Source organism: Anaerobacillus sp. MEB173, assembly GCF_052119505.1.
GTDB lineage: Bacteria > Bacillota > Bacilli > Bacillales > JBJMAU01 > JBJMAU01.
Window position 1 is genome coordinate 173015 of record NZ_JBJMAU010000001.1, and the last position, 57459, is coordinate 230473.

Below are 57459 nucleotides of genomic sequence, written 5' to 3' on the forward strand. Positions count from 1 at the left end.
CTCGTTATGTAGGCGCTAAAACAATCAAGTAAGAGGGAAGGTACAGCCTTCCTTTTAAATTGGAAAAAAATGATCTCTATCAAAATAGTGAGTGTTCAAGTATATTCTATTATAGAATGTTGAACGGTTAGAATAACGTTTCTCATTTGAAAAAGGCAAATTCATTGAAAAATGAAGGCGCAAAGCCTCAGACCTAAGGCGATTACGCTATGGTGGCTGGGCCGCTGAAGAATGGAGAATGAAAACAATAGAGTTGATTTCAAAATTCTTCCGATACAAATACATTTTGTTTTGGAGGGTTTTAGTAGATGAAAAAATTTGATAAAAATGTTCGAAATGTACTAGCAACAAGTTTAGTTGCTGCAGTGATTGCCTCTTCTTTAGGTACAAGTCATGCATACGCAAATAATGATGATCCTACATTTGTAGTAGAAGAATCTGTAGAATCTACAGAAGAAATAATGGATACAACTGACGAAGAATCAGAATTGAATACTGAGTCAACATTAGTAGATCCTTCAACAGGCGAATCAGTATTGTTTGAAGATGGCATCGAACAGAATGACGAACCAAATGAAGAGGTTTCGTTTAATGAGGATGCTATCGAGATTAATGAAGAAAATGAGGAGACATCTACTTTAATGCCTGGCGATTTCTTCTATTTTATTAAAAAGCTGCAAGAAAACATTCAACTTCTTTTTACTATTGATGACGTTAAAGAGGTTGAATTACTAGCATCATTTGTTGAAGAGCGAATTAAGGAAGCTGAATATTTATATGCACAGGGTAATGAAGAGTTAGCTAATGAAATCCTACAAAAAGCCATTGAACAACAGGAAGTTGCTTTAGAAAAATATTACGGGTTAAAGGAAACAACTGAAATCACTGAAGAAAAAGAGTCAGATACAGATTCAGCTATAGAACCTACTCTAGAATCAGATCCTGAACTTGATGTAGAACCTGAAATAGAATCAGATGTTACTATTGATGATGAGGTAATAGAAGAAACAGATGGAGATGTTGAAGATATTCGAAGTGTACTTGAAGAAAAACTTGCTTCTAACCTACATGCTTTACAATTGGCGCTAGAAAAGGTACAAAATCCAAAAGCAAAAGAAGCGCTTCAAAAGAACGTAGCAAAAGCACAAGAAAAGATAGAAAAGAAAATCAACAAAGCATTGGCTAAACTTGAAGAAAAGCAAGTAACGGAAGATATCTATGAAGAAATATATCAAGAAGAGCCCGCGGACCTTAACGAGGACGTAGAAAATGAAACAGAACAAAGTAATGTAGACGGTAATGATAACGAAGGTAGACAGGTAGTAAGCACTCTTGCAACTGAAAACCATGATAAAAAAGAAAAGCGTGAGGTTGAATCACGTCAAAATGCTGTACAAAAGCAACAGCAAGCAGCTCAGAAAGTTGAACAAAAACAACAGCAAGCTACACAGAAAGTTGAAGAAAAACAACAGAAAGCTGAAGAAAAGCAACAGCAAGCAGCTCAAAAAGTTGAACAAAAGCAACAGCAAGCTACACAAAAGGTTGAAGAAAAGCAACAAGAAGCTACAAAAAAAGCAGAAGAACGTAAACAAGAAGAGAAAAAAGGAAATAAACCAGAAAAGAGTAATGAATAAGTTTATTTTAGTGACAGACACCGCTCATGGACATTTGTGATACTTTTGTCTTTTTGCGGTGCCTGTCACCCTATTAAACTAATGAAGACCAAAATAGATGGTAACCGAATACGAATATATAGATGAATACTGCGAACTTAAGTAATTGCGATAGATAAGATAGAACATCAACTCTTAGTAGAATCCAAAGTAAAAGAAGTGGTAAACCAACTTTTAATAAATAAAATGGGAGGATTCCAGTTTCATATACGATTCGAACAAACGGATTTGCTTCTTCAATCCACCCAGCCTGAATACCGAAGTCAGTAAAAACAGCATCAATAATTGAGAGGGCTAGTAAAATAAGTCCAAATAGAAAGTATGTTTTCCTAGAAATCACTTAAACCATCTCCTTATTTAAAACACGTTCTATTTAACGATCGTAAATTTTCGCTTCTATTTGTCTGTATACAATATGTATAAGAATATCCGGAATTTATGCATATCCATTCCATTGATCTTCTTTATTAAGAATTAAAAATCCTTTAATATACAAAAAAGAAGTATCCATCTGACTCTGATATGCTGAGAGTTATGGATACTTCTACTTTATGGAGCTGAATTTTAATTTGTTATTGTTCGAAAAAAGCTAACTATTAATTGCAATGGACTTGTTGTATCAGGGAAGAAGACAAGAAAAATTGATAAGAAAAAACTTATAACCATGAGTGTTAGAAACGTTACTTTTTCTCTCTTTTGGTTTGGCTTAATTCTCGGCCATTGAAACAGATAAATTAATGTTAAGACAATTAGAATACCAATGACATAAGCCCATTCCACTTTTAACCACCTCATTCATACTTTTGAACTTGCCCTCTTCTAGTAACATCTGCATTTGTATCAAATGTAACTTCTATTGTTGGAAAGATTATATCCCAATCTTCTTTCATTGCTTCCCAGTCTTTAGGATATGCTACTTCGATTGCTCTGGAAAATTCAAAAACATCTGCTTTCATTTTTTTTTGTACTTGATCAAGCGTTATTTTCATACGTTGCTCTATTTGATTTTCAAATGAATTTTGTAGTGTTTCAATATTTTTTGGCAGTCCTAAATCTAAAGTAGTTTCATTTATAGTAATTTCGACTGCAATGTTTGATTTAACCGTTATTGTCCATTGATTGTTATCTTTTCTCGGGATGAGTTCAGTATCTGCATGGACGATCGTCCCAGTTACATACCCTTCCTCTTCTATTGGTTTAACAGAAAGATTGCCATGGTGAGTTTCATTTCTTATCCATTTCAGCCCTCTTGTAACTACATCATCGATTGTACCAATCATTTTACCCTCTTTAACAATTGCTGATCCTGATATATATGCAATTGTTTCCATACCACTTCGTTCCTTTGAAGGCGGTAAAATCTGTATCATTGGTAGAGCTGATGCTCTAGATTCACCTTCTGCCATTTGCATGAATTCTAATAATGTAACCCCCAATAATGTTTCATGAACAGACATTTCACGCAAAACTTCTGCAGAAGTAGGTTCAATTGGAGGAAGTAATGCCATAACTTCCTTTGCTTGGTCTTTTGCAATAAATAGGTAAGCACGAATACGAGGCTCACGGTGTCGAAAGAAGAATTGTATATGATTAAGTAACCCTTCTTCGGCTAGTTTTTCACTAATGACTATGATTTCCGAGTGTCCCCAAAATACTTTTCGTGGGAGCCTTTCTTGAAGCTTTTCAAGTGCCTCCGCCATGTTTACTCCTACAGCACTCCTCGTGACTGTTTTTCCAACACCGCCACCAGCACCATTAGACTGCCCACCTTCTAAGCCTGGACTAATGATTTCTACGGTAACTTCGATTAAATTGTCGTCCTTTTTATCTATGGCAACCCCCATTATAAGAGCAATATCATTAACTTCAATACGATCCCAACAACCAGGTAAGAAAAAGCTACTCGTAAAAACAAGGAAACATAATAGAAGTTTCTTCATCCTGCTTTTACCTTTTTCTTCCATTTATATTGAATGTAGGCAACGAGTAGAAAGAGTAATGGAAACATCGTATTAAAAAGGAGGCTTAAATAAGGTTCAGCAGTGTCACCATAGGTCATATATTCTGTCACATTTGGTACTTGCCACATGGCTATCACAACTAATAGAAAACCGATAGGCAATATAAGCGGCCGGTATTCTGAGAGATTGAGCCATTGTGCCGTCCCTAATACAATTACATAATAAAAGATACTTATTTTCATAAAGGCACCTGCTACCCAAATCGCCATGACGACTGATTCAAGATGAGAGAGGAATTCAGCAATAGCGATATATCGCACCGCACTCATTAATGGAAAAGTAAAACTGTCTACTACGTTACCAAAGACGAGAAGGACAATGAGATTTGTAGCAACCAACGTTAAGGTGATTGCGATTACTGAAATCAACCCCCATTTTTTACAACTGTTTTGATTAGAAATAAACGGAAGTAAAAAGGAGAAGACAATAAATTGACTAGACCAAACCAAAAGAAAACTAGCACCCTTTAGGGAAGGGATAATCCCTTTTCCAAAAATGGGTTGCATTTGCATGATATCAATATCAGGCAGGAGTAGGATAATAACAGCAATAATAAAAAGTAAGTAAATCGGAATGATTATTTCGCCCATTCGTATTAATATTTCTAATCCACCATAGATTGCTATGGAACACAGTAAAACCATCCCACTGATGATAACAATCTGTGGTGTTTGAGGAAGAACTGACGAACTCAAAAACTCTTCGTACGACCAAATTACCAGGCTATTTGCATGTAAAAAATGAAGCAAAATTAAGAAAGCAAGGATTCTACCTAGTACAGTTCCAAAAATATACTGACTTTGTTCAATAATTGATTTGTTTGGATATAATTTATTTAATTTTAATACAATATAGATCATCATAAACCCTAAAAAAGAGGGCCAAATCGGCGAAATCCACATATCTCGTCCAGCATCACTATTTGTTATAGCAGGGACAAATAAAATACCAGTCGATAAGATAGTCAAATACATCGTAATCGCCATTTGGCGAGCGGATATTCTCCCTTTCTCAATCATGTATTTCCTCCACGCTTTGAATTTGGTTTCTGGTCAGAAGCTTGTCGATATTCGTTATAAGCTCCACTGAAATGAGGACGTGTATTCATTTTCCATAAGGGCTCTCTTACAAGGACATCTTTCAGTTCGTTCCCTTTCATTGGTGCCAATGGGGAGAGGTAGGGTTCGCCAAAAGAACGCAATGTACAGAGGTGGATGAGAATTGCGAGTAAACCAAATATCACTCCAAGAAATCCTAGCATTCCGGCAAGTATTGTTAATGGAAAACGTAACAATCGTATTGCAAATCCAAGATCATAATTAGGAATTGTAAAGGAGGCAACCCCTGTAAGTGCAACAACCATAACCATAGGAGCTGATGTTAATCCTGCCTCAATTGCAGCTTGACCAATAACAAGGGCGCCAACAATACTTACTGCAGCACCGACCTGTTTAGGAAGTCGAATTCCTGCCTCACGGATTGCTTCAAATGTGAACTCCATTAATAGTGCTTCAATGAGTGCAGGAAAAGGAACGACTTCTCTAGAAGCCGCAATACTCATAATAAGTTGAGATGGCACCATTTCTTGATGATAGCTAAGAACTGATACATAAAGCGACGGTAGAATAAGAGCAATCACTAAAAGTGCATACCGTAACCAACGAATGAGCGTACCTACCATAAATCGTTTATAGTAATCCTCACTTGATTGCATAAGAGAATACAATGTAACAGGAGCAATTAAAACAAAGGGAGTACCATCAACAAGTATGACAACACGCCCTTCAAGTAAGTTGGAAACTGCAACATCTGGACGTTCAGTTGCTAACATCTGTGGAAAGGGTGAATAGGAGTTATCCTCAATCATTTCCTCAATATATTCTGATTCGAGAATTCCATCGATATCAATATTTCGTAAGCGTTGTTCCACTTCTTGGATTAGCTTCTTTGAGGCAATTCCATCGATAAAGACGATACTAATATCGGTTTTTGTAAAACGGCCTATTTTCATAGATCTTAATTTTAAGGAAGGATTTTTCAATCGTCTCCGTATAAGCGATGTATTTACGCCAATGGTTTCAGTAAAACCCTCTCTGGCACCTCTGACAACGGATTCTGTCGTAGGCTCTTCAACGGAACGCTTTTCCCATTTGGCTAAACCTAATGCATATGCTATATTCTCTCCTTCTACTAAAAGAAGTGGAAAGCCATTTGCAATATGTTCGATACAATTTTGAAAAGTGTTCACCTCTTGAACTTTTGTTACGGAAATTTTTTTATTGACTAAATCACTAACGGCACCGGCTTTGTTGATAGGCTCTCGCATTAAGGGAGCAAGAACATTTGTATCAAGTTCTTCATTATTGACTAAACCATCAATATATATGAGAGAAGCGTGAACCTGTTCACCAATCAAAAAAGGACGAAATACAATATCTGAACAATCATGATAAATCGAACGAAATTCCTCAAGATTCTCTGATAGTACGTCAGAAAGTTGGTGTATTTCAGTGTAAGTGGATGCCTCAGTCTGACTAGGGTTTCGTTTTTTTGTTTTGAACCGACGAAAGTACATAGAGTACCTCCTAATGATATTTTCTCAACTTGAATGACATACAGCTTTATTTCTTCCATTATTTCTTATTATATCCATTCGTTACTCGTTATTATGTAAAATTTCTGACGTAAAAAAAGGGAGTTAGGGTTATAAATAAAAATCTTTTGTGGCGATTATTTTTGGAAACAGTTTTAATTTTTGCAATCTTTGTTTATGTTAATTTAGCACCGATTCTAAATACCTATAGTGTCGATTTTATAAATGTTTTATGTAATTTTTGTGAACTTCTTAAAGTGTACAATATTCTAACCTTATCATTTATGAATAATTGGGTAATATGGATATATAAGTAAAGGAGGGTGATGCTTTATGTGCGTTTTGTAGCATAGAGATTAACGATTACTAATAGAATGAGTGTTATTTACATAATGGACTTCTAATTTTACCCAATAACTGATTTATCAATATACTTAATCAGTCTCTATCAAATGACTTAGGTCAAATATCATAAATCATACTAATCAATATAATTAAAGATAGGGGGAATAGTGTATGAAGAGTTTACGAATGAAAATATTATTAGGATTTGGGCTGGTTTTAGTATTAATGATAACCTTAAGTGTCATTAATGCAGTTACTCTGCAAAATTCAAATAAGCAAGTAGAAGAAGTAGTTACAGTTGAAGTTCCGAGATTGACTGACGATTTTCACTTAAGCTTTAATCTGTCACAACGAACCGCTTTTGCAAGGGCATTTCTGTTAACTGGAAATCCATACTATATCGAGCAATTTGATGAGTTTACAAGAGAAAGTGAAGCTATCGAAAATCAAATTCGTAATGAAAATCGATCTGAAGAGCTGATTACATTGATTAATCGTACGACTAATTGGGTACAAAATGTAAATAATGAAGTGTTTGCCGTCTATAATCAAGGAAATCATGAACAGGCAGTTACATATTTAATTGAAACACTCGAGCCAGAGTCAAGAGCTATTATGGCCATGTACATTGATCGTGTAGATAAAAGGGAAGCAGATGTAGAGAATAAAGGAGCAAATCTCGTCGCAACAGGAAAAAAACTTCAGCTTTCCTCAATCATTTTGACCGCTATTGCTATCGTTGTAGGAGTTTTACTAGCGATGATTATGGCTAATAAAATCGTAAAACCAATCCTCGCTGTCGTACAGCGTGTAAATTTAATTGCCGATGGTGACCTAAGAGGAGAGGAGCTTGTTACTAAATCAAAGGATGAAGTTGGTCAATTAAGTCAATCAGTTAATACGATGGTAATGAATTTGAAGAGTCTAATAAGTAGTGTTAATCAGGCGACGGATCAAGTAGCCTCTGCATCAGAAGAGTTATCCGCCAGTGCAACCGAAACAACAAAAGCAACTGAACAAATTGCTCATTCCGTTGAAGAGGTTGCATCAGGAGCAGATTCAGCTGCAAAAGTATCGACAAATAGTGCTCAATCAATGGAGGAAATGAGTTTAGGTGTACAGAGAATTGCTGAGTCATTAACGGAAGTAGCTAATGCCTCCCAAGAATCAGCGGAAGAGGCGCAAACAGGAAATGAACGTGTTATGAATGCTGTGAAGCAAATGGAGAATATCTCTAAATCAGTTAACGAATCATCAGCGATTATCAAGCAATTAGATAAACAGTCAAAATCGATCGAAGAAATTGTTGCTGTGATTACAAACATTGCGAGCCAGACAAATCTTTTGGCATTAAATGCTGCCATTGAAGCTGCCAGGGCCGGTGAGCAAGGAAAAGGTTTCTCAGTAGTTGCTGATGAAGTACGAAAATTAGCTGAGCAATCTGAACAATCAGCTAGCCAAATAAAAGATTTAATTCAACAAACTAAAAAAGATACAGAGCAATCAGTTGCGGCAATGGAAGAGGTTACAAAAGAGGTAATTTCAGGTAAACAAGATGTATCTGATGCTGGTGAAGCTTTTCAGCGGATTAATACAGCGGCCCACCGTGTTGCTGAAAATGTTCAAGAGGTATCAGCTATATCCGAGGAAATGTCAGCGTATTCTCAGGAAGTCGCAGCCTCTGTCCATGAGGTGAAGGTTATCTCATCAGAAGGAGCTGAAGGGGCACAAAATATTGCTGCAGCGACAGAGGAGCAATTAGCGGCAATGGAGCAAATCTCGGCATCTACAAATGCTTTAAGTGAAATGGCGATTGATTTACAGGCTGAAGTAAGTAAATTTAAAGTGTAAATATAGGGGATGTCTTTAAAGTAAAGTAGCAGTCACCTCGACCACAAAATCTAGACGTTAATTCGTGATGTATCTTCTAGATTTTGTAAACGTTTGGGGAGAGCTGTCACTTAAAAGACATCCCTTTTTTTCCTTAACTTAATCCAATTTAAACCGTCCCACAGAGCGATTAAACTCATTTACCTAAATTATAGAAATATGATTTCTACTAAAATGATAGAATCAGCATGACAGGTGCATTTTTTACTATTAAAACTATAAATAACAGGACAAGATGTGACAGTTGTCATATTAATAATCTGACGTTCATGACTTCTTTCATTACGTCATTTTTTTTATGATGAAGATAATTCGTTCTCCGAATAATAACGAGTGAGGTTGTAAGGAGGAAATTATGAATAAACAAAAGTTAACTCAACTAAAACATAATGTTGCACCGTTTGAAAAATCAGATACAACAGCAAGTGTATGGCAGATGATAAATACGATTCCACCGTTCTTTGTCCTGTGGTTTCTGGCGTATCAAAGCTTATCAATTTCATTTTTGTTAACCCTTGCTATCGGGATCGTTGCTGCCGGTTTTCTTGTACGAATATTTATTATATTCCATGATTGTTGTCATGGCTCATTCCTTAATAGTAAAAAGATGAATACAATAATTGGAACTGTAACGGGGATTATCACTTTGTTCCCTTTTGAAAAATGGAAGCAAGAGCACTCTATTCACCATGCAACAAGCAGTAACTTAAATAAGCGTGGTGTTGGTGATATGTGGATTATGACGGTAGATGAATATGTAAATGCATCGTTTAAAGAAAAACTTGCCTATCGTCTTTACCGAAATCCACTTGTTATGTTTGGGTTAGGCCCAGCCTACTTGTACTTGATCACAAATCGCTATAATCGTAAAAACGCAAGTACAAAAGAAAGAATGAACCTATATTTGACCAATGTTTCAATCGTTGCGTTGTATACATTGATGATCTTAACACTTGGTTGGCAATCGTTTCTCATGGTTCACTTACCGATTTTATTTGTCGCAGGTGTATTAGGGATATGGCTATTTTACGTACAGCATCAATTTGAAGACTCTTACTTTGAAGATGAAAAAGAGTGGGATTATGTAAAAGCGGCAATTGATGGCAGTTCCTTCTATAAGCTGCCGAAAGTATTACAGTGGGTGACTGGTAATATTGGTTATCACCACGTTCACCATTTAAGTCCGCGAGTTCCAAATTATTATTTAGAAAAAGTTCATGACAATACACCACCATTACAAACAGCGACAACCATTACAATAAAGTCCAGCCTAAAATCAATTCATTACCGTCTTTATGATGAGAAGCAAAAAACGTTTGTAACATTTAAAGACGTAAAACAACTTCTCCGACAACGCGAGACGGTACTTCAGCAAAAGAAGACAAGTGACGTTGTTTAGCGGTAATTAAGAGATGAGGATGTCTCAAAAAAGTAATAGTCAAGGAAGACTTACTTTTGAGATAACCTCATCTTTTTTATGTAGTATTCGTTTAATTTGTGATTGAAAAGCCATGCTATTATATATGCTTTGCTATATAGTAATCATTTGACATCATCATAAATCTTGATTAAAATATACCCGTGCAAGTATATGTATGAAGGAGTGAAATAAATCGTGTTTGATTATACAGTCGAAACTACAAGTGGAATTGAAGAAGCAATTGAAAAGCTAAAAACGTCGTTAATGGATGAAAAATTCGGTGTCCTATGGGAATTTGACATTAAAGCAAAACTACAGGAAAAAGGGTTGGAATTTGATGAACCTTATAAAGTATTGGAAGTATGCAACCCTCAGGAAGCAAAAAGAGTATTAGATAAAAATAAGCTGGTCGGTTATTTCTTGCCATGTAAGATTGTCGTTTATAAAGATAGCGGAAAGACAAAGATCGGCATGCCCAAACCAACTTCACTGATCCAAAATGTGAATGATGATGAGCTTAACAGCATGGCACTTGATATTGAAAAACGGCTAATCGCAGCAATAGAGCAAAGCTTATAAGGACATCCGCTAAGTTTCTTCCGGAAAAAAGTAAGTGGTTCAAACAAACTTTTTTAAGAGGAACTTAGCGTTTTATTTGAAACAGAAAATAAATTTATGAGTAATACTTGACATCATACCTATAGGGGTATATTATTAGGTTATCAACGAAAAGACTTATCAAATTTTATAAATGTAGGAGGGAAAGTAATGGACTACACTACTCAAATGAAAAATAGAGTAAAGCGGATCGAAGGCCAAGTCAAAGCAATCCTACGTATGATGGAAGAAGGGAAGGATTGTAAGGATCTTGTCATTCAAATGTCGGCAGCACGAAATGCATTAGATCGTACAATTGGTGTTGTTGTCGGTTCAAATTTAGAGCAATGTGTACGAAGCCAAATTGAAAATGGAGAAGATACACAATTACTTATTCAAGAAGCTGTAACTCTACTAGTAAAAAGTAGATAAGAATATTTCTAAAGAACAGTTGACAGATTATAAAATGCGAAATATAATACCTATATGGGTATATAAAAAATAAATAACTAACGATTTTAGGTACAATATTTTTTTTAGGAAAATTTATACCTATACTGGTATTAGTTTAACAAAAAAGAGGAGTGACCAATAAAATGACAGAAAAAAAGAAAACAACAATTATTTTATTTAGCGGTGAGTATGATAAGGCAATGGCAGCATTTATTATTGCGAACGGCGCGGCAGCATATGATCACGATGTAACCATTTTTACAACGTTTTGGGGATTGAATGCATTACGAAAAGATCAGCCTGTTCCAGTGAAAAAAGGCTTGCTGGAAAAGATGTTTGCGAAAATGATGCCACGTGGTGTTGATAAAATGCCTCTTTCAAATATGAATTTTGCTGGTATGGGACCAAAAATGATTAAAAATGTAATGAAAAAACATAATGCAATGCCTTTACCAGATTTAGTTGAAATGGCCCAAGAACAAGGAGTTAAGCTAGTAGCATGTACGATGACAATGGATTTATTAGGGCTACAAAAGGAAGAATTAATAGATGGAATCGAGTATGCAGGAGTTGCTGCCTATTTAGCTGACGCTGAAGAAGGAAATGTAAACTTATTTATCTAAGTATACAGAAAGACATTCTCTAGGAGGTTACAAATGGAGCAAATCATTAACTACGTTTTAATAGGTTTAGTTATCTTCTTTTTAGCTCAAAGATTTATGCCTGTGAAAGGTGTGAAACAAATAACCACTAGTGACTTAAAAAATGAGTTAAAACGAAAAGATGTACAATTTATCGATGTCCGCACAACTGGTGAGTTCCGTAGTAATCAAATTAAATTGTTTAAAAATATTCCTCTTCATGAACTTTCGAACAAAGCAACTCAATTATCAAAGGAAAAAGAAGTTGTTGTCATTTGTCAAAGCGGCATGCGCAGTAATAAGGCAGCCAAGCTGTTAAAAAAGAAGGGCTTTGAAAAAATAACAAATGTTAAGGGCGGCATGAGTGCCTGGAGATAGAATAAAGGAGGAAGTCATGATGAAAGAAATGACACCTAAACAAGTCGAGCAACTTGCATCACCTCACATTATTGATGTTCGAGAGGTTAGTGAAGCTGCAGCGGGGAAAATTCCAGGGTGTGTAAACATCCCGCTTGGCTTACTCGAATACCGGCTGTATGAACTTGATAAAAACAAAGAATACATTATTGTCTGCAGGTCAGGGAACCGCAGTGCTATGGCAACAAGATTTCTTGAATATCATGGCTACAAAGCTATCAACATGTCAGGTGGAATGCTGGAATGGGAAGGGAAATTAATCTAGAAATTTTTTTACAAAATAAAATACCCTACTTGGTATATAGTTATAGGAGGAATTTTTATGGAAACTATTAAGTTTGATCAACACATCGATGCAAAAGGCTTAGCATGTCCAATGCCAATCGTTCGTACGAAGAAAGCAATGAATGAACTAGAGCCAGGAAAAGTATTAGAAGTGCAAGCAACAGACAAAGGTTCGAAGGCTGATATTCAAGCGTGGGCAAAAAGCGCAGGTCATCAATATTTAGGAACGATAGAGGACGGCGATGTTTTGAACCATTATCTTCGTAAGTCTAGTGGTGAAGAGCAAGTAGAAAAGAAACACCCACATGTCGCCAGTAATGAAGAACTTCAAGCAAAGTTAGACAGCAATGAAGAAATCGTAGTCCTGGATGTTCGTGAATCTGCCGAATATGTTTTTAACCATATCCCTGGTGCTGTATCAATTCCAATAGGCGAGCTAGAGAACCGTTTGAGTGTTCTTAATAACGACGCTGAAATCTATGTTGTTTGCCGAACTGGAAACCGCAGTGATTTTGCCGCACAAAAGCTCACAGAAGCAGGATTCAAGCAGGTGATCAACGTTATCCCTGGGATGAGCGAATGGACGTATGAAACAGTAAGTGTAAACGAAAAATAAGATATTTTTTTATAAAGAATAATACTACTGGAGGTATATAATATGTCAATTAAAGAAATGACGGCTCGTGAAGTCACTAACAAACTAGTAAACAAAGAATCTCTCTTTATTTTAGATGTTCGTAATGAATCAGATTTTTCCGATTGGAAAATTGAAGGAGAAAACTTTGATCATTACAATATTCCTTATTTTGAATTGCTTGATGGCGTAGAAGAAATATTAGATAAAATTCCAACGGATAAGGAAATTTTAGTAGTCTGTGCAAAAGAAGGCTCATCAAAAATGGTGGCTGAAATGCTTGGTGAACACCGAGAACTTGTTTCCTACTTAAAAGGCGGGATGAAGTCCTGGAGTGAGCATTTATACCAAGCAAAAGTGTATGAAGATGCTGAAATCAAAGTCTACCAATTTGTCCGTGTCGGAAAAGGCTGTCTATCATACATGGTCGTGTCTGGTGATGAAGCGTTAATCGTTGACCCTGCTAGATTTGTAGATCAATATGTTGCTGCTGCAAAAGAAGAAGGAGCAGCAATTTCTCACATTGTTGACTCACATCTCCATGCTGATCATATTTCAGGTGGAAAAGAAATGGCTGAAGCAACAGGTGGAGCGTACTATTTAATGAAAAGTGAAGGTGCCGTCTTTGATTTTAAACCATTCGAAGATCACGAAAAAATCAACTTCAAAAATGTTGAATTAGAAGTGTTAGCAGTAAAAACACCAGGTCATACACCAGGAAGCGTCTCATTCTTTGTCAATAAAAAACTCTTATTCTCTGGTGATACGATCTTTGTCAGTGGCCTTGGCCGTCCTGACTTAGGAAACAAAGTACGAGAATGGGCCAATGATTTATATGACACAGTGTATAACCAAGTAGCTGAAATTGCTGATGATGTTATTGTACTGCCATCTCACTACGCTGATTTTGATACTGAAATTAACGAAGAGGGCTACATTGGTGATACGTTAGGGAGTATTCGTGAGCGCAATGAAAAAATGTTCAATTCGACAAGAGAGGCCTTCTTACAGGATGTTGAAAAATCAGCAAGCTCAGTTAAACCGCCTAACTTCGAAGAGATAATTATGATCAATCGTGGAATTGAAGATGCGGATAATGAGCGTAAGCAAGAGCTAGAGATCGGTCCAAACCGTTGTGCTGTACATCATACAGAATAATAGATTGTAAGAATATTAAAATAATAAATGGAGGGCTTTATAATGAATTCAGATAAAATTTTAGACGCAAAAGGTTTAGCATGTCCAATGCCAATCGTGAGAACAAAGAAAGCTATGGGAGAGTTAGAGTCTGGTCAAATTTTAGAAATTCACGCTACAGATAAAGGAGCAAAAAATGACCTGGCAGCATGGGCAAAATCCGGCGGTCATGAACTAGTGTCAGATTCAGAAGAAAATGGCGTATTAAAATTCTGGATAAAAAAAGGATAAAAAAATTGGGAACCTGTTTGGTTCCCAAATTTTTTTAGAAGGTGTAGAAGTTTCAACTTTCAACTTTCAACTCTAAACTTTTAACTAGAAGAAGGGGATCGTAACATGGATATTACATTTATATTAACCATTTTCCTCATCGGTTTTATTGGGTCATATATATCTGGAATGCTGGGAATTGGCGGTTCAATTATTAAATATCCGATGCTGCTTTATATTCCGCCGTTATTCGGTTTGGCAGCGTTTACTGCCCATGAGGTATCAGGCATTAGTGCCATTCAAGTCTTTTTTGCGACCATTGGCGGGGTATGGGCCTATCGTAAAGGCGGATATTTAAATAAATCATTAATTACGTATATGGGAGCAAGTATTCTAATTGGCAGCTTTATCGGTGGCTATGGCTCGAAACTTATGTCTGAAGATGGAATCAATATTATTTATGGAATTTTAGCTTTAACTGCTGCTGTGATGATGTTTATCCCGAAAAAAGGGATTGATGATGTCCCGCTTGATCAAGTTACTTTTAACAAATCGTTAGCAGCAATACTCGCTTTAATTGTTGGGGTTGGTGCAGGGATTGTTGGTGCTGCTGGAGCATTTTTATTAGTACCCATTATGCTTGTTATCCTCAAAATCCCTACAAGAATGACGATTGCATCCTCATTAGCGATTACGTTTATTTCATCAATAGGTGCAACAGTCGGGAAGATTACGACAGGACAGATCGATTATTTTCCGGCATTCATTATGATCGTTGCTAGCTTAATCGCCTCACCATTAGGGGTAATGACGGGAAAGAAAATGAATACAAAAATACTCCAATTCATTTTAGCAGTATTGATTTTTTCAACGGCAGTAAAGATTTGGCTGGATATTTTGTAAGATAGAAGATTAAACATTAGTGTTATGAAGATAGTGATTAAAAGAGGCTATTGGCTTCTTTTAATGTACATACTTTTAGTAGGCATACAATGAGATGGCTGATATGAATTTATTTTGAGGAGTTAAGATCATGAACTTTTGGCATACACGTTTTCAAGACGAAAAATATATTTACGGAACAGAGCCAAATGTATTTTTGGCAGATATACAAAAGAAACTCGGTCTATTAGGACACGCACTTGCAATCGCAGAAGGAGAAGGCAGAAATGCTGTGTATTTAGCGGAGCAAGGAATGGATGTGACCACATGGGATTATGCTGAATCTGGATTAGAAAAGACAAAAAAGCTGGCAGAGACTCGCGGTGTATCTGTTTCAACTACACTTGTTGATTTAAATGAAGCAATCTGGCAACAAAATCAATGGGATGAAATTGTTTGTATTTATGGTCATTTTCCAGAGTCACTGCGTAAGAAGACACTTCAAGGCGTAAAACATTCTGTGAAACCAGGTGGCTATTTTATAACAGAAGTCTATTCACACGATCAAATTCCTTATAAAAGTGGTGGACCAAAAGACATTGAGCTTTTATATAAACCGGAAGAATTTCTTGAAACATTTTCGGATTGGCGAATTGTTCACTTTTTTATCGGAGAAGTAACTCGTCATGAAGGAGAATTGCATCACGGATTATCACACGTCATTCAGTTTGTTGGACAAAAACCTTTTCCCCCTTAAAGAGAATAAAAGATAACATAGAGAAAAAAGAGGATGTTTCACATCATATGGTCACATACCTATTTATAAAAAAATCTTCACGTATATATAACAAAAAATAATAGGTTATTTTTCTATATTTGTTTGAAAATTCAAAAAAATTATAGTATGATACTGGTACGGACGACATGACGTTGTTACCAGAAATCAAAGTGAAGGGAATGTTTGACAATGATTATTGGAGTACCCAAAGAAATAAAAAATAATGAAAATCGAGTTGCTCTTACTCCATCTGGTGTCGTTTCTTATCTTCAATCAGGTCATCAAGTTTGGATAGAATCCGGTGCAGGTGCTGGAAGTGGATTTACTGACGATGAATATATAGCTGCTGGAGCTAAAATCGTTCATTCAGCAAAAAAAGCATGGGATGCTGAAATGGTTGTAAAAGTGAAAGAACCTCAAAAAGAAGAATACCAATACTTCCGTGAGGGTTTGATTTTATTTACGTATCTTCATTTAGCTGCGGAACCAGAGCTAACAAAAGCCTTAATAAATAAAAAAGTAACTTCTATTGCTTATGAAACAATTCAACTTAAGGATGGGTCACTGCCACTTTTAACACCAATGAGTGAAGTGGCGGGTAGAATGTCAGTTCAAATTGGTGCCCAGTTTTTAGAAAAATCAAAGGGAGGCAAGGGGGTACTTTTAGGTGGTGTACCAGGTGTCCGACCGGCGAATGTAGTTGTAGTTGGCGGTGGGGTTGTTGGTACCAATGCTGCCAAAATGGCGATGGGACTTGGTGCAAATGTTACATTATTAGATATCAACCCCACTCGTCTTCGTCAACTCGATGATCAATTTGGCGGTCGCTTAAAAACGTTAATGTCCAACAGTTATAATATTGCTCAAGAAGTGAAGAATGCTGATTTGTTAATAGGAGCTGTTCTCATTCCTGGCGCGAGGGCACCACGTCTAGTAACAGATGACATGGTTAGAGTCATGGAACCGGGTTCAGTTATTGTAGATGTAGCTATTGATCAGGGTGGTTCGATTGAAACGATTGATCGAATTACGACACATGACAATCCAACCTATTTGAAGCATGGAGTCCTTCATTATGCAGTTGCAAATATGCCTGGTGCTGTATCTAGAACATCAACAATAGCACTTGTTAATGTAACGAGTCAATATGGAGTAAATCTTGCAAATAAAGGATTAAAACAGGCCGTCATAGAAAATCCAGCAATTGCAAAAGGAGTAAATACGTATAAAGGGTATGTTACTTATCAAGCAGTCGCTGATGCGCAACAACTAAATTACACTGCGATCGAATCATTATTCAATGAAGAAGCTGCTACAGTTTCCTAATTAACTATTAATCTAGTAAAGGGAGGTAAGAAATATGAATGTTCAAGAGGTAAATAATGAAGAACTTATCCAAAAAGATCACGATCATTTATGGCATGCTATGTCAAAGTATACGCCAAACTCTAGTCCGATGATTGCAACATCTGGAGAAGGGTCTTGGTTCACAGACATTAACGGAAATAAATATCTAGATGGCGTATCAGGACTTTGGTGTTTAAACCTTGGGCACGGACAACAGGAAATAGTTCAAGCGGCTGCAGAGCAGATGTCGAAATTATCATATTTCCCACTTACATTTTCACATACTCCTGCGATTGAATTATCAGCAAAGATTAGTGAACTTTTAGGGGATTCATATAAAACTTTCTTTTCTAATGGTGGATCTGATGCAAATGAAACAGCATTCAAAATTGCACGACAATACCACAATCAAAATGGTAATCCGGGTAAATATAAATTTATTTCTAGATACAGAGCATACCACGGAACTACTCTTGGGGCATTAAGCGCTACGGCTCAGGCAAACCGCAGGGTAAAATACGATCCTGGCGTCCCTGGATTTTTACACGTTCCACCTCCTTATAAATATCGTTGTCCATTTGGAGGTGTTGAAAACAGTGATCTTGTTGCGGCAGAGATGATTGATCAAGTCATTGAATGGGAGGGAGCCGAAACAGTTGCAGCTGTCATTATGGAGCCATTTATTTCAGGCGGAGGCGTAATTATTCCATCAAAAGAATATCTGCAACGAGTCGCAGATATTTGCGAAAAACATGATGTTCTATTAATTCTTGATGAAGTTGTATCTGGATTTGGACGGACTGGTAAAATGTTTGGTTTTATGCATTCTGAAGGAGTGCAGCCTGATATTGTGACCATGGCAAAAGGACTGACAAGTGGTTATTTGCCATTAGGGGCAACGGCGGTAAAGTCAAAAATCTATGAAAAGTTTAAGGTAGAGGGAGATAAAAATCATTTCCGGCATGTTTCTACGTATGGTGGACATCCAGCTGCATGTGCTGTGGCATTAAAAAATATTGAGATTATTGAACGTGAGCAAATTGTAGATCGCGTTTCAAAATTAGGGGAAGCAATTCTTGGTAAGTTACATGATGTATTAGAACATCAAAATGTTGGAGAGGTGAGAGGCGCAGGTTTCTTATATGGAATTGAGTTAGTTCAAGATAAGCAATCAAAGAAACCGGTATCAGATGAATTCATGACCAAAATATTAGCTAAATGTAAAGAAAAAGGACTGATCATTGGTCGAAATGGGGATACCGTACCAAATCAAAACAACGTTTTAATTATTGCACCGCCACTAACTTCAACTGAAGATGATTTAAGGTTCGTTGTTAACACTGTAAAAGATGTACTTTATTCCATTTAATTTAATTTTATTTATTACCGACAAGAACAATATTATGTTTTTTGATTTCAGAATTTTTAAAATAGTCAGGAGGAACTTATTATGATAGAAAGTACGAAAACAAAAACTGTTATTGGAACAAACAAAAAGGTGAAGATGACACCAAGTGAAGCAATTGTAGAAACGTTAGTAGCTGAAGGAGTTACCCATATTTCTGGTATTTTAGGATCAGCCTTTATGGATTTACTTGATCTATTACCGACTGCGGGCATACGTTTTATTGGTGTGCGTCATGAACAAAGTGCTGCCCACATGGAGGATGCATATACAAGAGTGAGTGGTGTGGCTGGGGTTGTGATTGGGCAAAATGGACCGGGGATAACGAATATGGTTACTTCAGTTGCTGCCGCAAATCAAGCACATACACCTATGGTTGTTATTTCTCCATCAGCTGGTACACCAACTGTAGGTTGGGACGGTTTCCAAGAATGTGATCAAGTTTCGGTGTTTAAATCAATCACAAAGGAAACTGTTCGTGTTACTCATCCGAATCGTGTTGCTGACTGTTTACGTACAGCATTTCGAATTGCATACGCGGAGCGCGGCCCAGTTTTATTTGATATTCCACGTGATTATTTTTATGGTGAAATCGAAGAGCAAATTTTACAGCCTCATCAATACCGTGTTGATACGCGAGGATGTGGTTCAATTGAGTCGATTGAAAAAGCTGTGGAATTGTTGGTATCAGCTAAAAATCCAGTCATCATTTCCGGCAGAGGAACTGTTGATTCTGATGGGATTGAGGCAGTCAAAGAGATTGCAGAGCATCTAAGTGCACCAGTGGCTGTTTCCTATATGCATAATGATGCATTCCCGGCTGATCACCATTTGGCTGTAGGTCCAATTGGCTATATGGGTTCGAAAGCGGCAATGAACACAATTAAGGATGCTGATGTTCTATTAGCAATCGGAACACGCCTATCAGTCTTTGGTACTTTACCGTGTTATGATATTGATTATTTCCCTAAGAATGCAAAAATCATCCAAATAGATATCAATCCACGAAATATTGCCCGTACACACCCGATTGAGCTTGGCATCATTGGGGATGCAAGAGAAGCAAGCAGTGAAATTGGAAAGCGTTTAAAAGAAAGGCATCCAAATATTCCTGTAAATGAAGCAAGAATTAACAAAGTAACAACTGAAAAGGAAAAATGGGAGGCTGAGCTAATCGAACTTGCTATGGTTGATGGAGGTCCTATTAATCCACGCAGAGCATTATTAGAGCTGACAAAAGTACTTCCTGATAATGCGATCGTCTCAACTGATATAGGCAATGTGTCGTCAACAGCTAATGCATACCTGAAATTTAATCAAGGACGAAAGCATATTGCGGCATTAACATTCGGAAATACTGGCTTTGCATACCCTTCTGCATTAGGAGCTAAATTAGCAAGTCCGGACAGTCCAGTTATTGCGATCGTCGGTGATGGAGCATGGGGAATGAGCTTACATGAAGTAAGTACGGCCGTTGAAGAAAATATCCCTGTTATTGCTTGTGTTTTTAATAATGGTGCATGGTGTGCTGAGAAGAAAAACCAAGTCGATTTCTATAATAATCGTTTTGTAGGAGCTGATATCCAAAACCCAGATTTTGCTGAGGTGGCAAGATCAATGGGAGCGGTAGGGATAAGAGTAGAAAAAGCCGAGGAACTGGGTTCTGTCATTCAAAAAGCAATTAAATCAAACAAACCAACCGTTATTGATATACAAGTAGACGGAACACAATTGGCGCCACCATTTAGAAAAGATGCGCTTAAAATGCCAGTACGCTTATTACCTAAATATAATCATTTAGACCATAGAAACTGGTAGGGATAAATGATTAACTTAAGAGAAAGAGAAGGATAAAAGAATAGTCTTTTAAAACTTCTCTTTCTTTTTTGTACTGGAGTTGATATAAAAAATGAGTTTAGATTATCAAGATTATATCCCAATTCATATTCAATTAAAAAAAGAAATAGAGAAGAATATATTAAATGGACGCTATAAAAACAAGTTGCCTAGTGAACAAGAACTAATGAGACAATATTCAATTAGCCGAAGTACGGTTAGAAAGGCAGTTGAGCAGCTTGTTCACGAAGGAATATTGGAAAAAAAACATGGTATCGGTACCTTTATTACGGTTAAGCCCATTCAAGATTGGTTAGGAAATTTAAGCAGTACAACAGAAACTTTAAGAAAGATGGGTGTAAAACCTGGAGCAAAACTATTAAGTCATGGCATCATCACCCCTTCTCAGGAATTATCTCACTTGAAAGAATTTGGGGATATCTATTTTATTAAAAGAATTCGATATGCAGACAACATTCCAATGTCAATTGAAAATCACTATTATCCTATTAAAATAGGAAAACAATTAATAAAATTCAATCTAAATGAAGCGACACTCTACGATATACTTGAAAAGGAATTGGGACTTTATCTTTCGGAAGCAAATCAGGTCATCACAAGTGGAAAATTATCAAAAGAGGATTCTAACTATTTGGAAACAAGTAATAAAAATGTATTAGTTTCTGACCGAATGATTACAGACAATAATGGACGATGGGTTGAATATTTTAAGGCGTATTATCGAGCAGATATATATTCTTTTAATATAAAACTTTCAAGAAAATATTAAACCTTTGTTAGCGAAAGGGGGATGAACTTGTATATTAAAGAGGAAAGAGTTAAAGAAAGGTTTAGAAGCATAAATAACATAGGGAAAAATGAAAAAAATGGAATTCAGCGTTTAGCTCTAACAGCAGAAGATAAGCAAGTAAGGGATTGGTTTGTAATGTGGCTGAAATCATTAGAGTTAGAGGTGAGAATTGATGATTTCGGTAATATCTTTGGTCGAAAAGAAGGAGAACAACCGACTTTGCCACCCATCGTCTTAGGATCACATCTTGACTCAGTTCCAAACGGAGGAATGTATGATGGTGTTTTAGGGGTTTTAGCTGGACTAGAGGTTATCGAAACACTGCGCGAACATAATATCATCCATTCATACCCAATTGAAGTAGCTATGTTTACAAATGAAGAAGGAGCCAGGTTTCCTACACCGATGTTAGGAAGTGCGGCAATGACCGAAGCGTTAAAAAAAGATCATGTATATGATATGAAGGATGATAGCGGAAATGCATTCATTGATGAATTAAAAAAAATAAATTATCTAGGGAAAAAGGAAAATCGGCTTAATGATGTCACCTTATTTGCAGAACTGCACATTGAACAAGGACCAATTTTAGAAGAAAAGAAAAAACAAGTGGGTATTGTAAAAGGAATACAGGGATTATCTTGGCATCATGTTACCTTTTTCGGTCAATCAGATCATGCAGCAACCACACCAATGCATAATCGGAAGGATGCTCTAATAAGTGCTGTAAAGGTTATGAACTCCTTAAACCAGTGGGCTAGCCTACAAGGGAACCGAACTCTTGTCACTTTTGGTAAGTGTTCTGTAAAACCCAATGTAGGGAACGTAATACCGAATGAATGTAGTTTCTCGATTGATATAAGACATCATGACCATAATCAATTATTAAGAGCGATTGATCATATTAAGGGTATTATTCAAGAGGTATCTATTGAAGAAGGAACTAGATGTCTAATCGAAGATCTTTCCTTTCAGCAACCAGTACATTTTACAGGGGGATTTGATGCTAAATTAAAACATCTCTGTCAAGAGAATGGGATCTCCTATGAATTAATGTTTAGTGGTGCAGGACATGATGCAATGTATATGAGTCGATTAGGCGATACAATTATGGTCTTTGTTCCAAGCATAAATGGTAAAAGCCATTGTACTGAAGAATATTCTCAATGGCCTGATGTTGTCACTAGTATAGATTTACTCTACCAATTAGTAGTGAGTTTAATAAATTCAAAAGATATATTAGAATAAAAAAATGCGCTTTTCGTGAGAAGCTATTTTATCACTTTTATTATAAAGGAGAATATTCATTAACTATTCTTATTATGGGTATCTATATATTTAATATTTTGAATATTTAGAATTTATTGACTACGAAAATTGCATGTGTTTTAATTATATGAAATGGTAAGGTTGCTATAAGTTTAAATAATTTTATGATTCTCATGATGAATACGCTTACATTTAGCGGCAGTTCCTTATCTAATAAATTATTAAAAAAGAAAGGGGAAGCAAATGCAAAAAATAGATTTACTCATAAAAAATGCAAACATAATAACTCTAGATATCTCAAATAGTCGTGCTGGATCATTAGCTGTATCGAAAGGGAAAATTGTAAATATATGGAGAGAGAAAGAACCTGCAAAAAATGAAGTAATCATTGATTCCAATACTGAAATTATTGATCTAAAGGGAAATACGTTACTACCGGGGTTTATAGATACGCATAATCATTTATTGATGTATTCTCAATTTCGAGAACAAGTAAATTGCAGTAGTCCTCTCAATCGAACGATATCTAATATTTTAGAACGTATTAAGGAAGTAGCAAATGAAAAGGAAAAAAATGAATGGATAATGGGTTGGGGTTATGATGATACTCTTTTGGAAGAAAAACGTCATCCGACTAGAAGCGAATTAGATCGGGTAGCTCCGGATCATCCTGTTTTTATCCGACATATATCAGGGCATTTTGCAACTGTTAATTCCAAAGCTTTACAATTAGCGAATATTCAGGAGGAAATTGGTAATCCAAGAGGGGGATTTTTTGGTAGAGATCACAATGGTCGATTAGACGGTGTATTGCATGAGCTGCCAGCTATGGAACCAATTATGAAGGTTCTACCAGTATTAACTGAAGAAAGATTAACTTCAGTAATAGAAAAAGGAGCGAAAGACTATCTAGCACAAGGGATAACAACGAGTACTGATGCTGGAGTTGGTCTCGATCAAGGAATAACGGAATTTAATGCGCATGTGCGAGCAGTCTCTGAAGGAAAGAATCCTCTGCGAATGAGATTAATGGTATTACACCATTTGTTACGAAAAGGAAGTCATTTTGGCAATTATTCGGCACAGCAGCTTGATCGACACATACGTCATGAATCGAATAATAGAGCTGTTTTGGATAGTGCAAAGCTGTTTCAAGATGGTTCAATCCAAGGATTGACTGGTGCGTTACGTCACCCGTATTTTTGTAATAACGAGTTAATAGGCGAACTATTGCATGAGCAACAGGAATTTACTGAAGAAATATTAGATTTACATGATCGAGGTTTTCGAATTGCTATTCATGGAAATGGAGACAGGGCAATTGGTTCGATACTAGATGCATATTCCAAGGTATTGCACTCTTCACCGCGAAGTGATCATCGTCATCGAATTGAGCATGTACAGACAGCCACATTAGAAGATCTAGACCGAATGGAAAAATTAGGGGTCGAAGCTTCGTTCTTTATCAATCATATTTATTATTGGGGTGAGAGACACAGATCAATATTTTTGGGAGAAGAAAGAGCACAACAGATGAATCCTTTAAAAAGTGCAATTGAACGTGATATTAAGTTTACGTTGCATTCCGACTGTCCAATTACGCCAATCTCGCCATTATTCTCGATATGGGCAGCAGTTAACCGTGTTACCAGTGCTGGAAATATACTTGGTGCTAACCAGCGTTGTGATATGGAAACAGCTCTAAAATCAATGACCATTTACGGGGCTAGACTAAATTTCGAGGAGCATATTACTGGAAGTATAGAAATCGGTAAACAGGCAGATTTTGCTGTACTAACTAATGATCCTACATTGTGTAATCCAATAGAAATAAAAGACATAGTCGTAACTGCAACAATGATTAACGGAAAAGTAGTCTATGAAAGCCCGCAAAAAAATTACACATTCTCATAAATTAAAATGGCTGCTAAAAAAGTATGAAAGAATTACACTGATAACATTCTATATGGTCCGGACAACGTGACGACCGTATAAAATTGAGAAGGGGATTGTTAGTAAAAGACCATATGAATCCTAAGTTCATTATTAAAATGACTATTTACTAGGAGGCGAATTATGGAGGATAGGAAGCAATTAAAACAAACATTAAAGCCACATTGGGTATGGGCAATTGCTTTAGGATCGGCAGTAGGATGGGGGTGTTTTATTCTTCCAACCGTATGGATGGGGCAAGCTGGTCCACTTGGAACAATTATTGGACTTGGAATTGGCGCACTCCTTATGCTGATTATAGCTGTCAGTTACGGTTTTATGGTAAATCGTTTCCCGGTTTCCGGAGGAGAGTTTGCCTATGCCTATATAGGGTTTGGACGTAACCATGCATATGTAGCTGGTTGGTTCTTGACCTTAGGCTATATGTGTATTGTAGCATTAAATGCGTCCGCTCTGGCATTATTAGGAAAGTTTATTTTCCCTTCTATTACGACCCAAGGGTACATGTATAGTATAGGTGGATGGGAAGTATCATTTGGGGAAGTTTTAATTGCTAGTTTAGCGCTTCTTGTTTTCGCCTACTTAAACATTAGGGGAGCAGCTATTTCTGGAAGATATCAATTTATTTTTTGTATTCTACTAATTAGTGGTGTCGTTATCTTAACTTTAGCTATGTTATTGCATCCAGACACATCACTCAGTAATATGCAACCATTATTCAAACCGGAAGTTCCTGTTTGGACAGCAATTATTGCAATTGTGGCAATCGCACCATGGGCTTACGTAGGTTTTGATAACATCCCTCAGGCGGCGGAAGAATTTAATTTCTCTCCTGAGAAAGCATTTAATTTAATCATTTTCTCTATCATCGTTGCAGCAATAATATATTCCTTAATGATCGTTGTTACTGCAGTTGGAATGCCATGGCAAAGTATAGTTGATGGGAAACCGATTTGGGGAACTGGTGATATCGTTTCCAGCAACCTGGGGATTCTAGGCATGACCCTTTTAGCCATGTCAGTTTGTATGGGAGTATTTACCGGTCTAAATGGTTTTTATGTAGCATCTAGCCGTCTGTTATTTGCGATGGGACGTGCACAAATCTTACCACAGGCGTTTGGAAATCTCCATCCAAAATATGGAACACCATATGTAGGGATTATCTTTACGTGTATGATTTGTCTTATTGCCCCATGGTTTGGTCGAGAAGTTCTTTTATGGATCGTAGATATGTCAGCAACAGGGGTCACAATCGCTTATTTCTATACTTGTATTGTTGCATATAAATTTTTTAGATGGTCAGAAGATAGTCAAGGTGGGCCTCAATCAAAAGAAACAGTTTCACCAATTAAGAAAGGATTAGCACTATTAGGTGCCCTTTGCTCAATTTCATTTCTAGCGTTGTTACTCTATCCTGGCTCGCCAGCGGCTATGGGTACCCCATCATGGATTGCATTGGCCGTTTGGATTCTTTTAGGGATCATCTTTTATTTATATAAAGGAAAAGGATTTAGGGAAATACCAGAGGAAAAGCTTGATTTTTATATTCTTGGTGATACAAAGAAAAACGCAGATGCATTACCAAAAGTTTCGAATAAATAAATGGTTTCAATAAGATTAACCAAAACAAATGGAATAAGCATAGTCACGGTTAGCTATCTTTGTTTTCACGGTTCTATAGAATATAAACATGGGAGGTAGTTTATGGGCTGGTATTTTGGTTACATGCTTGTTTATGTTGCATTTATGTTCACCCTTGGTTTTTATTATTTTAAAAGGGTGAAAACATCAAAGGATTATTTAATTGCAGGCTGGAATATGGGATTCTGGTCAATTGTTGGAACGATAGTTAGTACGTTTTGTGGAGCTGCGGTGTTTATTGGTTGGGTAGGAATGGGTTTTACTGTAGGTCTTTCAGGTTTTTTCCAGTTTGCGTTACCAGCCATATTTTTTAGTATCCTTTTAATAGCAGTCTTTGCTAAACCATTAAGAAGACAAAGACTTTTTACAATGGCTGACCTGTTTAGTGAAAGGTTCGGGAAAAAAATGGGGATCATTCCTTCAATTTTATCAGCGTTTATCTATTCTGTTCCGACTTTAGCTCTGCAGATTGTTGGGATGACAACCGTATTTACGATAGCTTTCGGGATGGAGGTAACGACCGGTTTAATTGTGGCCTTTGCGTTAATTTTAGGTTTTACGGTGTTGGGGGGACTTCCGGCAACAATTATTACTGATGCGATTCAAAGCATTATATTGATCGTAGGTATTTTAACGTTATTTATTGCGAGCCTGTACTACGGTGGCGGCTTAGGAAACATTGTTGCGGAAACACCGATAGAATTTTTAACACCTGTAGGACCTAATGGGCTAACTGCCGTTCTATTATTTGCTCTGTCGGTAGGTCCATTCTATTTGATTTGGCAATCAACATGGCAACGTATTTTCGCCTCAAAAACAGAAACAATTGCCAAAAAAGCGGGTATTACTGGTTTTGCAATTGCCGGGCTTATTTCAATACTACCATATTCAATTGGAGTGATTGCCAGAAGTTACGTTCCAGCAGATATCCATCCTGATTTATTGTTTTCTTATGTTACAGCTGAGCTATTAACCCCTGCATTGGGAGGAATTGTTCTTGTAGGTTTATTAGCTGCATTAATGACGGGCGCTACATCCTTTATTCTACAGGGAAGTTCTAACCTAACAAAAGATTTGTACCATCATCTTATTAATCCAAATGCAAGTGATAAAAAGTTGATGTTCGTTTCCCGGCTTACTGTTGTAATTATTTCCTTGTTAGGGCTCCTAGTAGCATTCTATTTAACTAATATCATTGCAATGTATCAATGGGCACTCAGGTTATCGGCAGCAACATTAGTGTTCCCGTTTCTGGCAATCATGTTTTGGAAAAGAGTCACAAAAACAGGTGTTTTCAGCAGTATGGTTTTAGCACTAATTGCTACACTTATGTACCCTTATCTAGGGTTAAATATTGACCACACAATCTTTGGCTTATCCGTTTCATTTATAAGTTTAGTCGGTATAAGTTTACTAACAAAACATTCTGATACAGAACAAGTAAAGGCTGTTTATTGGGAAGATTTGGACTCAGCGAAACGAAGAAATATGGATGAGGATACCGAGCATGGAATTGAATTAAACCAAAAAGCTGTGTCCGATTAAAAAAGGATAGATTAACAAAGAGAAAAAGGGGAGGTATAAAAGAATTTTCTTTTAAACCTCTCTTTCTCGTCTTTTCTGAATAACTATTTGTAATTTTCATATGTTGTATGATTTAATTAATTAAAGGTATTTTTAATTAGTACCCAATGTATGGAGTTGATATAAAGATGTCGTTTGATAATCATGACCATATTCCTATTCATATTCAATTAAAAAAAGAGTTAGAAAGTAAAATAATAAATGGATATTATAACGAAAAGCTCCCTAGTGAACGGGAATTAATGGAACAATATTCTGTAAGTCGCAGTACAGTTCGCGAAGCAATCAGCTACCTTGTACGCGAAGGTTTTTTAGAAAAAAAACACGGCAAGGGTACTTTTGTAAATATAAAACCAATTCAAGACTGGCTGGGAAATTTAAGCAGTACTACTGAAACTTTGAAGAAAATGGGAATGAAACCAGGAGCAAAACTATTAAATCATGGGATTATTACCCCGTCTCACGACATAAAACATTTAAAAGAATATGGAGATATTTATTTTATTAAAAGAATGCGGTATGCGGATGACATACCAATGGCAATTGAAAATCATTATTATCCAATAGAAATAGGAAAAAAGTTATTGGAGTTTAACCTTGATGACGCAACAATTTATGACCTGCTTGAAAAAGAATTAAATATTCACTTATATGAAGCAGAACAGACAATTACAAGCGGAAGCTTCAATGCAGAAGATGAAGACTATTTAGGAATACAACATATTAGTGCTCTAATCTCAGATAGAATGATTAAGGATAATAATGGGAACTGGGTTGAATATTACAAAGCATTTTATAGGTCTGATATGTATTCATTCACTATAAAGCTCTCGCGAAAATATTAGGCTTGATTGAAACTACTAAGCTATTTACAATTGAAAATTAATCTGAGTAAAGGTACTTTAAAGGACTGACAGTTCTTAAAGTACCTTTTCAAATTAGAAAACAGAATTTCCGTAATCATTAGATACTGTTCTTTTATAAGCAGAAAAAGACATTCCTAAGGAAAAGAAACAGCCTTCTTATTTCTGTATAGGTCTTTTTAGGACGAAGGAAGCGTAAATGTGTATAATGAGAGTAAGAATGAATTGGAAAAAAGTAAGTGAGGTTACTATGCAAAGTTGGTATAATATTTTTCCGAAGAATACAGGTCTTAGTATTTATGTTTGGATTATTTTTTGTTTATTACCGTTCTATTTTATTTTCAGGTCATCCACAGCATGGGAAATTATAACTGGTATTGTCATGATCCTGTTATTTTTTGCGGCTTATCGATTATCGTTTATTTCAAAGGGAAAACTTGTTTACCTTTGGGTAGGAATTGAAATTGTCATTAGCATTGGAATGACATTAGTTTATGGATACGTCTATTTTGCCTTGTTTCTCGCCTTTTTTATTGGCAATATACAAAACAAAATCGGTTTTTTCACATTGTATGTCGTCCATTTGCTCACAACGATTATTGCAGTAACATTAAGCTTTTATACACAAACAGAGCTATTCTTTTCGCAGTTTCCGTATATTGTGATCACAGTTATAGGTGTGATTTTACTACCGTTTAATACGTACAATCGAATTAAACAAGAAAAGCTCGAAGGTGAATTAGAGCTTGCCAATAATAAAATTTCACAATTGATGGTCATTGAAGAAAGACAGCGGATTGCCCGTGACCTTCATGATACACTTGGTCAAAAATTATCGCTGATCGGCTTAAAAAGTGATTTGGCGCGTAAATTAACAAAGGTTAATCCTGAGGCAGCAGTTCTTGAACTCAATGATATTAACCAAACAGCAAGAACTGCCTTGAAGGAAGTTCGTGAAATGGTATCCGATATGCGTGGTGCGAAGCTTGAGGATGAAATTGTACATATTCAACAAATTTTAAAAGCAGCTCAAATGGAATGCACGATTGAAGGGGATGTCAACCTTAGCCATACACCACTGTTAGTTGAAAGTGTTGTTACAATGTGCTTGAAAGAAGCAGTAACAAATGTTGTTAAGCATAGTCAGGCAATGTCATGCAAAATTGTTATTCAGGAATCACCTGAGGAACTGAAAGTCATTGTAGAAGATGATGGGATTGGGATCTTAACAAATAAAGAACCAGTGAAAGGCTATGGTCTACGTGGAATTAGAGAACGGTTGGATTTTGTAAACGGCAGTCTCGAAATTATGAAGAAGAAGGGAACAACACTGGCAATACGTGTACCGAATGTCATTCAGCAAACAAAAGAGGGGGGATTGGTGTGATCAAAATCGTTATTGCTGAAGATCAGCGAATGCTTCTTGGTGCTCTCGGTGCGTTACTTGATTTGGAAGAAGATATGGAAGTAGTCGGGAAGGCTAAAAATGGTGAGGAAGCACTCACTTTAGTGAAACAGCTCAAACCGGATATATGTATTATGGACATTGAAATGCCATTAAAAAGTGGACTTGATGCAGCTGAAGAACTGATTGGGGAGTCTTGCAAAGTGATTATCTTAACTACCTTTGCCAGAGCTGGATATTTTGAGCGAGCCCGGAAAGCTGACGTAAGAGGTTATTTACTTAAAGATAGTCCGAGTGAGGAATTAGCAACTGCCATCCGCACAATTATGGATGGCAGAAGAGTTTATTCACCAGAGTTAGTTGATTTAGCCTATAGTAATGAAAACCCATTAACTGCGAGAGAAAAGCAAGTCATTGAGTTGATTGCTGATGGGAAAAGCACAAACGAAATCGCCACTGAGCTTTCGCTTACAAACGGTACTGTCAGAAATTATATTTCCGTCATCCTTGATAAACTTGATGTTGGTAACCGAATCGAAGCGATCTCAAAATTTAAGGAAAAAGGCTGGTTTAAGTAATTAAAAGAAAAGAGTCAACATGTCGACATGTTGACTCTTTTGTATTTCTTAGTAACCAGCAAAAGATGCTCCAACGATAATTAATAAAATAAACAGCACAACGATTAACACGAAGTTGTTAGCATAAGAATATCCGCTCATTACATTCACTCCTTTTCTTACAATATTCAGGAGGTCTTCACCCCCTCTATTGACATGCTATGAAAAAAAATAAAATGTGATTGGATATTTACCTTTCTATTGTAATAAAAAAATATTTTTGAATCTTTTTAGTTAAAAGAAAATTATCTAAAATCAGCTGGTTATCCACAATACTCGCTGCATTACACCAATGTACTGACCAATTATTCTTTTAGATTAGGTAAATTGAAATCTTCTCGGATATAAATAAATGATGTTGCAGGGATTCCTGACTTTTTCGTGAATATTACTATAGTATAGAATTCATAGAAAAAGGAGTGCGATGGCTAATGAAAACCCGTGTCACTGAAATTTTTGGAATAAAATATCCAATTGTTCAGGGAGGACTTGCTTATTTGGCATATGCTGATTTGGCCGCGGCTGTTTCTAATGCTGGTGGACTTGGTCAAATTACAGCTGCGACATTAAGAACACCTGAAAAACTTCGAGAGGAAATTCGAAAGGTTCGTAAACTGACTGATCGTCCGTTCGGTGTAAACTTTGCGATTGCCAGACATGATGGACAATATAAGGAATTATTGGAAGTAGCAATTGAAGAAAAGGTACCGGCAATATCGATCACTGGGGCAAACCCTCAGCCTGTATTTGAACGGTTAAAAGGTGAGGACATTCGTACACTTGTACTTGTCGCAGGAGTACGACAAGCGGTGAAGGCAGAAGAATTAGGTGCTGATGCTGTAATGGCAGTTGGTCAAGAAGGCGGCGGTCATTTAGGTCGTGATGATATTGGGACAATGGTTCTCATTCCTCGTGTGGTTGATTCCGTTTCGATTCCAGTATTGGCAAGCGGCGGCATTGGTGATGGACGTGGCTTTTTAGCAGCCCTTGCTCTGGGAGCAGAAGGAATTGAAATGGGGACTAGATTCATTGCAACACAGGAGTGTGTTCATGCAAGTGAAGCTTATAAGGAATCGATCGTTCATTCAAATGAAACAGATACTGTTATTATTAAGAAAACAATTGGGGCACCTGGTCGCGTTCTTAAATCAGATTTTGCAGATCAAATTATTCAACGTGAAAAAGAAGGGGCTACATATGAAGATTTAAAAGATTTACTAAGCGGTCAAACGAATTGTAAATTCATCTATGAAGGTAAAAAATCAGAAGGCTTCGGCTGGGCTGGACAGGTGATCGGCCTCATTAATGATGTACCAACTGTTCAAGAATTGTTTGATGATATCATGTTAACTGCAGAGAACGGACGTAATCGGTTTAACGAAATTTTTTAAGCGTCCTGGCACAATAGTTAAATAAAAATAACGAATAAGGGTACTAATCGATTTAAGATTCAGATACCCTTATTTGTATGGATATGACACTTTATCAGATGATCGCCAGTGCCGTCAACGACTTAAATTCCATGATTAATCATTGGCCCCATGTTACATTGTATTCCAACAATTCAATTTCAGGTAGCTTGAATATCATTGTTTCAGTAGCATAAGGGGGATTGTGTGCCCCTTCGAAAGTGGTTATCTGAATCGTAACTGTATACGATGTAATGGTGTGTGGATCAGGTCTTGATATGTCTACTATTTTTTCATTGCCGCGATACCATAGACGACCAGTCCCTTTTTTAGAAACGGCATCACTGATGTGAGGAAGCATTGCCTCAATAAAAGCCCCTTCTAATAAATCATGATCAATTGTTTCTGCTTGTACTTGCTGTGTAAATATCAACATCAAAAAAAAGTAAAGAGTAATCGGCTTTTTCATAAGTTCATCTCCATTTTTTTATACTTCTAGTATTATTTACTAATACTGCAGTTACATATGACCATAAACACAAAAAAAGAAACGCACATGATCTCTGTGCGTTAAACTATTATAGCTAAACAATTTGAACAAAAGTCTTAAGACAGCAGTAACCGAAGCAAGCCCTTTTGTAAAGATAGCGATTGCTATCACTGTGATAAACAGTGAACTTAATAGACTTCCGCCGATTACAGAAACTAATTCTAATTCAGCCGAATCGACATTTTCAAAGATAAATTTGGAACTGCTGAATTGGATAAAATAAGACTCATGACATGAAGGAAACCGACGATTCCAATTATCATTTTTGTAAATAAGGACCATTTAATTTACTTTTTTGTAAGCTATGAAACGATAGTGGTCTACAGCTAGATAACTGGTATTTTTTTGTTTATTAGTGTACAATAATTAAAAATATTCTTACTTTTAATGGGGAGGAAATTATGTACATAAATGAATTGGAAATTGGCCAGAAGTTTGTATTAGAGCCTGTTACTATATCTGAAGAGGAAATTTATCGTTTTGCTGAAAAATATGATCCGCAGCCAATACATATTGACAAAGAGTTCGCTATCAACAGTATTTTTAATGGAATTATCGCTTCCGGTTTTCAAACAATAAGCCTCGTATGGAGAAAATGGATCAATGAAGGTATTCATGGAAATGAAATTGTTGGCGGACTTGGGATGGATAATCTCCGTTGGAAACAACCAGTTTATCCAAATGATACGTTACTAACAGAGGTTGAAGTATTGAATACAAAGCTGTCATCACGGGGTGGAAGAGGAACAGCGACGTTTAGATTCGATATTTACAATCAAAACAAAGAGCTGACAACAACATTTGATGTTCACGCTGTTTTAAAAGCGAGAACGTAAAAGAATAACCATCTATATGTACTTATCGGGAAATTATTTAAAGTATTTTCTGGAAGGAAATAGGAATAGGGGAAGATTCATACTCAAAATGTGTGGTTTCTAACTTTTTATCATCGAAAAATGTTGATTTATCAGGGTTTTTGTTAGATTATGCGCTTCCTCAGGAAATAATATAAAATCATATAGAAAAAGTTGTTGTGTCTAGACAATAGCTCAAGCTTTTTCTGATTTTTCTTTGAATCTCATCCAATTGAGCCAGCTAAGCGCTAGAAATCCTGCAGTCATAAAGATAAACTGTAAAGGATCACGATTCAAATTAAAAACAACCGCTAAAACTTCTGCAAGTGGTATAAGAATAAGGCATATGATTGCAATCCACTTATAGATCAAGGGATTCTCATTTCGGCATGCACTCACTATCGTCGGCTCCAATCAGAAATAAAATTTTATGGCAATTCCGTTAACAATTATAACACGGGAGTTATTTTTTGGTAATAGTAAATTTGATAATTGTGAATTTTTTTTGGAGGGGAGTGGAGAACAATGGTCGAAGAAGTCGGGATCTGTTGTATTTGTAAAAGAAAAGTTTATTGCATGGATGGTTTTTTAAATGGTGTAGTCACGAAGGAGAAGGAGGTCTTTTGTTTCTCTTGTGCGAATAAGCGTAATATAGAAGAGAGTTGAGCCATTCAATTAATTGAGTGGCTTTTTTGTGTTATGTATTCAGCTAATTCGACTGATACAGAACAATTAACTAAGAAATCAGCTACTAAAAAAAGATGCCGAAACGTGCGACTTCAGATTATCAACTATGATATATTGATGTAAGAATCGTATCATTTTAATAAAGGGGATTGATTAAAATGGCTGAAATTAAATTTGAAATTCAGGAACAGCTTGGTGTGTTATCAGAGAGTCCAAAGGGGTGGAAGAAGGAATTAAACTTAATTAGCTGGAACGGTCGCCAACCAAAATATGATTTAAGAGATTGGGACCCAGATCATACTAAAATGGGTAAAGGAATGACATTTTCAAAAGAGGAATTAATTCAGCTTAAGAAATTACTTAATGAGCTGGATTTATAATAATAGGAATCCTGATACCAGGAAGATATAAAGATGTCTTCCTGGTATCAAAATTGAAAGAAGGAATCGGACACCGTATTAACACCGGTATTGACAAAAGGACTGTAAAAGATTATATTATGATTAATTATTTGAATAGTTCTCCAAAAGGGGAGTAGCTTTTACAGCAAAGTCGTCATTACAGAGATGAATATCTCTCGGCTTTGTTGGCAACGATTCGTTGTTAGCAAGACCTTTACCAATGGTAGAGGTCTTTTCTTATTTCGTAAACCTTTACCGTTTCTGGTAAAGGTTTTTTTACTTTACTAGATTGAATCATCAAATAAAAGAAAAACAATAACGGAGAGAAGCTAATGTAAAAGGTAGCTATCACCATGGGAAAGGGGAACAGAGAATGAAGTTTTTAAAGCGGATGAAATTTGTACTAAGATTTTGGAGGTCGTTGCCATTTGTCAAAGACTTTTTCATATCAAGAGAAGTACATCTCTCTAAAAAGTTAATTAGTATAGCACTTATTTTTGGATATGCCTTTTTTCCATACGACGTCATTCCAGACTTTTTATTTGTAGTTGGAATTGTTGATGATGCAGTGATCGTCAGTTTAATTATTGAAAGAATGGTGAAGTGGGCACCAAAAGAGTTAATCGAAAAGTATCAGCTTGATAGAAAAATATAATCGATAAGAGGAGGAAGTTGCAGTGGAGATTTCGATATTAATAGAGTATGGCTGGGTTTTACTCGTACTTATTGTCCTTGAAGGATTGTTAGCAGCTGATAATGCTCTTGTTTTGGCAATCATGGTGAAGCATCTTCCACCAGAGCAAAGAAGAAAGGCGCTATTTTACGGTCTTGCTGGTGCATTTGTTTTCCGATTTGGTTCATTATTTGCTATTTCATTTCTCGTTGGAGTGTGGCAAATTCAAGCGATTGGTGCGTTGTACCTTTTATTCATTGCTGTGAATCATAATATTAGGAAACTCGTATTCCGTCCGAAAGGCGAAAATATTGAGGGAGAAGAAAAAAAGAAAGCGGGCTTCTGGGCAACCGTTTTCAAGGTAGAATTAGCTGATATTGCATTTGCGGTAGATTCAATCTTGGCTGCTGTAGCCTTAGCAATGGTTCTTCCAAATACGAATCTACCAAATATCGGTGGTTTGGACGGAGGAAAATTTCTCGTTATCTTTGCCGGGGGCTTTATCGGTTTGATTATTATGCGTTTTGCCGCTGATTTCTTTGTTTCTTTACTTCACAAGAAGCCGGGTCTTGAAATAGCCGCATTTTCAATTGTTGGTTGGGTAGGTGTAAAGCTTGCCGTTCTAACATTAGGCCATAAAGAAGTAGGTATTATTTCACATGAATTTGTTCATTCTACTGAATGGAAACTTATCTTTTATTTCATCCTCATAGGAATTGCCGTAGTCGGCTGGTTCCTAACAAAAGATAAGCAAGTTGAGCAAATTAGTGTCTAGTAAATTGGTGTCTAAATTGGTGTCAGGCACCCCTAATGGACAGATGCGGGTAAATGTCCATGGACGGTGTCTGACACCAAAAAATGTGACACCAAAAAATGCCAAAAAAATGACGTCAAAAAAAGCATCGTTTTCAGTATTGAAAACGATGCTTTTCATCTTTATCCAATCTTTGCAATGATACCTTCTTCATCATCAAGAATCAGTTCAATTCCCGAATAGGGGTCTCTGTTCAAGTAGACGTCAAGCCAAAATCTGATGGCTTCGATCATATTTGCTGTAATTAACACTTGTTTCATTCCGTGCACATAGGCTTCTGCTGAAAAACCGTAGTCATCATCATAGAGAAGTTCGACTTCTACTTCCTCAGGTTTTACTTGTTTTTTCCGGGAAACATAGGCACATAAAGCATTAATGACTTCTTGTTCAGATAGAATTAACTGCGCCATGGATTCGCTTCCTCTTTTTCTTTCTTCTCTTTGAAGAAGACATAAATTTTACGGACGACCGCGATAAGAACAACAATAGCTAGAACATTAACAAGTAAACCAAGAATTGAACCTAGTACTCCTAAGTTTGCAAACAGGCTACCGAATAGTAAACCAGCAAGTCCACCAATCATTAACCCTTTCATTAAGCCACCTGACAGAAATCCACCACCTGGTGTATTCGTATTAGTCGTTGTTTTTGCAGGTGTTGTTGTTGCATCTTGCTGCTTATTATTTTGTTGGACATTCGTATTGTTGTCGTTTGTGCTTTTAATATTGTTGTTGAAACTTTTCTTCCCTGATTTATAGCCCTTTGCTTCAACAGCTGTTGATTGATCTTGAAACACAACATCTCCAACCGGTGAAAAAACAAGTACTGCCATCATGATTGCTGCTAATAGTCTTTTCAAAATGTATTCCCTCCATAGATTAATAGATGATTTCAAGCATGTAAGTGAAGTAGGTTCACTCACGATACTATTGTAAAGTATATACGAATTAAAATAAAATAAGTTTCACTTTTTTCTAAAAAAAATTAAATTGAGGGATAGAAGGAATGATTAATCATTGATAGTTTGGTTTCATAAATGTTTTATGCAATAGCTTTCCTAACAATGCCCCTAGAATTAAACCAAAAATTCCAAGCCAAATTGGTCCTAGATAAATACCATTCATATGAAAAACATTTGAATAAACGACACCTAATGTTCCAAGGTAAGCAGCAAGGACGGTAATCGGGAATTTTTTTCTGTTTCCACCTGCATCTACATAGGCGTCCCAAATGGCAAACATATAAATACACGGATAAAACATGATCCACTGATAATCAGTGATTGTAATCGCTTCAGCTATTTTACCTTGAAAGCTTAAGACAATAACTTGATTTAAATTGGCATTAACATTCACCATAAACTCCAAGATAATAAACACGATTCCTTTCAAATATTTTTTATTTAAAAGTTGTGCTACACCAGGTAAGCCAACACTCCAATATACTGCTTCAGTCGTCGATGGTTTCATATTGTCTGTATCACTTTCCTATATTATGTTGATCAACATCATTATCTTTGTAGATGACGTGTTCAACGATATTAATATTATCTGTTGATGTTAGAAAATCATTACTTTCCTTATCAAGAAATTTTGTACTATGAAGAATACGACAAGCTGGTTTTATCGTTAGCCCGTATTGATCATTGAGGTAAGAAGCAAAATCAGAAATCGGACGGTGAAGAATTTCAGGAATGAGTTCTGGATACGTATTACAAGCAAAGGGTCCTTCTTTATTATCAAAAATGTCTAATTGTCCAGTAAATCCTAATTGTTCTAAGCGGTATGCACATGCCGTACCTGAAATACCCGCACCAACAATGGCAATTTTTTTCATAATGTCTCACTCCTGGTTAATATATTCACTTTCCTTAATAGCGTATAATACATAAACATAAGCAAATAGGCGACAGCATAAGAGATATAGGCAAAGATCATGTTCCAACCATTTTTGTATGTGAATGTCTTTAATGCAAGTCCAATGGATTCGAGTCCAATCGTGAGGAGTGAAAATAGAAAGATAACAAAACGTGAACTTTTACCCTTTATATCAATGAAGTAAATCATCCAAGCAGATAAAACAGGGAAGATTCCGAAATCTTGAGGAAGCATCGAGATGTTAGGTAATTTAAATTTAGGTGTATGCCCCCATAATTTCAAATAACTTCCAAATGCATCGACAAAAATAGCTAAAAGTGCTGCAATAGGGGCCATAACAATAATAATTTCTTTCTTTCTTTTAAAGAGAGGAATTGTCGATAGCCACGGGATTACAAAGCCTGTTAGCAAAGTAAACCAAATTGTTCTGATAAAATTTTGCATAAAAATCTCCTATAAATGTAAATAGCTTTTCGTATATAACTTCACCGTAATGCTTGAAAATATACTTTGTTTTTGATTACTCACGGCTAAATGTAGAAATCTTATACACAATTGTTAACATTTTGACGAAGAAACAGAAGTTTGGTCAAAAGAAGCTGACGCTAAAATGTCCTTTCACTGTCAGCTTTAATCTATTTCATTCCTAATGTCAACCATTTGTAACTCACTTTTTGAAGTTCCCGGTAGTAACTGAAACAATGATCGATGTACTTATGAAAAAAAGATGATAAAACGTTGTATTCATTAAGTGCCTTTCCTGCCATAAACTCTTTAATAAGCTTGTTGAACTGCTGACTATTCTCTATATTTGATAAGTGTCCATTGTATAAAGTACGTAGTCGTGCATGTGGAATTCCCCATTTCAGTTGATAAGAAAGCAAAGGAGGTGTAATTTGGTCATAAACACCATTAATAATTAACGTCGGCACATGAATAAACGGCAAGATATATGAATAATTGGCTTTCGAACAATGCTTTGCTGTTTGAATGAATGCTTCACGGTGAATGGTAAAGCTTTTTTCGGTTTTTTGAAGAATGGCTTTGTCTTTTTTTTGTAGACATCGTTCTATAATAGACGCTTTTGTCTGTTCTATCGTCTGGTTTCGAATATTTGTATACTTGTTTGGATGAATTAGCCATGGTACACAGTAAGCAGTTGTGTTTGCTAATATTAATGATTTTACCCGGTCAGGAGCTTGCTTATAAACTTCAAGCGTAACAAGCCCGCCCATAGATAATCCGCAAAACGTGGCCGATTCAATGGATAAGGAATTCAATAATTCCAGAATATCAGCGGCTACATTCGGTAAGGTAATATTAGTGTGATCGATATTTTCACCATGACCTCTTAAGTCTGGAATGATTAATTGATACCTAGAAGAAAGCTCGTGTTGTGAATCCCATAGATGTTTGTTATTACCTAAGCCGTGTATAAAAATAATCGGTTCGCCGTTTCCGACGGAGATATAAGGCATAGTCATTGTGAAACCTCCTTTTTTAAGGAAGTATTGCCTCACATCTTCAAAAACATAATCACAAAAAAACGCAAAGCCTAAGCTTCGCGTCAACTGTTGTCATTCAGTTTTTGGATTAGTAGATAAGGTGACTTTATTTCGTCCATTTTTTTCGATAGGTATAACGCTTTATCAGCGCGCGAGATAAATGGTGAAATATCATCTTGATCAGTCAGTTCTGAGTTGCCAAAGCTAGCGGTTACTTTCTTCACATGGGAAAACGGATGGTTTTCGATTTTCTCTCTTAATCTTTCAGCCAATTTTTGTGCCTGATACTGATTTTGATTTGTTGCCAGTATTAAAAATTCCTCACCGCCCCAACGGGAAAAATAATCGCCATTCCGTACATTCTTATTCAGAAGTAAGGAGAATTCCTTTAACACGGAATCCCCGACCTCATGACTGTAATGATCATTAATCTCTTTGAAATGATCAATATCAACAAGAATATAACAATACAAAAATAAAAAACTAGTAGGGGGATATTTGCCCCTATTAATTAGAAGTTATGTTGGATTGTGAAATAGAGTGAACCAATGACTTTGGTCGGGTCGCCTTAAACCACTGACAGCAAAATAGAAATATAATGACAGCATCAATGAGATCTCCACCATAATACATCAGCATCGCTCCGTTTTCGGCATCGTGCGTTGAAATGCCAAGCGGCGGGTGAGAGTATAGGTATTTCGATAAGATACCGTGGCCAGCGATCGCAATGATCAAGACAACTGAGCGGTAAGCAAATCTTGCTTTGTGTGGAACAGGTTCATAAGGGATCATTGATAAAGTAAATAAATACCCAACTGCAAAAACATGAAGATGAATCAGTGCATATAGCAGCATGCTTTCATGCATTTTTACAAACAATGGAGTCGTATAAAGAAGCCATAACCCACCAATATTTAAGATTGATGCAACAACAGGATCTGTATAAAAACGAGCAACTCGGCTTTTTAACAATCGTGTCATCCTTCTCGAAAAGGAAACAGGCAATGTTCGTAATACAACAGTTACTGGAGAAGCTATTACAATAAGTAGAGGAGCAATCATCCCTAACAAGAGATGACAAAGCATATGCATCGTAAAGCTTTTATGAGCCAACTCAGCTATTGGTCCTGTAACTACTATGAGAACACAAATAATACCAGTAACAAATGACAGTGTTCGAAAAATTGGCCATTTTTTACGATCATTTTGATTGGCGAGCACAATTGCAATTAAATAGAAGAAAAGTGAGAATAATAACGGGAAAATCAATAGTAGCTCCATCAACGAGACGTCTCCTGCGGCCATGCTGTGAGTGTGATTATTCATTTGTAAGTGTCACTCCTAGCTCAGAAAGTTGACGAGTTCGGTAGACAAGAATTGCTCCAACGATAATAAGTACAACTGCGATGATGTTCCAAACAATGTCATAGATGATAACATTCTCAACATAACGAATCTGATGCAGACGCATAAGTTTATGCTGAACCGTTCCATCATACAATTGAAAGATCCCTGCCCCTAGAAGAACACCGCCCCACCACCTAGTCAGCCATACAGCATTTCTCCGTTTCAAATCCGCAAATAAAAAAAGCCCTCCAATTGTTGCAAACCAACTAAAAGCATGGAACAATCCATCTGAAATTAAACCAATGTTAGTTGTTGATTTGTCATAAAAATGGTGCCAGTGAAGAAGTTGATGAAAAACCATTTCATCAAAAAAAGCAATAAACCCTAATCCAAATAATATCCCGGACCAAAGGTTTTTCTTCGTATAAACAAACCGATTTGATTGTTGAAATTCAGTTTTCATGTCTAACTCCACTCCAATAATTGCGTAGTCTGAGGTTATTTTATACAATATTACCCATTTTACTCTTTAACTTTTTTCGTTTTTACTCAATACCAATTAGTTGTGTTTCAATACCCTAGAACGCTATAATGAACACCAGCTTGTTTAACCATAGAAAAAAAGGGCAAATTAAAGGAAGCAATAGTTACAAATGGATTTCTAAAGGAGTTACCTATGCTAAATAAAGAGCTTCAACAATTTTTTAATAGTATTGATGCAACAGTTTGGACAAACGACGTTGTCAACAAAAGAATCTATGTCTCAAAAGGAATTGAGACACTTTTGGGATATACTGTCGAGCAATTTTATGAAGACTACTCATTTTGGACAAGCACTCTCCATGAAGAAGATCGCAAAGCAGGACTTGAGTTTTATGAAACGGTAATGTCAGGAGAAATTGCAAATACAGAGGTTCGTTTTGTTACAACAAATGGCATTCCAATATGGGTGTATATGTCGGGGACACCAATTTTCGATAAAAACAATGATAAAGTAGAAAAAATAAATGGTTTTATTGTAGATATTTCGGAACGAAAACAAACTGAAGACCTGCTTCAGGAAAGTGAAAACCGCTTTCGCAGTGTTGTGGAATTATCACCAAATATGATTATGATTCATCAAGATGAGAAAATTGTGTATGCAAATCCAACAACTGTTCGACTTGCAGGTGTTAATGACTCTTCACAATTAATTGGCAGATCGATCTATGACTTTATTCATCCTTCAGATCGGGAAAAGGCTATTGCGAGAAATGAAAAAATTCAGCAGGGGATGGGGGAAAATACATTTATTGAATACAAACTTGTCAGGCCTGATGGTAAAATCATTCATTTAGAAATGGTTGGAAAACAGTTTTCTTATCAAGGTGCATCAGCTACCCTCGTTGTAGGAAATGATGTAACAAGCAAGAAAGAGTATGAACAGAAAATTAAATATATGGCTTATCATGATTCACTAACCGATTTACCTAATCGCTATATGTACAGCGAAAAGCTGGAAGAAGCTGTGGAACACTGCCAAAAATGCAATCAAACGCTTGCCGTACTTTTTATTGACTTAGATCGTTTTAAATTTATTAACGACACGATGGGGCACGAAGCGGGTGATACTTTGTTAAAGCAAGTCGCACATAGGCTTACAAATTGTGTCCGCGAAAGGGATCTCGTCGCACGGCTTGGCGGTGATGAATTCGCAATATTGCTAGAAAAAATTGATGAAAATCATGTTCGCAATGTGTCGCAACGGATTCTTCAAGCGTTCTCAACACCATTTATGATTAATAATAAAAACTTTTATACGACACCGAGTATCGGAATAAGCCTGTGTCCAAGAGACGGACAAAAGAAAGAACTATTAAACTCAAAAGCAGACCGGGCGATGTATTTAGCAAAGAAAAATGGAAAAAACACCTATCAATTTTATATGGAAGACAATGAAGAGGTGCTTGAGCGGAAAATTAGAATTGAGCAGGATATACGAAAAGCAATCGAAAACAATGAATTTTATTTAGTGTATCAGCCGAAGCTCCATATCGATACAGGTGAAATTTACGGGGTTGAAGCTCTCGTGCGCTGGAAGCACCCTGAATTAGGTTTGATTTCGCCGGTGGAATTTATCCCCATCGTTGAAGAAAGTGGTCTAATTGTTTCATTAGGGAAATGGATTTTAGATGAAGCATGTCGGCAAAACAAGCTATGGAAGGACTGTGGTATTCATATTAAAATGGCAGTCAATGTATCCGCGTTGCAATTTGAAGACCGTCGTTTTGTTGATATCGTTAATCAAACATTGTTTAAACATCGATTACCACCACATTATTTAGGGTTAGAAATTACCGAAAGTGTCATGCAAAACATAAGTAAATCGACTGCAATTATTCACGACTTAAAAACACTAGGGGTAAAAATCTCGATTGATGATTTTGGTACAGGCTACTCATCATTAAGTGTACTAAGTAATCTGCCGATAGATAATGTAAAAATCGATAAATCATTCGTTAATGAAATTACAACCCGCAGAACAACGGCTTCGTTAATTAAAACAATGATTGAGATGGGTGAGCATTTAGAATTTAATTTAATCGCTGAGGGGATCGAAAAGAAAGAACAAGTTGATTTTCTCATTAATAATGGCTGCCGTCTTGGACAAGGATATTATTATAGTCCGCCTTTGCCAGCAGCTGAAGTTGAAAATTTATTGAAAAAGAAATGGATTAATAAAATATCTCATTAATGGGGGAATAGACGATGGAAATGAAAACTAAAATCTATATCCCCTTTTTCAGTTTATTTCTGCTCATGCTCTTTAGCTCATGCTTTGCCTTATATAACGCTTATGAAAACTACCAAGAAAGTTCATCGTTGCATATTGAGTATTATGAAGTCGGAGAGAGTCTGTTTGAATTAGAACAATTAACCTTCTCATTAAGTTTCTTAGCACAAAAGCACATTTTGTCCCAAAATGAAGAGACAATGGATCTTTATGAACAGGAAATTGTACTTACAATTCGCGAGATGAACGATTTAATTAATAGGATTGTGCGAAATATGACATTTATTAATAATCCAGAAGCCTATTCAAGTTTTAGAACAGACTGGCAAGCGTTTTGGAAGGTGTTTGAAACAATGCTTGAGCTAAGTCGTGAAAATAACGATTTGCAATCCCATGTTTGGTTAATTAATGCTAATGCTGAAATTGAAGAGTTAAACGCAAAGTATTTGCAGCCATTTATGGATGAAACCTACGCAGGATATAGAAACTTGCTTCTGCACCAGCATATGAATTTTCAACGTTATTTATTATTAGGATTGTTTTTAATGACATTGTCAATTATCGGTTTTATCTTCACATTTTATTATATTCGCGGTGTATTGAATGAAACAACTGAACTGAAGGAAAAGCTAAAGTTTTTAGCTTTCCATGATGAGCTGACAAGCTTGCCAAATCGGAGAATGTTTGAACAAATCGTAACAGAATCAATTAACGAACCCGATTCCCGGTTTTCAGTGTTTTATTTAGATATGGACAAGTTCAAGTACATTAATGACAATTATGGACATGATATTGGAGATTTAGTTCTGATTGAATTTGTAAGAAGAGTCAGTCAAACAATACGTGAAACCGATCTGATGGGAAGACAAGGTGGTGACGAGTTTACAATTCTTATTCGCGATAACAATGAAGAGAAAATCGCTTGTATAGCAGAACGAATCATATCTTCTCTTCAAGATCCATTATGTGTGAATGGAATCACCTTCAATATAGCAACGAGTATCGGTATTGCTATGTATCCACAGCATGGTACCGATTATTTATCTCTCCTCAAGAATTCTGATATGGCATTATATGAAGCAAAGAAAACCCGGAACACTTTTAAATTTCATAATATAGAAACGACCTTTATCGAATAGTAAGATAAAGGTCGTTTCTATCGTATTAAGAAATAATATTAATTTGCTTTTTGCCTATCATTTTGATCCATGATGTAGAGTATTAGGCGAAAGAAATATTTAGCGAATGTGATCGTGATCAATGAATGAAACCATGTCCATCCATTCCTATAGCGAATAAGGTTAGTGTTTCTCTCCATCCAGATTTCAGTTAATACTTGTGGCAAGATAAAAAGCCAAGCTTTTCGTAAAATAGTTTTCCAATGATCTTGGTAAGTAGCTCGATAAAACCACGTAGAAAATAATGAACAGAAAATATAATCATAAATGATACTGCTTTTATATATAGATGGAAGTAATCTTACCGGGTATTTTAAATAACCTTTTTTCGCTAAGAAAGGAGCAACAAAAATATTTGAATATGAGTTCAGTAAAAAACTTAGCATCCATTTCCGATAATTTCTTCCTGCCATTGTCAATGGAATAATGATGATACATAAGGCCACTAAACGGTTTAGTACTTTTTTTTCAAATGTATAAAACATCATATCACCTGCTACTGATCAATATTGTAATTCAAACAAATTTATCTTGCCCAATATGAAGGATTCAATGCGTTTTTAGACATATATGACATAAATTGTCCTAACGGAGTATTTTTTTCGCAAAAATTTCATATACTGTATAAAAGTTAACAAAATGTTCAAATAGTACTCTCATAGAGTAGGTGGTGATTTCCGTGGAATTGGGATGGCTTCAAACATGGTGGCCTATTGTAGCAATCAGCTACTTTTTTGTCATTGCATTTATCGTTTTTGTGGAACTGAAAAGACCAAAAGACCCAACAACAACGTGGGGTTTTGTAGAAGTTAACCGAAAGGATCAACAAGATAAAATAAAGGATTATGACTCTTATCGAGATATGTGAAAGTAGAAATATATATAAGAAATAAAGTAATAAAGAGGAATTCGATGATGGACAACTTCGGATTCTTTTTTTGTTGTTTTTTGTAGCAAAGGAAGGTAAAATTTGATGATGGTGTGACTTTTATCACAGTTATAAACATATTTAACGATTACCATAAAGTAAAATAGTCTATTAATTATATTTATAATAATTTAATAATTAAACTACATAAGGAGCTTAGTCATATGAATAAAACACTAACTGGTCAACTTGGAATCATAATTGTTTGTATTATCTTTCTTTCGATGATCATTACTTCAATATCCAACTACTTAGTCAGCTATTCAAAAACTTACGAAGCAGCTGGGATCGAAGCTGTTGGATGTGCAAACATTACAACTGGATTAATTGATCCAAATGAACTAGGAGCAATTATTCGTGGAGAAAAAGACGTAGCACAACTTCAACAAACATTAGACTGGACGACAGATCATAAACAAATTTTTGAAACGCAATATGTACTCCTTGAGGATGGGATGATTGTCGTTGGTGATACGAATTTAGAGCGTCAGGGCTTTAAAGCCGGAGATCAGTTTTACATTGATAAAGATGCCATTGAATTAATTTTAAAAACGAGGCACCCTCAATATTCAGAAATATATGAGTATGGTGGAATGAAGCGAATTACTGGTTATGCCCCAATTTTTCAAGACCATGACCCAACGAAAGAAATCATTGCTTTTAATGCCATTGATTTTAACGCAGAAATTGTGAGTGAGAGAACATGGGCTTCCGTGAAAGACAGTTTTTTACTTGGTTTACTGCCAATGGCTGTTGCTTGTCTCTTAACAATTTGGTTTATAAGAAGAAAAACAAAACCAATTACAATGCTCATTGATTATGCAAAAGCATTGGCAAGCGGGGATTTAGCAGCGGAAAAAGTAACAGTTAAAAACAAAGATGAAATTGGTGAATTAGCAGCAAATTTGCATCACATGGCTGATAATTTTAAAGGACTTATAGAGCAAATTGGCACAAGTGCTGAACAGGTAGCAGCTTCAGCCGAGCAACTAACAGCAAGTGCCGAGCAAAACAATAGCAGTGCTATCGCCATTACGACAACCGTTCAAGAAGTTGGTATTGAGATGGACCGCCAAGTTCAAAGTATTGAAGAAACGTCGTCTACTGTAGATATGATGAGTGGGGGCGTTCAACAAATCGCCAGACATGCAAAGAGTGTATCACAAGCCGCAGTCGAAGCAACAGAAAAAGCAGCTGAAGGTGGTCAATCTATTCATACAGCAGTACAACAAATGAACTCGATAAATTCAACATTTGATGATTTATCAGACGTTGTAAAAGGATTAGGCAAACGATCAGAACAAATCGGACAAATTATTGAAGTGATTACTGAGATTGCTAAACAAACTAATTTATTAGCATTAAACGCAGCAATTGAGGCTGCCAGAGCAGGAGAGCACGGACGAGGATTTGCTATTGTGGCTGATGAAGTACGCAAATTGGCTGAGCGGTCAGCCCAATCTGCTGACAAAGTGTCTGAGATTATTTCAATGATTCAGGTTGAAACTGAGAAGACGATTCAGTCGATGGAAATTGCAACAAATGAAGTCAGCTCCGGTATTAAAGTAGTCAACACTGCAGGAGAATCATTCCAAGAGATTGAGCATTCAGTCAATAATGTGACATCGCAAATTCAAGAAGTTTCTACTGCTGTACAACAAATATCTGATGGTTCAGAGCAAATTGTCCAATCGATACAGTTCATTTCACGAGCAGCCGAACAAACTGCATCGGGCACTCAAGAGGTGTCCTCAGCTACTGAAGAACAGCTTGCATCAATGGAGGAAATATCGTCATCCGCACAGGCACTTGCCCGAATGGCTGATCAATTGAATTCCGTAATTGCAAAGTTTAAAGTATAGAACAAAAAAAAGGATCGTGCAGCAGTTTTCGCTTGCATGATCCTTTTTTTTGTTCGTTATTAAATAAAGAAAATATGCCGGTATCTAACTTAAGACCTGCACTTTTCTTATTAGTGGGCAGGGAAGAAGATCATTTGAATAATGAAGATTACACCGAATACGTATAAAATAGGGTGTACTTCTTTTCCTTTTCCGCTTACAAGCTTCATTAATGGATACGTAATAAAACCAATAGCAATCCCTGTTGCAATACTTGATGTTAACGGCATCGTTAAAATAATCGCAAATGCCGGGAATGCATCATCAAATGTTTTCCAATCAATACGAGAAAGTCCTTCCATCATAAAGCATCCGACAATAATAAGTACAGGCGCTGTGATCGCTGGCAACGATGAAATCGCAGCGATAATCGGTGAGAAGAACATCGCAAGTATGAAGAGAATAGCGACAACAACTGCAGTCAAACCAGTTCGACCGCCCGCAGCAACCCCTGCTGAGGACTCGATGTAAGCACTTGATGGACTCGTACCGAATGTTGAGCCGACTGTAGTTGCTAATGCATCAGCCATTAGTGCATTTTTTGCTCTTGGGAATTTGCCCTCTTTCATTAAACCTGCTTGTTCAGCGACACCGATCATTGTTCCCGTCGTATCAAAAATAGTTACAAGTAAAAAGGCAAATACAACTGTATACAAGCCGTAAGAAAATACGCCGGCAATATCTAAATCAAAGAACACTGGTGTTGGCGGCATTGAAACAACACCGTCAAAGTGAAGCAGATTAAAGAAATAGCCAACAACTCCGGTTATAATCATACCAATAAATAGAGCTCCATTAATTTTTCTAGCTAACAAAATAAGAGTGAGAAATAAGCCGAATAAAGATAAGATGGTTACCGGCTGATGCAAATCACCAAATGTGACCATCGTATCAGGATTAGGAACAACAATCCCTGACATTTTCAAGCCAATAAAAGCGATAAATAACCCAATTCCTGATGTGATTCCATATTTTAATGAATTGGGAATTGCTTTAATTAATACTTCCCTTATTGATGTGAGCGATAAGATTACAAATAGAACCCCAGCTAAAAAAACGGTACCAAAAACAACTTGATAAGGCACACCATGGGTAGCGACGACACTTGCGAAATAAGCATTCATACCCATTCCTGGTGCGATCGCGATAGGATATTTAGCAAATAATCCCATATATAATGTACCAATGACTGCAGATATGATGGTTGCCATGAATACTTGTTCAAACGGAACCCCTGCTGAGGATAAGATAGCGGGATTAACAATGATAATATAAACCATTGTTAGGAAGGTTGTTATCCCGGCAATAAACTCAGTTCTTGGCGTAGTCCCATGCTCTTTTAAATTAAAAAATTTCTCCATTGTAAACCTCCAATAAGTATGTACACCATTAATGTGCCAAAAAAACAAAAAAATCCTAACTACAAAAATGGATAGACGTCTGCCATCCATTCGTAGTTAGGAATTATCGGTTCCTTCTAGAGACCCTCAAACCGTATTATTGAGGATATACGAATCAAATATTGCACATTTTTTCTTCCATAAAGAATAATAAACCAAACATTAAGTTAATGTCAACGTTTTAATATTCGTGTTTTCAAGGTTTTGAAAAAATATCAAGCATTTATTCTATTACACAAATGATTAAGGTATCTCTAGAGCATCATCCGATTTTTTATGACTGTTTATTTATTGAATTATGGAAATAGTTAAAGCGAATTACTTTTTTTGTCAAAATCTCTTCATTATTTCTTCAAAATTTAATCATATTATTCAATTAGAAAAGGAGATGATGATAATGAAGAAAATCGTTGTAACAGTAATAGCGGCGTCAATGGTCATCATGGGATCAGCTCAAGCTTTTGCAATGGAGGAAAATACAACTCGAAACAGCAATGCCTATGGAACATTCAACTTCGGGCAGAAATTATTGCAACATGAAAATATGACAGTTCAAGATGTAAAGTATATGTACGCTGACCACCATGGAATAGTAGGGGCAATGCCTAGCAATAAATTTGAAAAGCATGATGAATGTATGGCGGAGTAGAAAACCTTCTAAATTATTTTATTTAGAAAAACCCCTAACAAAGTATGAGCATGAAGCTCTTTAACAAATAAAAAAAGAGACGAAAATCAATGTGATTTACGTCTCTTCTTTGTATGGTAGTAAATTATTTTCAAATAAAAAAGAATTATTGTATTTATTTAACAGATTTGCTTAAATTGGAGTAAATCGATCAAAATAATTTTTTATAGGGGGAGTATGATTATGGAATTTAATCAAGTAGTCAGTAATCGCCGTGAAATTACTAGTTTTTCAAATCGACCCATCCCGAGTGAGGTGCTCGATTCGATTGTTGAAGTGGCGATTCTGGCACCAACTGGAAATAACTTACCTTCCAGAGAGTTTATCGTTGTCCAAGAGCGAAAGATGCTTGATCACCTGTCAGAAGCGACTCCTTATGTAAAGTGGTTAAAGGAGTCACAAGCAGCTATTGTTATTACCGGACGTCCCAATATTAGTAAATACTGGCTTCAAGATGGCTCAATCTCTAGTGGCTATATTTGGCTCTCAGCAGTTAATGAAGGAGTAGGATGTGCGTTCGGAGCAATTTTAAATACAACTGATAATGAAGAATCAGAACAAAGAGAAGGCTATGTCAGAGATGCATTAACAATACCAAAGGATCGCCGCATCCTGGCAATTTTAGGCTTAGGATACGTGAAAGAAAATCCGAAAAAGAAACAGATGATACCAAAAAACGAACTCGTCCATTATGAAACATTTGAGTGAGAGGAGGTTTTTTTCTTAATCTTGTAAATTAAAAATAATAAGCAAAAAGCCCACTTCAGCACAATGAAGTGGGCTCTAACAATATTTAAGCATATTACAGCTTCAAAATTGTAATGATTACATACATCATCACTGGAATCGTTAATAATGAAGAAATCGTCGAAAAAATCGTAACCATTGCTGCCGTTTTTTCATCGGCATGATACTTCGCAAAAATAATCGGCGCCGTGGTGATTGTTGGCATTGTTGCTTGAACAAGCAAAATAATGACTATATCATGCGGCAATGGGACAAAGGAAACAACGAGTAATGCCAATAGAGGGAAGATGATTAGTTTTATCGTTACTGCGATTGTGATCGTTTTTATGGAAACAGTTGTTTTCTCTTTTAATATCGTATGAATAAGCATACCGATATAGATCATTGCTAATGGTGTAGCTAAGCTGGCTAATGATCCTGTCACGTCAAGGACGAAGGAAGGTGGTTGAATATTCAACATGACCATTGATAAACCGATGACAATGCCCGCCATCGGCATATTTAATAATGGCTTAAATAATCCCAAACTCATCTTACTTTTTCCTTGTAATAACATCACTCCAAAAGTCCACAAAACAAAGGTCATTCCTGTATCAATAATTGCTGCAAAAAAGGCCCCCTTTGCTCCAAATAAAATTGCACATAGGGGAATGCCGATTAAGCCAGTATTTCCTAAAGCTGACAATACACTTATTTGCCACGATTCTTCCCCTGACACTCTAAAAATTTTTGTCATAAAAAAACTTAGCAAAATACCAATGACATTAATACATACCGATAAAAAAAACAAGCCAAATACTAAACGAAGTAAGTTATCCTCGACATTCAATTGAAAAATTCCTGTGAAAATCAAGCCGGGTAAAGCAACATTCAGTAATATAAAAATGAGTAATTTCTTCACATCGACCGTTAATGGAATTTTCCTTCCTATAAACACGCCAATTGCAATAATGACGGTCATCTTTAAGATCGTAGTAAGTAATAACAGTAAATCCACCTGTAATAACCTTCTCTCCATTTTGCTACCAAAGAGGCCCTCTTATCCTATTATCTATACGCTTTTTCACAATTTTTGTTATCATTATTTAGAATTATTGTTATTATAATAGCAAGATTAATAGATTATTTAGCAAATAATATGAAAGAATGAGGGATCAGTATGAATCGTTATCACTGCTGTGCAAGCTGTAAATGGTTCCGTGTAGAAAAAAACAGTGGTCAGAAAACAACCTACCACTGTCGCAGACTTGGATATGCAACAAATCCAAAATATCAGTTTAACTGTTGGGACCCTAAGGAAGCTGTAATAAAAAGGATGAATAGAACAAATTCAGAATAATTGAAGTAACAGGTTTTGTATGGAAGAACTTCATATCAATGGCTTGTCCGCAAACCGATATAAGCAATAGCAACTCCCGATATTGAAACAATGATTGCTAATTTTGCAGCAAGTTGTGAAAGCTCCCCGACTTCAGCCATATTGTCAGGAAGAAATGCAATGAGAAATGCAAGAAAACTAATAATGGCTGGTAAAGATTTTGACTTTTCATTTTTGTTAAATGCTTCTTCTAGCATGACAATACATAATAGTTTGTGTGTTGAAATGGTTGTAAATAGTGTCATAATCCAGATCGATAACAATATTGGTTCAAATCGCTCAAGGAACCCAATAATTTCAATGTCTTTAGCTATTTCCATTGTAGGGTATGTAACTACTTTCGTCATATCTACTGTCAGAACAGCATAACAACTAATCGTGATCATGATAAAGACGACTGTTACAATTAAAGACGAAATCGTTAATGGTACAACCTTTAAATCTTCTTTTTTCAAATATGACATCAATACGAGATAAATGGGAAAACCACCATAATATGGAAAAGCACTTGGTAATATTCCTTTGAATACAGGAGAAACGCCTTCAGGTAAGATTGGTAACACTTCACCAAGTTTCATATTCCCAATATTAAACACAATGACAAAAAGTAAAACGGCAACAATCAATGGTAGAAACATTAAATGAAGATGGACAACACCTTGTACACTTTTAGAAACAGCATAAGACGTTACGAGTAACATAATAGCTACAATTACTTCTGATGGTGTCTGAGTTAAAAGATACATTTCAGTTGTATCAGATAAAACTCGAACGACAACTCCAATTGCTATTAAAAAGTAAAAAACGGCAATACACACAAAGATATTTGCTACCCATTTACCAACTTTTCCTTTACGTATGTAAGCGGTTAATGTCTGTTGAGGATAATTACGTTGTAGTCTAGTATAGACACTAATTAAAATAGCTAAAAGAAGGCCATTGATTAATAAGGAAATCCAGCCATCTGCTGTTCCAACTTCTTGTGCTAACGTTCTTGGAATAATGAGAATAGCACTCGCGAAAACATATGATATAAATGAAACATTTAATTCCAACGGTTTAATATGAAAGTTATTGTTTTTGGCCATATTCATCCCTCTTATTTGTTATGTTTTACCTAACAGAGAGGGATTATGTATAAATTGGAATCCTTAGCAAAATGTCGTAAAAGATGAAAGGGAGAGGAGTAACAAGGCACGAAATTGATACACGCACCTTGTTAGGCTTTGATGGTTAGAATTTTACAATTCTATTTTAGATAAAGTTTTGTCGGGTAGGCCCCGCTAAAACATGCAATACATCTGTTGCTTGTATCTGCGAGGTTTACATCGACAACCTCTAGTAACCCCTCGGTGCTTAAAAAGGCCAATGTATCAGCACCGATTGATTGTCCCATAGCTCGTTCATGTTCATGACGATTTGCAAACAATTCTTCCTTCGTCGGCATATCAATTCCATAATAACAAGGATTGCGAACCATTGGTGAACTTATGCGGACATGAACTTCCTTGGCACCGGCATCACGGATGAGCTGGACAATCCGTTTACTCGTTGTTCCTCTGACGATTGAATCATCAACAAGTATGACTCTTTTTCCTACAAGAATTTCTTGAACAGTACTTAATTTGAGCCGCACAGCAAGCTCGCGTAGTTCTTGTGTTGGCTCAATGAAAGAACGACCGGTATATGGGTTTTTAATCAGTCCCATTTCATAAGGAATCCCGGATTGCTGAGAAAAACCTATAGCTGCAGGAACGCTAGAATCGGGAACGGCGACGACGACATCTGCTTCTGTCGGATGTTCCTTTGCAAGAACCTGACCTAATTCTTTACGAATTGATAAGACGCTTCTGCCTTGGATGACACTATCAGGGCGTGCAAAATAAACAAACTCAAACGAACAAAGCGATAGCTCTTCTTTTGGTGCAAAACGTCCTGTTTGAATTCCGCTTTCGTTAATAAGTAGCCACTCACCAGGATCAACATCTCGCCAAAACTTCGCATTAACCGCATTTAAGGCGCAAGTTTCAGAAGCAGCAACTACGGCGTCACCGATTTTTCCTAGAGAGAGTGGCCGTAAACCATGGCGGTCAAGAGCAATGAGCATCTGCTTTTCTGTCATTACTAATAAGGCGAATGAGCCATCGATTCTATTAAGTATATGGGGGCCTGCTTCTTCAAATCGTTTTCTTTTTGACCTTGCGATGAGGTGGGCAATAACTTCAGTATCTGTTGTTGTTTGAAAAATACTTCCTTGATCCTGTAAAACTTCTCGTTCAATTCTGGCATTGATGAGATTACCGTTATGAGCAACAGCCAAATCTCCCTCACTGTATTTAAAAACGAGCGGCTGTGCATTTTGAATTAAGCTTTCACCAGAAGTAGAATAGCGAACATGCCCAATTGCAAGATTTCCACTCATATTATTAAGAGTTTCACGTGAGAAAACTTGACTTACCAACCCCATTCCACGATGATGTTTAAACCTTTCTCCATTACTTACAACAATCCCGGCACTCTCCTGACCCCGATGCTGAAGAGCATGAAGTCCATAATATGTTAAATGTGCAGCTTGGGAATGATTGAAAATGCCAAATACCCCACATTTCTCCTTCATTTCAGAAGACATCGTAATCCCCTCCCGTAAACAGTATTTTTCTATTTTTTACTAAATATTTATTTCTATCCAACAATATCAGAGATAAATTACAATTGACGTACATACCCTTTGCGGTATATCATAAAAATGAAGAGGGAGGCTTGAAAATGGTAAAAAAATTGATATTTTATACGATTTCTTTAACATTACTCACGGTTTTATTCGGCTGTAATCAATCGTCAACAAATGAGATTACACATATCAATGTTGATCAATTAACAGAAATGCTTCAAGAACAAAATGAAGACGTGTTCTTTGTTGATGTTCGTGAACCGCACGAATACAATGAAGGTCATATAAAAGAGATGACAAATGTTCCATTAAGTCAGTTAGAAAATAGCTATCAGCAAATACCGACTGATAAAAAGGTAGTTATTATTTGCAGAAGTGGAAATAGAAGTGTGCAAGCTGCCCATTTTTTGATGAAACAAGGTTATCGTGATCTAGTTAATGTCGAAGGTGGAATGCTTGAATGGAGTGGGGAAATTATTAATTAAAGAATAGTGAGTCATAAGGTCGGTATGATGATTACCGACCTTTATTTGTCTTCAGTTTTTGGAAGGAAACCTCTTTCTTGTGCAAGTTTCAGTTTGACTTCGTTATAAGAAAGACCTGAGTGAGCATTAAGACGTTTCACTTCATCAATATTTGTCCCAGAAACAGTTTGATGTTTGCGTTTCATGATGACCTCTCCAATCATATGATTTTATGCTAGTATTTGCAATCTGCAATAAAGTAGTCACTGTATATTGAATAGTGTGACCGTTATCATGTGGTTTTTTTAATTTTTTTTGTAAAATAAATTGTACGAAATTTATCATAATTGTGGAATTATAACTCTACTATTTTTATATCTTTTAATATAAAATACTTATAGGTTTACAATATAAACTATATTAAAATAGAGGAAAGTGGATTATGGATAATGTTCTAAAGGAACTTGCTGATATTAAGTATGCATTAGATCAGTCATCTATAGTTGCGATTACGAGTCACAATGGAGTGATACAATACGTAAATGAACAATTCTGTAAAATCTCTAAATATAAGAAAGAAGAATTGCTAGGTAAAGATCATCGAGTTCTAAATTCGGGATATCATTCTAGAGATTTTTTCAAGAACATGTGGAAGACAATTAGGGATGGGCAGGTTTGGAAAGGAGAAATTCGCAATCGTGCAAAAGACGGTTCGCTTTATTGGGTCGACTCGACAATTGTTCCTTACTTAGACGAAGATGGAAAGGCCTACCAATATGTGTCAATCCGCAACGACATTACCGCTCGAAAAACGATGGAAGAAAAACTCAAAAAAAGCGAGGAAAAATATCGTTTAATTACCGAAAATACATCAGACTTAATTTCAATTATCGACAAGGAAGGAAAACCTATCTATAATTCACCATCTCATAAAACAATGCTCGATTATGAGATGTCGGTTATTGAATCTAATAATTTGATTAATTTCGTTCATGAAGAAGATCGGGATATCGTGATCAATGGAGTAAAACAGATTTACGCAACTAGAAAAGGTCATACACAATTAGAATATCGACTTCAAACAAGAAGTGGAAATTATATTCACGTTGAATCGAAAATCAATCCAACGCTGGATGAGACTGGCAATATTGATAATCTTGTCTTAGTAACAAGAGATGTTACCGAGAGAAAGAAATCAGAGCAAATGATTTATCACTTTGCATATCATGATCCGTTGACTGATTTACCGAATCGCAGACATTTTATGGAGCGATTGCGGTGTGAAGTTGAGCGTGCAAAGTGTTACCACTTACAGCTTAGTGTGATGTTTTTAGATATTGATCGTTTTAAATTTATAAATGATTCATATGGTCATGAGATTGGTGATCAATTATTAATTACTGCTTCAAAACGAATTAATGGAAGTGTCCGTAACAAAGATGTGGTTGGACGTTTAGGTGGTGATGAATTTATTATTTTATTAACTGATATTACATCGAAAGAAGAGATTCACTCGATCGCTGAAAGGATTTTAGCGAACCTTCAGAGGCCAATTAGTTTGTTTAATCAATTACTTTCCATTTCTAGCAGCATTGGGATTGCCCATTGTCATTCAGATGGAATAGATGCGGATCTTTTATTAAGACGAGCAGATCTTGCCCTTTATTCAGTGAAAAAAAATGGGAAGAACGGTTATGCATTTTTTTCATCAAACATGGAAGAAGATACAATTGAGCAATTGAATTGTGAGGAAAAAACGTAAAAAAGAGGATGTCACTTATGAGACATCCCCCTTTGCTTATTTTTTTAATAATAAATACATAAAGTATGGTGCACCAATGAGTGCTACCATGATTCCAGCCGGAATTCCATCTGGATCAAGGAAATTGCGTCCGATCGTATCTGCGACAAGTAATAACCAACCCCCAATTAAAACGGCTACAGGTATAAATAGTTGATTTCTAGGGCCGACAAGGGCTTTCGCAATATGTGGTCCCATAAGGCCAACAAAGGTAATTCCTCCTGTTACAGAGACTGCGGAGGCGGCGAGAGCAACAGCTGTTAATAATAATACAATTCTTTCCCTTTCTATCGCTAAGCCAACACCAATTGCAACAGGTTCACCAAGACCAAGTACATTTAGCCGGTTTGCTTTGTAAAGGGAGAAGGGAATAAGAATAATTAACCAAGGCAGAATCGCCCATATAAAAGGCCAGTCTGCACCCCAAATATTTCCCGCTAACCATTTCGCAATAAAATCTACTTTTGCTCTTTCTGCTGAAGAGACGAGGACAATCATCAGCCCGGAAAGTGCCATTGAAAATCCGATCCCAATAAGCACTAAACGTACAGGCTGAAGCCCGGCATTCCGATCGTAGGCAAATAAATAGATTGCTAATGCTGTCAATAACGCTCCACCAAAAGCAACGAGTGGCAGCATATAGACAAAT

62 protein-coding genes, 1 pseudogene and 2 riboswitches (2 of these 65 only partly in view) are annotated in these 57459 nt (G+C 36.3%); of the genes and pseudogenes, 39 read left to right on the forward strand and 24 right to left on the reverse strand.

The features are described from left to right. Positions 1-32 (forward strand): annotated as a pseudogene (locus tag ACJ2A9_RS00815) (NlpC/P60 family protein); its annotated part reaches 103 nt to the left of the window's first position; the annotation flags it as partial. A gap of 112 nt (positions 33-144) precedes the next feature. Further along, a riboswitch (cyclic di-GMP riboswitch) is annotated at positions 145-229 on the forward strand. Positions 230-308: 79 nt separating this feature from the next. Next, positions 309-1634, forward strand: a complete 1326-nt coding sequence (locus tag ACJ2A9_RS00820) for a DUF5667 domain-containing protein (protein ID WP_441419703.1) — start codon at positions 309-311, stop codon at positions 1632-1634. A gap of 73 nt (positions 1635-1707) precedes the next feature. Here the strand turns inward: ACJ2A9_RS00820 and ACJ2A9_RS00825 are convergent, their stop codons facing one another. From ACJ2A9_RS00825 to ACJ2A9_RS00845, 5 genes are all read right to left on the reverse strand, one after another. Further along, positions 1708-2013 (reverse strand): DUF5658 family protein, encoded by a 306-nt coding sequence (locus ACJ2A9_RS00825; protein WP_441419704.1) that lies wholly within the window; start codon positions 2011-2013, stop codon positions 1708-1710. Between the two features lie 224 nt (positions 2014-2237). Then, positions 2238-2453 carry a hypothetical protein gene (locus ACJ2A9_RS00830; RefSeq protein WP_441419705.1) on the reverse strand — a complete coding sequence of 72 codons (216 nt, stop codon included), beginning with the start codon at positions 2451-2453 and terminating at the stop codon, positions 2238-2240. An 11-nt stretch (positions 2454-2464) separates the two neighbouring features. Continuing rightward, complete coding sequence (locus tag ACJ2A9_RS00835; protein WP_441419706.1) at positions 2465-3613, reverse strand: Ger(x)C family spore germination protein; 1149 nt, start codon at positions 3611-3613, stop codon at positions 2465-2467. Beyond that, on the reverse strand, positions 3610-4713 hold the full coding sequence (locus ACJ2A9_RS00840; protein ID WP_441419707.1) for a GerAB/ArcD/ProY family transporter: 1104 nt from the start codon (positions 4711-4713) through the stop codon (positions 3610-3612). The genes ACJ2A9_RS00835 and ACJ2A9_RS00840 overlap by 4 nt, the downstream gene beginning before the upstream one ends. Beyond that, positions 4710-6269 (reverse strand): spore germination protein, encoded by a 1560-nt coding sequence (locus ACJ2A9_RS00845; protein ID WP_441419708.1) that lies wholly within the window; start codon positions 6267-6269, stop codon positions 4710-4712. The genes ACJ2A9_RS00840 and ACJ2A9_RS00845 overlap by 4 nt, the downstream gene beginning before the upstream one ends. A gap of 534 nt (positions 6270-6803) precedes the next feature. On the opposite strand from ACJ2A9_RS00845, the gene ACJ2A9_RS00850 reads away from it, so the two are divergent. The 23 genes from ACJ2A9_RS00850 (at position 6804) to ACJ2A9_RS00960 (ending at position 30725) form a co-directional block, all read left to right on the forward strand. Continuing rightward, positions 6804-8483, forward strand: a complete 1680-nt coding sequence (locus tag ACJ2A9_RS00850; RefSeq protein ID WP_441419709.1) for a methyl-accepting chemotaxis protein — start codon at positions 6804-6806, stop codon at positions 8481-8483. Positions 8484-8877: 394 nt separating this feature from the next. Then, a complete protein-coding gene (locus ACJ2A9_RS00855; RefSeq protein ID WP_441419710.1) occupies positions 8878-9921 on the forward strand; it encodes a fatty acid desaturase in 1044 nt (347 codons plus the stop codon). 216 nt (positions 9922-10137) lie between these two features. Further along, positions 10138-10521 carry a DUF302 domain-containing protein gene (locus ACJ2A9_RS00860; RefSeq protein ID WP_441419711.1) on the forward strand — a complete coding sequence of 128 codons (384 nt, stop codon included), beginning with the start codon at positions 10138-10140 and terminating at the stop codon, positions 10519-10521. 189 nt (positions 10522-10710) lie between these two features. Continuing rightward, the gene (locus ACJ2A9_RS00865; protein WP_441419712.1) at positions 10711-10971 is read left to right on the forward strand and encodes a metal-sensitive transcriptional regulator; all 261 of its coding nucleotides are present in this window, start codon (positions 10711-10713) and stop codon (positions 10969-10971) included. Between the two features lie 164 nt (positions 10972-11135). Then, positions 11136-11615, forward strand: a complete 480-nt coding sequence (locus ACJ2A9_RS00870) for a DsrE/DsrF/DrsH-like family protein (RefSeq protein WP_441419713.1) — start codon at positions 11136-11138, stop codon at positions 11613-11615. Positions 11616-11648: 33 nt separating this feature from the next. After that, a complete protein-coding gene (locus ACJ2A9_RS00875; protein ID WP_441419714.1) occupies positions 11649-12011 on the forward strand; it encodes a rhodanese-like domain-containing protein in 363 nt (120 codons plus the stop codon). A 19-nt stretch (positions 12012-12030) separates the two neighbouring features. Next, positions 12031-12315, forward strand: a complete 285-nt coding sequence (locus ACJ2A9_RS00880; protein ID WP_441420376.1) for a rhodanese-like domain-containing protein — start codon at positions 12031-12033, stop codon at positions 12313-12315. A 57-nt stretch (positions 12316-12372) separates the two neighbouring features. Then, complete coding sequence (locus ACJ2A9_RS00885; protein WP_441419715.1) at positions 12373-12951, forward strand: sulfurtransferase TusA family protein; 579 nt, start codon at positions 12373-12375, stop codon at positions 12949-12951. 42 nt (positions 12952-12993) lie between these two features. Then, complete coding sequence (locus ACJ2A9_RS00890; protein WP_441419716.1) at positions 12994-14127, forward strand: MBL fold metallo-hydrolase; 1134 nt, start codon at positions 12994-12996, stop codon at positions 14125-14127. Positions 14128-14169: 42 nt separating this feature from the next. Further along, complete coding sequence (locus tag ACJ2A9_RS00895; RefSeq protein WP_441419717.1) at positions 14170-14397, forward strand: sulfurtransferase TusA family protein; 228 nt, start codon at positions 14170-14172, stop codon at positions 14395-14397. Between the two features lie 105 nt (positions 14398-14502). Beyond that, entirely contained in the window at positions 14503-15279 is a 777-nt protein-coding gene (locus ACJ2A9_RS00900; protein WP_441419718.1) for a sulfite exporter TauE/SafE family protein, read from the forward strand. A 130-nt stretch (positions 15280-15409) separates the two neighbouring features. Then, on the forward strand, positions 15410-16015 hold the full coding sequence (locus ACJ2A9_RS00905; RefSeq protein ID WP_441419719.1) for a class I SAM-dependent methyltransferase: 606 nt from the start codon (positions 15410-15412) through the stop codon (positions 16013-16015). A gap of 210 nt (positions 16016-16225) precedes the next feature. Next, entirely contained in the window at positions 16226-17362 is a 1137-nt protein-coding gene (gene ald / locus ACJ2A9_RS00910) for an alanine dehydrogenase (RefSeq protein WP_441419720.1), read from the forward strand. Positions 17363-17396: 34 nt separating this feature from the next. Further along, positions 17397-18752, forward strand: coding sequence for an aminotransferase (locus ACJ2A9_RS00915; protein WP_441419721.1), 1356 nt, complete (start codon positions 17397-17399; stop codon positions 18750-18752). An 81-nt stretch (positions 18753-18833) separates the two neighbouring features. After that, a complete protein-coding gene (xsc, locus tag ACJ2A9_RS00920; RefSeq protein WP_441419722.1) occupies positions 18834-20606 on the forward strand; it encodes a sulfoacetaldehyde acetyltransferase in 1773 nt (590 codons plus the stop codon). 91 nt (positions 20607-20697) lie between these two features. Further along, positions 20698-21414, forward strand: a complete 717-nt coding sequence (locus tag ACJ2A9_RS00925; protein ID WP_441419723.1) for a GntR family transcriptional regulator — start codon at positions 20698-20700, stop codon at positions 21412-21414. Between the two features lie 27 nt (positions 21415-21441). Further along, a complete protein-coding gene (locus tag ACJ2A9_RS00930) occupies positions 21442-22680 on the forward strand; it encodes a M20 family metallo-hydrolase (protein WP_441419724.1) in 1239 nt (412 codons plus the stop codon). A 264-nt stretch (positions 22681-22944) separates the two neighbouring features. Beyond that, positions 22945-24615, forward strand: coding sequence for an amidohydrolase (locus tag ACJ2A9_RS00935; RefSeq protein WP_441419725.1), 1671 nt, complete (start codon positions 22945-22947; stop codon positions 24613-24615). Between the two features lie 162 nt (positions 24616-24777). Then, positions 24778-26256, forward strand: a complete 1479-nt coding sequence (locus ACJ2A9_RS00940; protein ID WP_441419726.1) for an APC family permease — start codon at positions 24778-24780, stop codon at positions 26254-26256. Between the two features lie 102 nt (positions 26257-26358). Continuing rightward, positions 26359-27840, forward strand: coding sequence for a sodium:solute symporter family protein (locus tag ACJ2A9_RS00945; protein WP_441419727.1), 1482 nt, complete (start codon positions 26359-26361; stop codon positions 27838-27840). Between the two features lie 167 nt (positions 27841-28007). After that, positions 28008-28724 (forward strand): GntR family transcriptional regulator, encoded by a 717-nt coding sequence (locus ACJ2A9_RS00950; protein ID WP_441419728.1) that lies wholly within the window; start codon positions 28008-28010, stop codon positions 28722-28724. A gap of 268 nt (positions 28725-28992) precedes the next feature. Then, on the forward strand, positions 28993-30129 hold the full coding sequence (locus ACJ2A9_RS00955; RefSeq protein WP_441420377.1) for a sensor histidine kinase: 1137 nt from the start codon (positions 28993-28995) through the stop codon (positions 30127-30129). Next, on the forward strand, positions 30126-30725 hold the full coding sequence (locus tag ACJ2A9_RS00960) for a response regulator (RefSeq protein WP_441419729.1): 600 nt from the start codon (positions 30126-30128) through the stop codon (positions 30723-30725). Before ACJ2A9_RS00955 ends, ACJ2A9_RS00960 begins: the two co-directional genes overlap by 4 nt. Positions 30726-30773: 48 nt before the next feature. Here ACJ2A9_RS00960 and ACJ2A9_RS00965 read toward each other — a convergent pair whose 3' ends face one another. Next, positions 30774-30866 carry a YjcZ family sporulation protein gene (locus ACJ2A9_RS00965; RefSeq protein WP_441419730.1) on the reverse strand — a complete coding sequence of 31 codons (93 nt, stop codon included), beginning with the start codon at positions 30864-30866 and terminating at the stop codon, positions 30774-30776. Between the two features lie 329 nt (positions 30867-31195). Between ACJ2A9_RS00965 and ACJ2A9_RS00970 the strand changes: the two genes are divergently transcribed. Then, entirely contained in the window at positions 31196-32155 is a 960-nt protein-coding gene (locus ACJ2A9_RS00970; protein WP_441419731.1) for an NAD(P)H-dependent flavin oxidoreductase, read from the forward strand. A gap of 139 nt (positions 32156-32294) precedes the next feature. Here ACJ2A9_RS00970 and ACJ2A9_RS00975 read toward each other — a convergent pair whose 3' ends face one another. Next, entirely contained in the window at positions 32295-32642 is a 348-nt protein-coding gene (locus tag ACJ2A9_RS00975; RefSeq protein ID WP_441419732.1) for a DUF3888 domain-containing protein, read from the reverse strand. Positions 32643-33124: 482 nt separating this feature from the next. Here ACJ2A9_RS00975 and ACJ2A9_RS00980 point away from each other — a divergent pair, with 482 nt between their 5' ends. Then, entirely contained in the window at positions 33125-33559 is a 435-nt protein-coding gene (locus tag ACJ2A9_RS00980) for a MaoC/PaaZ C-terminal domain-containing protein (RefSeq protein WP_441419733.1), read from the forward strand. 213 nt (positions 33560-33772) lie between these two features. Here the strand turns inward: ACJ2A9_RS00980 and ACJ2A9_RS00985 are convergent, their stop codons facing one another. Further along, entirely contained in the window at positions 33773-33976 is a 204-nt protein-coding gene (locus tag ACJ2A9_RS00985) for a hypothetical protein (protein WP_441419734.1), read from the reverse strand. A 446-nt stretch (positions 33977-34422) separates the two neighbouring features. Between ACJ2A9_RS00985 and ACJ2A9_RS00990 the strand changes: the two genes are divergently transcribed. From ACJ2A9_RS00990 to ACJ2A9_RS01000, 3 genes are all read left to right on the forward strand, one after another. After that, complete coding sequence (locus ACJ2A9_RS00990) at positions 34423-34644, forward strand: YdbC family protein (protein ID WP_441419735.1); 222 nt, start codon at positions 34423-34425, stop codon at positions 34642-34644. A 394-nt stretch (positions 34645-35038) separates the two neighbouring features. Then, on the forward strand, positions 35039-35320 hold the full coding sequence (locus ACJ2A9_RS00995; RefSeq protein ID WP_441419736.1) for a YkvA family protein: 282 nt from the start codon (positions 35039-35041) through the stop codon (positions 35318-35320). Between the two features lie 22 nt (positions 35321-35342). Next, a complete protein-coding gene (locus tag ACJ2A9_RS01000) occupies positions 35343-36113 on the forward strand; it encodes a TerC family protein (RefSeq protein ID WP_441419737.1) in 771 nt (256 codons plus the stop codon). A gap of 161 nt (positions 36114-36274) precedes the next feature. Here ACJ2A9_RS01000 and ACJ2A9_RS01005 read toward each other — a convergent pair whose 3' ends face one another. From ACJ2A9_RS01005 to ACJ2A9_RS01045, 9 genes are all read right to left on the reverse strand, one after another. Further along, entirely contained in the window at positions 36275-36562 is a 288-nt protein-coding gene (locus ACJ2A9_RS01005) for a YxcD family protein (RefSeq protein WP_441419738.1), read from the reverse strand. Continuing rightward, positions 36550-37011: a hypothetical protein gene (locus ACJ2A9_RS01010; RefSeq protein WP_441419739.1), complete on the reverse strand. Its 462-nt coding sequence runs from the start codon at positions 37009-37011 to the stop codon at positions 36550-36552. The genes ACJ2A9_RS01005 and ACJ2A9_RS01010 overlap by 13 nt, the downstream gene beginning before the upstream one ends. A 154-nt stretch (positions 37012-37165) precedes the next feature. Then, the gene (locus ACJ2A9_RS01015; protein WP_441419740.1) at positions 37166-37621 is read right to left on the reverse strand and encodes a hypothetical protein; all 456 of its coding nucleotides are present in this window, start codon (positions 37619-37621) and stop codon (positions 37166-37168) included. A gap of 10 nt (positions 37622-37631) precedes the next feature. Further along, on the reverse strand, positions 37632-37988 hold the full coding sequence (locus tag ACJ2A9_RS01020; protein WP_441419741.1) for an NAD(P)-binding protein: 357 nt from the start codon (positions 37986-37988) through the stop codon (positions 37632-37634). Further along, a complete protein-coding gene (locus tag ACJ2A9_RS01025; RefSeq protein WP_441419742.1) occupies positions 37985-38473 on the reverse strand; it encodes a hypothetical protein in 489 nt (162 codons plus the stop codon). Before ACJ2A9_RS01025 ends, ACJ2A9_RS01020 begins: the two co-directional genes overlap by 4 nt. Before the next feature lie 191 nt (positions 38474-38664). Continuing rightward, entirely contained in the window at positions 38665-39513 is an 849-nt protein-coding gene (locus tag ACJ2A9_RS01030) for an alpha/beta fold hydrolase (protein WP_441419743.1), read from the reverse strand. A gap of 83 nt (positions 39514-39596) precedes the next feature. Then, positions 39597-40007 (reverse strand): GGDEF domain-containing protein, encoded by a 411-nt coding sequence (locus tag ACJ2A9_RS01035; protein ID WP_441419744.1) that lies wholly within the window; start codon positions 40005-40007, stop codon positions 39597-39599. 34 nt (positions 40008-40041) lie between these two features. Beyond that, on the reverse strand, positions 40042-40860 hold the full coding sequence (locus ACJ2A9_RS01040; RefSeq protein WP_441419745.1) for a cytochrome c oxidase assembly protein: 819 nt from the start codon (positions 40858-40860) through the stop codon (positions 40042-40044). Further along, complete coding sequence (locus tag ACJ2A9_RS01045) at positions 40853-41344, reverse strand: DUF2243 domain-containing protein (protein ID WP_441419746.1); 492 nt, start codon at positions 41342-41344, stop codon at positions 40853-40855. Before ACJ2A9_RS01045 ends, ACJ2A9_RS01040 begins: the two co-directional genes overlap by 8 nt. Before the next feature lie 213 nt (positions 41345-41557). On the opposite strand from ACJ2A9_RS01045, the gene ACJ2A9_RS01050 reads away from it, so the two are divergent. Both ACJ2A9_RS01050 and ACJ2A9_RS01055 read left to right on the forward strand, forming a co-directional pair. Further along, positions 41558-43615 carry a bifunctional diguanylate cyclase/phosphodiesterase gene (locus ACJ2A9_RS01050; RefSeq protein WP_441419747.1) on the forward strand — a complete coding sequence of 686 codons (2058 nt, stop codon included), beginning with the start codon at positions 41558-41560 and terminating at the stop codon, positions 43613-43615. A 14-nt stretch (positions 43616-43629) separates the two neighbouring features. Next, the gene (locus ACJ2A9_RS01055) at positions 43630-44793 is read left to right on the forward strand and encodes a diguanylate cyclase domain-containing protein (protein ID WP_441419748.1); all 1164 of its coding nucleotides are present in this window, start codon (positions 43630-43632) and stop codon (positions 44791-44793) included. Between the two features lie 38 nt (positions 44794-44831). Here ACJ2A9_RS01055 and ACJ2A9_RS01060 read toward each other — a convergent pair whose 3' ends face one another. Further along, entirely contained in the window at positions 44832-45317 is a 486-nt protein-coding gene (locus ACJ2A9_RS01060; RefSeq protein WP_441419749.1) for a CBO0543 family protein, read from the reverse strand. A gap of 194 nt (positions 45318-45511) precedes the next feature. Here ACJ2A9_RS01060 and ACJ2A9_RS01065 point away from each other — a divergent pair, with 194 nt between their 5' ends. Together ACJ2A9_RS01065 and ACJ2A9_RS01070 are read left to right on the forward strand one after the other, a co-directional pair. Further along, positions 45512-45700, forward strand: coding sequence for a hypothetical protein (locus tag ACJ2A9_RS01065; RefSeq protein WP_441419750.1), 189 nt, complete (start codon positions 45512-45514; stop codon positions 45698-45700). A 224-nt stretch (positions 45701-45924) separates the two neighbouring features. Beyond that, entirely contained in the window at positions 45925-47622 is a 1698-nt protein-coding gene (locus ACJ2A9_RS01070) for a methyl-accepting chemotaxis protein (RefSeq protein ID WP_441419751.1), read from the forward strand. 110 nt (positions 47623-47732) lie between these two features. On the opposite strand, the gene ACJ2A9_RS01075 is transcribed toward ACJ2A9_RS01070, so the two are convergent. Continuing rightward, complete coding sequence (locus ACJ2A9_RS01075; RefSeq protein ID WP_441419752.1) at positions 47733-49022, reverse strand: NCS2 family permease; 1290 nt, start codon at positions 49020-49022, stop codon at positions 47733-47735. A gap of 73 nt (positions 49023-49095) precedes the next feature. Further along, a riboswitch (purine riboswitch) is annotated at positions 49096-49195 on the reverse strand. A 263-nt stretch (positions 49196-49458) separates the two neighbouring features. Between ACJ2A9_RS01075 and ACJ2A9_RS01080 the strand changes: the two genes are divergently transcribed. Further along, positions 49459-49710, forward strand: a complete 252-nt coding sequence (locus ACJ2A9_RS01080) for a hypothetical protein (RefSeq protein WP_441419753.1) — start codon at positions 49459-49461, stop codon at positions 49708-49710. A gap of 222 nt (positions 49711-49932) precedes the next feature. Next, the gene (locus ACJ2A9_RS01085) at positions 49933-50457 is read left to right on the forward strand and encodes a nitroreductase family protein (protein ID WP_441419754.1); all 525 of its coding nucleotides are present in this window, start codon (positions 49933-49935) and stop codon (positions 50455-50457) included. A gap of 94 nt (positions 50458-50551) precedes the next feature. Here ACJ2A9_RS01085 and ACJ2A9_RS01090 read toward each other — a convergent pair whose 3' ends face one another. Further along, positions 50552-51493 carry an AEC family transporter gene (locus ACJ2A9_RS01090; RefSeq protein ID WP_441419755.1) on the reverse strand — a complete coding sequence of 314 codons (942 nt, stop codon included), beginning with the start codon at positions 51491-51493 and terminating at the stop codon, positions 50552-50554. 162 nt (positions 51494-51655) lie between these two features. On the opposite strand from ACJ2A9_RS01090, the gene ACJ2A9_RS01095 reads away from it, so the two are divergent. Continuing rightward, a complete protein-coding gene (locus ACJ2A9_RS01095; RefSeq protein ID WP_441419756.1) occupies positions 51656-51835 on the forward strand; it encodes a hypothetical protein in 180 nt (59 codons plus the stop codon). Positions 51836-51870: 35 nt separating this feature from the next. On the opposite strand, the gene ACJ2A9_RS01100 is transcribed toward ACJ2A9_RS01095, so the two are convergent. Then, the gene (locus ACJ2A9_RS01100) at positions 51871-52962 is read right to left on the reverse strand and encodes a GerAB/ArcD/ProY family transporter (protein WP_441419757.1); all 1092 of its coding nucleotides are present in this window, start codon (positions 52960-52962) and stop codon (positions 51871-51873) included. A 161-nt stretch (positions 52963-53123) separates the two neighbouring features. Next, a complete protein-coding gene (gene purF / locus ACJ2A9_RS01105) occupies positions 53124-54503 on the reverse strand; it encodes an amidophosphoribosyltransferase (protein WP_441419758.1) in 1380 nt (459 codons plus the stop codon). A 137-nt stretch (positions 54504-54640) separates the two neighbouring features. Here purF and ACJ2A9_RS01110 point away from each other — a divergent pair, with 137 nt between their 5' ends. After that, positions 54641-55030, forward strand: coding sequence for a rhodanese-like domain-containing protein (locus ACJ2A9_RS01110; protein WP_441419759.1), 390 nt, complete (start codon positions 54641-54643; stop codon positions 55028-55030). Positions 55031-55071: 41 nt separating this feature from the next. Here the strand turns inward: ACJ2A9_RS01110 and ACJ2A9_RS01115 are convergent, their stop codons facing one another. Then, positions 55072-55215 (reverse strand): hypothetical protein, encoded by a 144-nt coding sequence (locus tag ACJ2A9_RS01115; RefSeq protein WP_441419760.1) that lies wholly within the window; start codon positions 55213-55215, stop codon positions 55072-55074. A gap of 236 nt (positions 55216-55451) precedes the next feature. Here ACJ2A9_RS01115 and ACJ2A9_RS01120 point away from each other — a divergent pair, with 236 nt between their 5' ends. After that, positions 55452-56771 (forward strand): diguanylate cyclase domain-containing protein, encoded by a 1320-nt coding sequence (locus ACJ2A9_RS01120; RefSeq protein ID WP_441419761.1) that lies wholly within the window; start codon positions 55452-55454, stop codon positions 56769-56771. Positions 56772-56807: 36 nt separating this feature from the next. Here the strand turns inward: ACJ2A9_RS01120 and ACJ2A9_RS01125 are convergent, their stop codons facing one another. Further along, positions 56808-57459: the 3' portion of a FecCD family ABC transporter permease gene (locus tag ACJ2A9_RS01125; RefSeq protein ID WP_441419762.1), read on the reverse strand. It continues 356 nt past the right edge of the window; 652 of the gene's 1008 nt are visible here — the last part of the coding sequence; the start codon falls outside the window, past its right edge — the gene reads right to left on this strand; the stop codon is at positions 56808-56810.

What these genes read in the sequence shown, in the direction of transcription:
- ACJ2A9_RS00820 (WP_441419703.1), top strand. Translation starts at nt 309, where the DNA reads ATGAAAAAATTTGATAAAAATGTTCGAAATGTACTAGCAACAAGTTTA.
- ACJ2A9_RS00835 (WP_441419706.1), bottom strand. Translation starts at nt 3,613, where the DNA reads ATGAAGAAACTTCTATTATGTTTCCTTGTTTTTACGAGTAGCTTTTTC.
- ACJ2A9_RS00840 (WP_441419707.1), bottom strand. Translation starts at nt 4,713, where the DNA reads ATGATTGAGAAAGGGAGAATATCCGCTCGCCAAATGGCGATTACGATG.
- ACJ2A9_RS00845 (WP_441419708.1), bottom strand. Translation starts at nt 6,269, where the DNA reads ATGTACTTTCGTCGGTTCAAAACAAAAAAACGAAACCCTAGTCAGACT.
- ACJ2A9_RS00850 (WP_441419709.1), top strand. Translation starts at nt 6,804, where the DNA reads ATGAAGAGTTTACGAATGAAAATATTATTAGGATTTGGGCTGGTTTTA.
- ACJ2A9_RS00855 (WP_441419710.1), top strand. Translation starts at nt 8,878, where the DNA reads ATGAATAAACAAAAGTTAACTCAACTAAAACATAATGTTGCACCGTTT.
- ACJ2A9_RS00865 (WP_441419712.1), top strand. Translation starts at nt 10,711, where the DNA reads ATGGACTACACTACTCAAATGAAAAATAGAGTAAAGCGGATCGAAGGC.
- ACJ2A9_RS00870 (WP_441419713.1), top strand. Translation starts at nt 11,136, where the DNA reads ATGACAGAAAAAAAGAAAACAACAATTATTTTATTTAGCGGTGAGTAT.
- ACJ2A9_RS00875 (WP_441419714.1), top strand. Translation starts at nt 11,649, where the DNA reads ATGGAGCAAATCATTAACTACGTTTTAATAGGTTTAGTTATCTTCTTT.
- ACJ2A9_RS00880 (WP_441420376.1), top strand. Translation starts at nt 12,031, where the DNA reads ATGAAAGAAATGACACCTAAACAAGTCGAGCAACTTGCATCACCTCAC.
- ACJ2A9_RS00885 (WP_441419715.1), top strand. Translation starts at nt 12,373, where the DNA reads ATGGAAACTATTAAGTTTGATCAACACATCGATGCAAAAGGCTTAGCA.
- ACJ2A9_RS00890 (WP_441419716.1), top strand. Translation starts at nt 12,994, where the DNA reads ATGTCAATTAAAGAAATGACGGCTCGTGAAGTCACTAACAAACTAGTA.
- ACJ2A9_RS00895 (WP_441419717.1), top strand. Translation starts at nt 14,170, where the DNA reads ATGAATTCAGATAAAATTTTAGACGCAAAAGGTTTAGCATGTCCAATG.
- ACJ2A9_RS00900 (WP_441419718.1), top strand. Translation starts at nt 14,503, where the DNA reads ATGGATATTACATTTATATTAACCATTTTCCTCATCGGTTTTATTGGG.
- ACJ2A9_RS00905 (WP_441419719.1), top strand. Translation starts at nt 15,410, where the DNA reads ATGAACTTTTGGCATACACGTTTTCAAGACGAAAAATATATTTACGGA.
- ald (WP_441419720.1), top strand. Translation starts at nt 16,226, where the DNA reads ATGATTATTGGAGTACCCAAAGAAATAAAAAATAATGAAAATCGAGTT.
- ACJ2A9_RS00915 (WP_441419721.1), top strand. Translation starts at nt 17,397, where the DNA reads ATGAATGTTCAAGAGGTAAATAATGAAGAACTTATCCAAAAAGATCAC.
- xsc (WP_441419722.1), top strand. Translation starts at nt 18,834, where the DNA reads ATGATAGAAAGTACGAAAACAAAAACTGTTATTGGAACAAACAAAAAG.
- ACJ2A9_RS00925 (WP_441419723.1), top strand. Translation starts at nt 20,698, where the DNA reads ATGAGTTTAGATTATCAAGATTATATCCCAATTCATATTCAATTAAAA.
- ACJ2A9_RS00935 (WP_441419725.1), top strand. Translation starts at nt 22,945, where the DNA reads ATGCAAAAAATAGATTTACTCATAAAAAATGCAAACATAATAACTCTA.
- ACJ2A9_RS00940 (WP_441419726.1), top strand. Translation starts at nt 24,778, where the DNA reads ATGGAGGATAGGAAGCAATTAAAACAAACATTAAAGCCACATTGGGTA.
- ACJ2A9_RS00945 (WP_441419727.1), top strand. Translation starts at nt 26,359, where the DNA reads ATGGGCTGGTATTTTGGTTACATGCTTGTTTATGTTGCATTTATGTTC.
- ACJ2A9_RS00950 (WP_441419728.1), top strand. Translation starts at nt 28,008, where the DNA reads ATGTCGTTTGATAATCATGACCATATTCCTATTCATATTCAATTAAAA.
- ACJ2A9_RS00955 (WP_441420377.1), top strand. Translation starts at nt 28,993, where the DNA reads ATGCAAAGTTGGTATAATATTTTTCCGAAGAATACAGGTCTTAGTATT.
- ACJ2A9_RS00965 (WP_441419730.1), bottom strand. Translation starts at nt 30,866, where the DNA reads ATGAGCGGATATTCTTATGCTAACAACTTCGTGTTAATCGTTGTGCTG.
- ACJ2A9_RS00970 (WP_441419731.1), top strand. Translation starts at nt 31,196, where the DNA reads ATGAAAACCCGTGTCACTGAAATTTTTGGAATAAAATATCCAATTGTT.
- ACJ2A9_RS00975 (WP_441419732.1), bottom strand. Translation starts at nt 32,642, where the DNA reads ATGAAAAAGCCGATTACTCTTTACTTTTTTTTGATGTTGATATTTACA.
- ACJ2A9_RS00980 (WP_441419733.1), top strand. Translation starts at nt 33,125, where the DNA reads ATGTACATAAATGAATTGGAAATTGGCCAGAAGTTTGTATTAGAGCCT.
- ACJ2A9_RS00990 (WP_441419735.1), top strand. Translation starts at nt 34,423, where the DNA reads ATGGCTGAAATTAAATTTGAAATTCAGGAACAGCTTGGTGTGTTATCA.
- ACJ2A9_RS00995 (WP_441419736.1), top strand. Translation starts at nt 35,039, where the DNA reads ATGAAGTTTTTAAAGCGGATGAAATTTGTACTAAGATTTTGGAGGTCG.
- ACJ2A9_RS01005 (WP_441419738.1), bottom strand. Translation starts at nt 36,562, where the DNA reads ATGGCGCAGTTAATTCTATCTGAACAAGAAGTCATTAATGCTTTATGT.
- ACJ2A9_RS01015 (WP_441419740.1), bottom strand. Translation starts at nt 37,621, where the DNA reads ATGAAACCATCGACGACTGAAGCAGTATATTGGAGTGTTGGCTTACCT.
- ACJ2A9_RS01020 (WP_441419741.1), bottom strand. Translation starts at nt 37,988, where the DNA reads ATGAAAAAAATTGCCATTGTTGGTGCGGGTATTTCAGGTACGGCATGT.
- ACJ2A9_RS01025 (WP_441419742.1), bottom strand. Translation starts at nt 38,473, where the DNA reads ATGCAAAATTTTATCAGAACAATTTGGTTTACTTTGCTAACAGGCTTT.
- ACJ2A9_RS01030 (WP_441419743.1), bottom strand. Translation starts at nt 39,513, where the DNA reads ATGACTATGCCTTATATCTCCGTCGGAAACGGCGAACCGATTATTTTT.
- ACJ2A9_RS01040 (WP_441419745.1), bottom strand. Translation starts at nt 40,860, where the DNA reads ATGAATAATCACACTCACAGCATGGCCGCAGGAGACGTCTCGTTGATG.
- ACJ2A9_RS01045 (WP_441419746.1), bottom strand. Translation starts at nt 41,344, where the DNA reads ATGAAAACTGAATTTCAACAATCAAATCGGTTTGTTTATACGAAGAAA.
- ACJ2A9_RS01050 (WP_441419747.1), top strand. Translation starts at nt 41,558, where the DNA reads ATGCTAAATAAAGAGCTTCAACAATTTTTTAATAGTATTGATGCAACA.
- ACJ2A9_RS01055 (WP_441419748.1), top strand. Translation starts at nt 43,630, where the DNA reads ATGGAAATGAAAACTAAAATCTATATCCCCTTTTTCAGTTTATTTCTG.
- ACJ2A9_RS01060 (WP_441419749.1), bottom strand. Translation starts at nt 45,317, where the DNA reads ATGTTTTATACATTTGAAAAAAAAGTACTAAACCGTTTAGTGGCCTTA.
- ACJ2A9_RS01070 (WP_441419751.1), top strand. Translation starts at nt 45,925, where the DNA reads ATGAATAAAACACTAACTGGTCAACTTGGAATCATAATTGTTTGTATT.
- ACJ2A9_RS01075 (WP_441419752.1), bottom strand. Translation starts at nt 49,022, where the DNA reads ATGGAGAAATTTTTTAATTTAAAAGAGCATGGGACTACGCCAAGAACT.
- ACJ2A9_RS01080 (WP_441419753.1), top strand. Translation starts at nt 49,459, where the DNA reads ATGAAGAAAATCGTTGTAACAGTAATAGCGGCGTCAATGGTCATCATG.
- ACJ2A9_RS01085 (WP_441419754.1), top strand. Translation starts at nt 49,933, where the DNA reads ATGGAATTTAATCAAGTAGTCAGTAATCGCCGTGAAATTACTAGTTTT.
- ACJ2A9_RS01095 (WP_441419756.1), top strand. Translation starts at nt 51,656, where the DNA reads ATGAATCGTTATCACTGCTGTGCAAGCTGTAAATGGTTCCGTGTAGAA.
- ACJ2A9_RS01100 (WP_441419757.1), bottom strand. Translation starts at nt 52,962, where the DNA reads ATGGCCAAAAACAATAACTTTCATATTAAACCGTTGGAATTAAATGTT.
- purF (WP_441419758.1), bottom strand. Translation starts at nt 54,503, where the DNA reads ATGTCTTCTGAAATGAAGGAGAAATGTGGGGTATTTGGCATTTTCAAT.
- ACJ2A9_RS01110 (WP_441419759.1), top strand. Translation starts at nt 54,641, where the DNA reads ATGGTAAAAAAATTGATATTTTATACGATTTCTTTAACATTACTCACG.
- ACJ2A9_RS01115 (WP_441419760.1), bottom strand. Translation starts at nt 55,215, where the DNA reads ATGAAACGCAAACATCAAACTGTTTCTGGGACAAATATTGATGAAGTG.
- ACJ2A9_RS01120 (WP_441419761.1), top strand. Translation starts at nt 55,452, where the DNA reads ATGGATAATGTTCTAAAGGAACTTGCTGATATTAAGTATGCATTAGAT.